At 59.7% G+C, this 42,813-nt stretch carries 40 protein-coding genes; 18 read left to right on the top strand and 22 right to left on the bottom strand.

Annotation, left to right across the window (positions count from 1 at the left end; genetic code table 11):
• Positions 1–445: 445 nt before the first annotated feature.
• Positions 446–1,645 (bottom strand): tyrosine--tRNA ligase, encoded by a 1,200-nt coding sequence (gene tyrS / locus AC1DVE_RS20055; RefSeq protein WP_223460261.1) that lies wholly within the window; start codon positions 1,643–1,645, stop codon positions 446–448.
• A gap of 211 nt (positions 1,646–1,856) precedes the next feature.
• Here tyrS and AC1DVE_RS20050 point away from each other — a divergent pair, with 211 nt between their 5' ends.
• Both AC1DVE_RS20050 and AC1DVE_RS20045 read left to right on the top strand, forming a co-directional pair.
• Positions 1,857–3,281 carry a peptidoglycan DD-metalloendopeptidase family protein gene (locus tag AC1DVE_RS20050; RefSeq protein ID WP_223460263.1) on the top strand — a complete coding sequence of 475 codons (1,425 nt, stop codon included), beginning with the start codon at positions 1,857–1,859 and terminating at the stop codon, positions 3,279–3,281.
• A 3-nt stretch (positions 3,282–3,284) separates the two neighbouring features.
• Complete coding sequence (locus AC1DVE_RS20045) at positions 3,285–4,376, top strand: anhydro-N-acetylmuramic acid kinase (protein WP_223460265.1); 1,092 nt, start codon at positions 3,285–3,287, stop codon at positions 4,374–4,376.
• 68 nt (positions 4,377–4,444) lie between these two features.
• On the opposite strand, the gene erpA is transcribed toward AC1DVE_RS20045, so the two are convergent.
• Together erpA and argC are read right to left on the bottom strand one after the other, a co-directional pair.
• Positions 4,445–4,795, bottom strand: coding sequence for an iron-sulfur cluster insertion protein ErpA (gene erpA, locus AC1DVE_RS20040; protein WP_007906865.1), 351 nt, complete (start codon positions 4,793–4,795; stop codon positions 4,445–4,447).
• Between the two features lie 166 nt (positions 4,796–4,961).
• Complete coding sequence (gene argC, locus AC1DVE_RS20035; RefSeq protein WP_007980174.1) at positions 4,962–5,996, bottom strand: N-acetyl-gamma-glutamyl-phosphate reductase; 1,035 nt, start codon at positions 5,994–5,996, stop codon at positions 4,962–4,964.
• A 295-nt stretch (positions 5,997–6,291) separates the two neighbouring features.
• On the opposite strand from argC, the gene hemJ reads away from it, so the two are divergent.
• From hemJ to coq7, 6 genes are all read left to right on the top strand, one after another.
• Positions 6,292–6,720, top strand: coding sequence for a protoporphyrinogen oxidase HemJ (gene hemJ, locus AC1DVE_RS20030; RefSeq protein WP_223460267.1), 429 nt, complete (start codon positions 6,292–6,294; stop codon positions 6,718–6,720).
• Between the two features lie 33 nt (positions 6,721–6,753).
• Positions 6,754–7,722, top strand: coding sequence for an NAD(P)H-dependent flavin oxidoreductase (locus tag AC1DVE_RS20025; protein WP_223460269.1), 969 nt, complete (start codon positions 6,754–6,756; stop codon positions 7,720–7,722).
• A gap of 93 nt (positions 7,723–7,815) precedes the next feature.
• Positions 7,816–8,781, top strand: coding sequence for a DUF805 domain-containing protein (locus tag AC1DVE_RS20020; RefSeq protein ID WP_223460270.1), 966 nt, complete (start codon positions 7,816–7,818; stop codon positions 8,779–8,781).
• A 61-nt stretch (positions 8,782–8,842) separates the two neighbouring features.
• Positions 8,843–9,631, top strand: a complete 789-nt coding sequence (locus AC1DVE_RS20015) for an SDR family NAD(P)-dependent oxidoreductase (protein WP_108231607.1) — start codon at positions 8,843–8,845, stop codon at positions 9,629–9,631.
• A gap of 80 nt (positions 9,632–9,711) precedes the next feature.
• A complete protein-coding gene (locus tag AC1DVE_RS20010; RefSeq protein ID WP_007986008.1) occupies positions 9,712–10,050 on the top strand; it encodes a histidine triad nucleotide-binding protein in 339 nt (112 codons plus the stop codon).
• Between the two features lie 148 nt (positions 10,051–10,198).
• Positions 10,199–10,846 (top strand): 2-polyprenyl-3-methyl-6-methoxy-1,4-benzoquinone monooxygenase, encoded by a 648-nt coding sequence (gene coq7, locus AC1DVE_RS20005; RefSeq protein WP_223460272.1) that lies wholly within the window; start codon positions 10,199–10,201, stop codon positions 10,844–10,846.
• Positions 10,847–10,927: 81 nt separating this feature from the next.
• Here the strand turns inward: coq7 and speD are convergent, their stop codons facing one another.
• Positions 10,928–11,719 carry an adenosylmethionine decarboxylase gene (speD, locus tag AC1DVE_RS20000; RefSeq protein WP_007986012.1) on the bottom strand — a complete coding sequence of 264 codons (792 nt, stop codon included), beginning with the start codon at positions 11,717–11,719 and terminating at the stop codon, positions 10,928–10,930.
• A gap of 239 nt (positions 11,720–11,958) precedes the next feature.
• Positions 11,959–12,381: an OsmC family protein gene (locus AC1DVE_RS19995; RefSeq protein ID WP_007941657.1), complete on the bottom strand. Its 423-nt coding sequence runs from the start codon at positions 12,379–12,381 to the stop codon at positions 11,959–11,961.
• 230 nt (positions 12,382–12,611) lie between these two features.
• On the opposite strand from AC1DVE_RS19995, the gene crp reads away from it, so the two are divergent.
• Positions 12,612–13,256 carry a cAMP-activated global transcriptional regulator CRP gene (gene crp, locus AC1DVE_RS19990; RefSeq protein WP_223460273.1) on the top strand — a complete coding sequence of 215 codons (645 nt, stop codon included), beginning with the start codon at positions 12,612–12,614 and terminating at the stop codon, positions 13,254–13,256.
• A gap of 10 nt (positions 13,257–13,266) precedes the next feature.
• Here the strand turns inward: crp and AC1DVE_RS19985 are convergent, their stop codons facing one another.
• The 4 genes from AC1DVE_RS19985 to AC1DVE_RS19970 all read right to left on the bottom strand — a co-directional run bounded on the left by AC1DVE_RS19985 (position 13,267) and on the right by AC1DVE_RS19970 (position 16,553).
• Positions 13,267–13,968 carry a lipoyl protein ligase domain-containing protein gene (locus AC1DVE_RS19985; RefSeq protein ID WP_223460275.1) on the bottom strand — a complete coding sequence of 234 codons (702 nt, stop codon included), beginning with the start codon at positions 13,966–13,968 and terminating at the stop codon, positions 13,267–13,269.
• Between the two features lie 99 nt (positions 13,969–14,067).
• The gene (gene trpC, locus AC1DVE_RS19980; RefSeq protein ID WP_150725216.1) at positions 14,068–14,904 is read right to left on the bottom strand and encodes an indole-3-glycerol phosphate synthase TrpC; all 837 of its coding nucleotides are present in this window, start codon (positions 14,902–14,904) and stop codon (positions 14,068–14,070) included.
• Positions 14,901–15,950 (bottom strand): anthranilate phosphoribosyltransferase, encoded by a 1,050-nt coding sequence (trpD, locus tag AC1DVE_RS19975; protein WP_223460277.1) that lies wholly within the window; start codon positions 15,948–15,950, stop codon positions 14,901–14,903. The genes trpC and trpD overlap by 4 nt, the downstream gene beginning before the upstream one ends.
• A 9-nt stretch (positions 15,951–15,959) precedes the next feature.
• On the bottom strand, positions 15,960–16,553 hold the full coding sequence (locus AC1DVE_RS19970; protein WP_007906885.1) for an aminodeoxychorismate/anthranilate synthase component II: 594 nt from the start codon (positions 16,551–16,553) through the stop codon (positions 15,960–15,962).
• 408 nt (positions 16,554–16,961) lie between these two features.
• On the opposite strand from AC1DVE_RS19970, the gene estP reads away from it, so the two are divergent.
• Positions 16,962–18,872: an esterase EstP gene (gene estP / locus AC1DVE_RS19965; protein ID WP_223460280.1), complete on the top strand. Its 1,911-nt coding sequence runs from the start codon at positions 16,962–16,964 to the stop codon at positions 18,870–18,872.
• Positions 18,873–19,045: 173 nt separating this feature from the next.
• On the opposite strand, the gene trpE is transcribed toward estP, so the two are convergent.
• The 10 genes from trpE to AC1DVE_RS19915 form a co-directional block, all read right to left on the bottom strand.
• A complete protein-coding gene (trpE, locus tag AC1DVE_RS19960) occupies positions 19,046–20,527 on the bottom strand; it encodes an anthranilate synthase component I (RefSeq protein ID WP_223460282.1) in 1,482 nt (493 codons plus the stop codon).
• Positions 20,528–20,597: 70 nt separating this feature from the next.
• Complete coding sequence (locus AC1DVE_RS19955; protein WP_007986028.1) at positions 20,598–21,416, bottom strand: phosphoglycolate phosphatase; 819 nt, start codon at positions 21,414–21,416, stop codon at positions 20,598–20,600.
• A complete protein-coding gene (gene rpe / locus AC1DVE_RS19950; protein WP_150725211.1) occupies positions 21,413–22,087 on the bottom strand; it encodes a ribulose-phosphate 3-epimerase in 675 nt (224 codons plus the stop codon). Before rpe ends, AC1DVE_RS19955 begins: the two co-directional genes overlap by 4 nt.
• Positions 22,088–22,202: 115 nt before the next feature.
• Complete coding sequence (locus AC1DVE_RS19945; protein WP_223460284.1) at positions 22,203–23,351, bottom strand: iron-containing alcohol dehydrogenase; 1,149 nt, start codon at positions 23,349–23,351, stop codon at positions 22,203–22,205.
• 214 nt (positions 23,352–23,565) lie between these two features.
• Positions 23,566–24,390, bottom strand: coding sequence for an ABC transporter permease (locus tag AC1DVE_RS19940; RefSeq protein WP_046039496.1), 825 nt, complete (start codon positions 24,388–24,390; stop codon positions 23,566–23,568).
• Between the two features lie 12 nt (positions 24,391–24,402).
• Complete coding sequence (locus tag AC1DVE_RS19935; protein WP_223460285.1) at positions 24,403–25,650, bottom strand: ABC transporter permease; 1,248 nt, start codon at positions 25,648–25,650, stop codon at positions 24,403–24,405.
• Between the two features lie 180 nt (positions 25,651–25,830).
• Positions 25,831–26,874: an ABC transporter substrate-binding protein gene (locus AC1DVE_RS19930; protein ID WP_223460287.1), complete on the bottom strand. Its 1,044-nt coding sequence runs from the start codon at positions 26,872–26,874 to the stop codon at positions 25,831–25,833.
• A 48-nt stretch (positions 26,875–26,922) separates the two neighbouring features.
• Positions 26,923–28,047 (bottom strand): ABC transporter ATP-binding protein, encoded by a 1,125-nt coding sequence (locus tag AC1DVE_RS19925; protein WP_223460289.1) that lies wholly within the window; start codon positions 28,045–28,047, stop codon positions 26,923–26,925.
• 258 nt (positions 28,048–28,305) lie between these two features.
• Positions 28,306–28,935, bottom strand: a complete 630-nt coding sequence (locus tag AC1DVE_RS19920) for a response regulator (RefSeq protein ID WP_008051638.1) — start codon at positions 28,933–28,935, stop codon at positions 28,306–28,308.
• A gap of 48 nt (positions 28,936–28,983) precedes the next feature.
• Positions 28,984–31,380, bottom strand: coding sequence for a PAS domain-containing sensor histidine kinase (locus AC1DVE_RS19915; protein ID WP_223460291.1), 2,397 nt, complete (start codon positions 31,378–31,380; stop codon positions 28,984–28,986).
• A 73-nt stretch (positions 31,381–31,453) separates the two neighbouring features.
• On the opposite strand from AC1DVE_RS19915, the gene AC1DVE_RS19910 reads away from it, so the two are divergent.
• Positions 31,454–32,443, top strand: a complete 990-nt coding sequence (locus AC1DVE_RS19910) for an alpha/beta hydrolase family protein (RefSeq protein ID WP_223460293.1) — start codon at positions 31,454–31,456, stop codon at positions 32,441–32,443.
• A gap of 138 nt (positions 32,444–32,581) precedes the next feature.
• On the opposite strand, the gene AC1DVE_RS19905 is transcribed toward AC1DVE_RS19910, so the two are convergent.
• Genes AC1DVE_RS19905 through AC1DVE_RS19895 form a run of 3 tightly spaced genes read right to left on the bottom strand, consistent with a single transcriptional unit; the run spans position 32,582 to position 35,038 of the window.
• Positions 32,582–33,349: a TerB family tellurite resistance protein gene (locus tag AC1DVE_RS19905; protein WP_223460295.1), complete on the bottom strand. Its 768-nt coding sequence runs from the start codon at positions 33,347–33,349 to the stop codon at positions 32,582–32,584.
• A 1-nt stretch (position 33,350) separates the two neighbouring features.
• Positions 33,351–34,022: an N-acetylmuramate alpha-1-phosphate uridylyltransferase MurU gene (murU, locus tag AC1DVE_RS19900; protein ID WP_223460297.1), complete on the bottom strand. Its 672-nt coding sequence runs from the start codon at positions 34,020–34,022 to the stop codon at positions 33,351–33,353.
• The gene (locus tag AC1DVE_RS19895; RefSeq protein ID WP_223460299.1) at positions 34,019–35,038 is read right to left on the bottom strand and encodes an aminoglycoside phosphotransferase family protein; all 1,020 of its coding nucleotides are present in this window, start codon (positions 35,036–35,038) and stop codon (positions 34,019–34,021) included. The genes murU and AC1DVE_RS19895 overlap by 4 nt, the downstream gene beginning before the upstream one ends.
• Positions 35,039–35,168: 130 nt before the next feature.
• On the opposite strand from AC1DVE_RS19895, the gene AC1DVE_RS19890 reads away from it, so the two are divergent.
• The 7 genes from AC1DVE_RS19890 (at position 35,169) to glpE (ending at position 42,793) form a co-directional block, all read left to right on the top strand.
• Complete coding sequence (locus tag AC1DVE_RS19890) at positions 35,169–37,964, top strand: LPS-assembly protein LptD (RefSeq protein ID WP_223460301.1); 2,796 nt, start codon at positions 35,169–35,171, stop codon at positions 37,962–37,964.
• Complete coding sequence (gene surA / locus AC1DVE_RS19885; RefSeq protein ID WP_223460303.1) at positions 37,945–39,261, top strand: peptidylprolyl isomerase SurA; 1,317 nt, start codon at positions 37,945–37,947, stop codon at positions 39,259–39,261. The genes AC1DVE_RS19890 and surA overlap by 20 nt, the downstream gene beginning before the upstream one ends.
• Positions 39,258–40,247 carry a 4-hydroxythreonine-4-phosphate dehydrogenase PdxA gene (pdxA, locus tag AC1DVE_RS19880; RefSeq protein ID WP_223460304.1) on the top strand — a complete coding sequence of 330 codons (990 nt, stop codon included), beginning with the start codon at positions 39,258–39,260 and terminating at the stop codon, positions 40,245–40,247. The genes surA and pdxA overlap by 4 nt, the downstream gene beginning before the upstream one ends.
• Positions 40,244–41,053, top strand: a complete 810-nt coding sequence (gene rsmA, locus AC1DVE_RS19875; RefSeq protein WP_223460306.1) for a 16S rRNA (adenine(1518)-N(6)/adenine(1519)-N(6))-dimethyltransferase RsmA — start codon at positions 40,244–40,246, stop codon at positions 41,051–41,053. Before pdxA ends, rsmA begins: the two co-directional genes overlap by 4 nt.
• A 115-nt stretch (positions 41,054–41,168) precedes the next feature.
• Positions 41,169–41,549: a Co2+/Mg2+ efflux protein ApaG gene (apaG, locus tag AC1DVE_RS19870; RefSeq protein ID WP_007980214.1), complete on the top strand. Its 381-nt coding sequence runs from the start codon at positions 41,169–41,171 to the stop codon at positions 41,547–41,549.
• Entirely contained in the window at positions 41,549–42,430 is an 882-nt protein-coding gene (locus tag AC1DVE_RS19865) for a symmetrical bis(5'-nucleosyl)-tetraphosphatase (protein ID WP_223460309.1), read from the top strand. The genes apaG and AC1DVE_RS19865 overlap by 1 nt, the downstream gene beginning before the upstream one ends.
• Positions 42,431–42,463: 33 nt before the next feature.
• The gene (gene glpE / locus AC1DVE_RS19860) at positions 42,464–42,793 is read left to right on the top strand and encodes a thiosulfate sulfurtransferase GlpE (RefSeq protein WP_008051614.1); all 330 of its coding nucleotides are present in this window, start codon (positions 42,464–42,466) and stop codon (positions 42,791–42,793) included.
• Positions 42,794–42,813: the final 20 nt, after the last annotated feature.

The following is a 42,813-nucleotide window of genomic DNA, read 5'->3' as shown; positions in this document are numbered from 1 at the left end:
GGTTACATCTTTGATTTCTCGCGGAGTAACTTGTGATGCTGATAATCTGTTGACTAGCAGTCTGACTCCACAAGCACCCACACGAATTGCTTGATTCAGTTGTTAAAGAGCGGTTGGTTAAGATCTTTCATCTCAACCGAGGCGCGCATTCTACAGCAGCCTCATTTGCTGTCAAGTGGTATTTTTCAGAAGCTTTCAAAGTTTCCTTTGTAACTTCAACCACTTGCGCCTCAGATCTCTCGTCAGCGGGAGGCGAATTCTACAGCGTTACACGCTGCTGTCAACACCTCTTTTTCAACTTCCTTTTGGCTTCGATGACCTGAAGCAACCTGCTGCCGAAACCTGCGTAACTCATTGTTTACCAAGGAGTTTTCCGTTTCGACTGCGCCGGAAGTGGGGCGAATTATAGGCTTCTAAAATTCGCCGTCAACCCCTTATTTCAGCTTTATTCGGATTTGAGCGTAATACGCGCAAATGCCTTCTTCCCGGCTTGGCAAACATGGGTCGCGCCCAGTGCATATATAAAGGTGCGATCGACAACCTCACCATCTATACGCACACCACCGGAACCCAGGAGATCTCGAGCCACCGCCGAGTTCTTAACCAGCCCTGCTTTATTAAGGACAGCAGCGATCGGCATATCTTCGGCAGCAGTCAATTCGATTTCCGGCAGATCATCCGGCAGCTCGCCATCCTTCATACGGTTACCGGCGGCACGATGAGCATTGGCAGCAGCCTCCTCACCATGGAAGCGCGCAACGATCTCTTCAGCCAGCTGGATCTTGATGTCACGCGGATTGGCACCCGCCTCTACATCAGCACGGAACGCATCGATCTCATCCATGGAGCGGAAGCTGAGCAACTCGAAGTAACGCCACATCAGCGCATCCGGAATGGAGACCAGCTTGCTGTACATCACGCCCGGCGCTTCCTGGATACCGACATAGTTGCCCAAGGACTTGGACATCTTCTTCACGCCATCCAGACCTTCAAGCAGCGGCATGGTCAAAATGCACTGGGCTTCCTGACCATAACCACGCTGCAGCTCGCGCCCCATCAGCAAGTTGAACTTCTGATCAGTACCGCCGAGCTCGACGTCTGCGCGCAGGGCTACCGAGTCGTAACCCTGAACCAGCGGATAAAGGAACTCATGAATGGCGATAGGCTGATTGGTTGTGTAGCGCTTGTCGAAGTCATCGCGCTCGAGCATGCGAGCCACGGTGTACTGCGAAGTCAGGCGAATGAAGTCGGCCGGCCCCATCTGATCCATCCAGGTGGAGTTGAATGCCACTTCGGTTTTTGCCGGATCCAGAATCTTGAAGACCTGAGTCTTGTAGGTCTCGGCATTCTCGAGGACCTGCTCGCGAGTGAGCGGCGGGCGCGTGGCACTCTTGCCGCTCGGATCGCCGATCATCCCGGTGAAGTCACCTATAAGGAAGATCACCTGATGCCCCAGCTCCTGGAACTGGCGCAGCTTATTAATAAGCACGGTGTGACCCAAGTGCAGATCCGGAGCCGTTGGATCGAAGCCCGCCTTAATACGTAGCGGCTGGCCACGCTTGAGCTTTTCAATCAGCTCGGACTCGACCAACAGTTCTTCCGCACCACGTTTGATCAGCGCTAGCTGCTCTTCAACCGACTTCATAACAGACCCGCAAGGCTCAGATTCAAAGGGAACCAACCATACAAGATCGCGCGTCAAATACAAGGTTTGCCCGGCGCACGGACGCCAATCCGCAGACAGAGTGCCTGCGGACTTGCTTCAGAGATGATTTGGTTATATTTTATACAGTTATTTCATCTTCATCATGTCATTCATCTTTTCCAATTCATCTTTTTCAAAGTCAAAACCACTTATGACCAACGAATCGTCTAAAGCGCCGCCGCTTTACCCGAAGACCCACTTGCTTGCCGCAAGTGGCATCGCCGCCCTTCTCAGTCTGGCGCTCCTGGTATTCCCTTCCAGCGATGTTGAAGCCAAAAAGACAACCCTGAGTCTTGAACTGGAAAGCCCTGCTGAACAACTGACACAAGATCAAGACGCTGCTGACGTCGTTCAAGCCACAAATGAACCAGCAACCTCCCCCTTCGCGCAGATCGACAACAGCGCCGAAGACACCCAGGAAACCGCTCAAGCCGAACCTGCACCGCTGCCGGTCGTCGAAGAAAAGAAGCCGGCAAGCCACAGGGAAGTGATCGTCACCAAGGGTGACACCCTCTCTACACTGTTCGAGAAGGTCGGCCTCCCAGCCACCTCAGTGCATGACGTGCTGGCCAGCGACAAGCAGGCCAAGCAGTTCAGCCAGCTCAAGCATGGGCAAAAACTCGAATTCGAACTGAGTCCTGACGGCCAGTTGACCAACCTGCACAGCAAGCTCAACGACCTCGAAAGCATCAGCCTGACCAAGAACGACAAGGGCTACACCTTCAACCGCATTACCGCGAAACCGACCGTGCGCTCCGCTTACGTTCATGGCGTGATCAACAGCTCGCTGTCGCAGTCCGCAGCCCGGGCCGGCCTGTCTCACAGCCTGACCATGGACATGGCCAGTGTGTTTGGCTACGACGTGGACTTCGCCCAGGATATTCGCCAGGGCGACGAGTTCGACGTGATCTACGAGCAAAAGGTAGTCAACGGCAAGGCCGTCGGCACTGGCCCGATCCTGTCGGCGCGCTTCACCAACCGCGGCAAGACCTACACCGCCGTGCGCTACACCAACAAACAAGGCAACAGCAGCTACTACACCGCTGACGGCAACAGCATGCGCAAGGCGTTCATCCGCACACCGGTGGACTTCGCCCGCATCAGCTCGAAATTTTCCATGGGCCGCAAACACCCGATCCTGAACAAGATCCGCGCCCACAAAGGCGTCGACTACGCAGCACCGCGCGGCACGCCGATCAAGGCTGCCGGTGATGGCAAGGTGTTGCTGGCCGGCCGCCGTGGTGGCTACGGCAATACCGTGGTCCTCCAGCACGGCAACACCTACACCACGCTCTACGGCCACATGCAAGGCTTCGCCAAAGGCGTGAAGACTGGCGGCACGGTGAAACAGGGCCAGGTGATTGGCTATATCGGCACCACCGGTCTCTCCACCGGACCGCACCTGCACTACGAGTTCCAGGTCAATGGTGTGCACGTCGACCCGCTGGGCCAGAAACTGCCAATGGCCGATCCGATTGCCAAGGCTGAACGCGCACGCTTCCTCGCCCAAAGCCAGCCACTGATGGCGCGCATGGAACAGGAAAAAGCCACTCTGCTGGCTTCGAGCAAGCGCTAAGCCATGGCGCTCTATATAGGTGTGATGTCCGGAACCAGCCTTGATGGCCTGGACTTCGCACTGATCGAGCAAGCCCCGGCGATCAGGCTGATCGCCTCCCACTACATCCCGATGCCCGATACCCTGCGCGCCGAGCTGCTCGGCTTGTGCGCCAGCGGCCCGGACGAAATCGCCCGCTCCGCCATCGCCCAGCAGAACTGGGTGAAGCTGGCAGCCCAAGGGATTCATGCCCTCCTCGCTCAGCAGCAACTGAAGCCTGACGACATTCGTGCGATTGGCAGCCATGGCCAGACCATCCGCCACGAACCGGCACGCGGCTTCACAGTGCAGATTGGCAACCCGGCCCTGCTGACGGAGCTGACCGGTATCACCGTGGTCAGCGACTTCCGCAGCCGCGACGTCGCTGCCGGCGGACAAGGCGCACCGCTGGTTCCCGCCTTTCACGAAGCCCTGTTTGAAGAGCGGGCTGGTAATCGTGCAGTGCTGAACGTTGGCGGCTTCAGCAACCTCAGCCTTATCCAGCCCGGCAAGCCGGTCGCCGGTTTCGACTGTGGCCCGGGCAATGTGCTGCTGGACGCCTGGATTCACCAGCAACGCGGCGACCACTTTGACCGTGACGGCCAATGGGCTGCCAGCGGCAACGTAGAACCGGTGCTGTTGAATGCACTGCTCAGTGATCCGTTCTTTGTGACCAAAGGCCCGAAGAGTACCGGCCGGGAAGTGTTCAACCTGCCATGGCTGACACGGCATCTGGCACAACTGCCAGCCTTCGCCGCCGAGGATGTTCAGGCGACGCTGCTTGAGCTGACCGCGCTGACCATCATCGAATCACTGCAAAGCGCCCAGGCAGACACGCAGGAACTGCTGGTTTGCGGCGGAGGCGCCCACAACACTGCCTTGATGAATCGCCTGGCCAGCCTGCTGCCAAACGCAAGCGTCAGCAGCACTGCCACTTACGGCGTGGACCCCGACTGGGTCGAAGCCATGGCCTTCGCGTGGCTGGCTCATTGCTGTCTCGAAGGCATCGCAGCCAACCGCCCGAGCGTCACCGGTGCCCGCGGCTTGCGCGTACTGGGCGCCATCTACCCTGCATAAATCCTCCACACAGCAAAACGCCGCAAAGCCCTGAGGCCGTGCGGCGTTCTGTGAAACAGGTGCGCTGATCAGATCGAGAACGAAGAACCGCAGCCACAAGTGGTGGTCGCATTAGGGTTCTTGATGACGAAACGCGAACCTTCCAGACCTTCCTGGTAGTCCACCTCGGCACCTGCCAAGTACTGGAAGCTCATCGGATCGACAACCAGACTCACACCTTCGCGCTCGACGATGGTGTCGTCATCGGCTACTTCTTCATCGAAGGTGAAGCCGTACTGAAAACCTGAACAACCGCCGCCCGTAACGAATACGCGCAGCTTCAAGCGATCATTCCCCTCTTCATCGACCAGGCTCTTCACCTTGTGCGCGGCACCGTGGGTGAATTGCAAAGCCGTGGGGGTGAAGGATTCGACGCTCATGCTGACTATCTCCCGGCGTTACGCCGTCATATTGCGTGATGACGCGCATTATCCGCTTCTCCTAGAAAAGCGGTCAACTATTGTTATGGTATATCAACCAATCCAATCGCCGGCCCGGAATGCAAAAAGGCCCGTCAGACGGGCCTTTTGCTGTACACGATAAAGCTTACGGCAGCATGCCTGCGTGAGACAGGCCCAGACGCTCATCCAGCCCGAACAGAATGTTCATGTTCTGCACCGCCTGACCCGAAGCGCCTTTGACCAGGTTGTCGATCACCGACAGCACAACCACCAGATCACCATCCTGAGGGCGATGCACCGCGATACGGCAGACGTTGGCACCCCGTACGCTACGAGTCTCCGGATGGCTGCCGGCCGGCATCACATCGACGAACGGTTCGTTGGCGTAACGCTTTTCAAACAACGCCTGCAGGTCCACCGAGCGATCAACAACGGTTGCGTAGAGCGTGGAGTGAATGCCACGAATCATCGGTGTCAGGTGCGGAACGAAGGTCAGGCCGACGTCCTTGCCTGCTGCACGACGCAGCCCCTGGCGAATTTCCGGCAGGTGACGGTGACCTTTGACCGCATAGGCCTTCATGCTTTCCGACGTCTCGGAGTACAGCGAACCTACGGAAGCACCACGACCGGCACCGCTGACGCCGGACTTGCAGTCAGCAATCAAATGCGCGGCATCGGCCAGTCCGGCTTCGAGCAATGGCAGGAAACCCAATTGCGTTGCAGTTGGGTAGCAGCCCGGCACGGCAATCAGGCGCGCTTTCTTGATCTGCTCGCGATTGACTTCCGGCAAGCCGTAGACCGCCTCGTCCAGCAACTCCGGTGCACCGTGCGGCTGGCCGTACCACTTGGCCCATTCATCCGCGTCTTGCAGACGGAAGTCGGCCGACAGGTCGATGACCTTGGTCCCGGCCGCCAGCAACTCGCCCGCCAAGGCATGGGCAACACCGTGCGGTGTGGCGAAGAACACCACATCGCAGGCACCCAGGGTCTTGATGTCCGGAACGCTGAACGCCAGGCCGTCGTAATGGCCTCGCAGGTTCGGGTACATGTCGGCCACGGCCAGGCCAGCCTCGGATCGGGAAGTGATGACAACCACCTCAGCTTGCGGATGTTGCGCCAACAGACGCAGCAGTTCGACACCGGTGTAACCCGTGCCGCCGACGATACCGACCTTGACCATAAACCTGCCCTCAACGAACCCACTGGAAAGCCGTCGATAATAGGGGCCGCGCGCCCCTGCGACAACCGTCAAGGTGACGTGCGGGCGCTCACGAGTCCCGTCTCGGGCATACGTTCAAGTTTTGGCGAGTGGATTTTGTTGCCAGACAAGGCGCCGCGACGAGTCATAGCCCGCTATGGCGAGGAGCGGCAACGCAGCATGGCGACAAAAGACACCGTCAAAATTGAACAGTTATGTCCGAGACGGGACTCTTTCTCTACTATTCGGGCTACCGTGAATACTGGAATAACTAAAAATGCTCTATCTGTGGCTTAAAGCTTTTCACATCATCAGCATCGTTTGCTGGTTTGCCGGCCTGTTTTACTTGCCACGACTGTTCGTTTATCACGCACAAAGTGAAGACACGATCAGCAAGGAACGCTTCAGCGTCATGGAGCGCAAGCTGTACCGGGGCATCATGGGCCCGGCGATGATCGCCACGCTGATCTTCGGCGGCTGGCTCATCTACCTCAACCCAGGCATCTTCAGCCAGGGTGGCTGGATACACGCCAAATTGACCCTGGTCGTGTTGCTGATCGGCTACCACCACATGTGCGGTGCCCAGGTAAAACGTTTTGCCCGTGGCGAGAACACCCGCAGCCATGTCTTTTATCGCTGGTTCAATGAAGTGCCGGTTCTGATATTGCTGGCTATCGTAATTCTGGTCGTCGTTCGACCGTTCTAAATTCACCAGGCACCACTCACCGGGGTACTTCCAATGTCGCTGCCCGCTCTGCTCGAACAACGTTTGCGTCTGCCCGTGGTGGCGGCGCCGATGTTCCTGATATCCAATCCGCAATTGGTACTCGCCTGTTGTCGTCAGGGCGTGGTTGGCAGCTTCCCGGCGTTGAACCAGCGCGAAAGCAGCGGTTTCAAGGCCTGGCTGGAAGAAATCGAAGCCGGGCTGGCGACAATGGAAAATCCCGCGCCTTATGCCGTGAACCTGATCGTCCATAACAGCAATCCACGCTTACAGGCGGATCTTGAGATCTGCGTCGAACACAAAGTGCCGATCGTGATCACCAGCCTCGGCGCCGTGAAAGAACTGGTCGACGCGGTCCACAGCTACGGCGGCCTGGTTTTCCATGATGTGACAACTCGTCGTCATGCCGAGAAAGCGGCCGAAGCCGGCGTGGATGGCTTGATCGCCGTGGCTGCCGGCGCCGGTGGACACGCCGGGACCTGGAGCCCGTTCTCGCTGATTGCCGAAATCCGCCAGTTCTTCGACAAGACCCTGTTGCTGGCCGGTTGCCTGAACCACGGCCACGAAATTCTTGCCGCTCAATTGCTCGGCGCGGATTTGGCCTACTTTGGTACACGATTTATCGGCACGACCGAAAGTCACGCGCCTGACGCCTACAAAGAAATGCTGCTGACATCCAAAGCGGCAGACATCATCCATACTCCAGTCGTGTCAGGTGTCCCTGCGAGCTTCATGCGTCAGAGCCTGGAGGCCGCCGGTTTCGATATGGCCGCCTTGCAAGGCAAGGGCGAGATCAACTTCGGTTCCAAGCTCAAACCCGTGAGCGATGAGGCCAAAGCCTGGAAAACCGTTTGGTCTGCAGGCCAGGGCGTGGGAGAAATCGAGGACTTGCCGAGTGTCGAGCAGTTGATTGCACGTCTCGACGCGGAGTACCGCAAGGCCCAGGAGCAGGCTGCCCAGTTGACCAAACGCTGGCCGAGCTGACAGCAAACCTTGGCCAGTCTTGCCCGGCTGGCCTTACTCTCGCCCGGGCACATCATTCTTCTTTCAACCTCTCGCGACAAGGATGCTTCGCACATGGGCGAAAATCATTTCAAGATCGTATTCGAGGGCGCCTTGCTGCCCGGTGTCGACATCACCACGGCAAAGCTCAATCTCGCCGATTTGTTCAAAAGCGATGTCACGGCCATTGAGCGCTTGTTCAACGGGCGTCCGGTAGCGCTCAAACGCAACCTGTCGCAAGCCGATGCCCAGACCTATCTCCAGGCACTGAGCAAAACCGGTATCGACGCCCGCATCGAAGCCGAAACGCCGATCGAGTTGAACCTCGCCGACGTGCATGAGCATGCTCCGGCCAGCAGCCAGGAGCCTTTGGCAGATCCGCAGTCCCCTTACGCGCCGCCTCGCGCGCCGGTCGGCGAAGCAGTGGCGGAATTCGCCACGCTCAAGCCATTCAGTTTCGATGGCCGTATCGGCCGCTTGCGTTACCTCGCCTGGACGCTGGTGCTGTCAACTGTGCTCCTGGCCGTTTGCGGGGTGTTTGCCTTGGTCGCCCTGGCTCTCATCGGCGCGGATTCGACCGCCGGCCTGATATTGGGCAGCTTGCTGGCCTTGATCCTGTTCGTCGGATTTGTATTCGTCAGCATCCAGATCACCGTTCAACGCTTGCACGATGTCGGCTGGTCCGGCTGGCTGTGGCTGCTGAACCTGGTGCCGTTCGTTGGCAGTTTCTTTCCGTTCGTGATCATGGTCGTACCGGGCAACGACACCGCCAACCGCTACGGCCCACCGCCTCCGCCGAACAGTACCGCGGTCAAGGTATTGTCTTCGCTGTGGCTGATCGTTATCGCGCTGGTTCTGTTCGGCTCGCTGGCCGGTGGTCTCACGGCGATACGGGAAGAATACAAAAGCGCCGCCCAGAGCAGCTACGAAAGCAGTTCGGTCACCACCGATGAAATCGACGTCGAGGTCGAACCGGTGCCAAATTCCGCCAACGATGCAGCCGAAGAGGCCCAGCCCCCTGTAGACTCTGCGAAAGAATAAACAGCGCTCCTGGCCCGTGACACCTGCGTCGCGGCGCGGAGCTGTTGCGATGGAGAACTGCATGACCCGTTACGCTCTGATCACTGGCGCCTCCAGCGGCATCGGCCTGGCAATGGCCGAAGCGCTGGCCCGGCGCGGCCGCAGCCTGATTCTGGTGGCCCGACAACGTGATCAGCTGGAAAGTATTGCGATTGAACTGACCCAAAGGTTCGGCGTGGAAGTGTTGTTCCGTGCCTGCGACCTGGGCGAACCGCTGCGCCTGTCCGGATTCCTGCTGGAGCTGGAAGAAGGCGACCGGCAGATCGATCTGCTGGTCAACTGCGCCGGTATCGGTACATGCGGCCCGTTTCTGGCCCAGGACTGGATGACCGAGCAAGACCTGATCGAAGTGAACATCCTCGCCCTCACCCGCCTGTGCCATGCCATCGGCAACAGCATGGCCCTGCAAGGCGGCGGGCAGATTCTGAATGTGGCCTCGGTGGCGGCGTTTCAACCGGGGCCGTGGATGAGCACTTATTACGCCAGCAAAGCGTATGTGCTGCACTTTTCCGAAGGATTGCGTGTCGAGCTGAAAAAATGTGCGATCAAGGTTTCGGTGCTCTGCCCCGGGCCGACCCGCACGGCGTTTTTCCGTACCGCACAACTCGACAGCGACAAACTGGCCAACAGCAAACTGCTGATGAGCCCCGAGGAAGTGGCGCTCTACACCGTGCGCGCACTGGAAAAGAATAAAGCGATCATTATTCCCGGGCGGCGCAACCGCTGGTTCGCCTTCCTGCCGCGGCTGGGCTCGCGCTGGCTGACTCGCACAATCGCCGGTATGGTCAACAAGGCTTACTGCCCGCGCTGATCCAACTTAAGGTAAAAAGCTGGGCGCTGGCATACGCCATGAGTACACTCAGGCCAGCCCAAACAACGGAGAAAACAGCTGTGGATACTCTGTTCACCAAGATCATCAACCGGGAAATCCCGGCGAAGATCATTTACGAGGACGACCAGGTACTGGCCTTCCACGACATTGCCCCACAGGCACCGGTACATTTCCTGGTGGTCCCGAAGAAACCGGTTCGCACTTTGAACGACCTGACCGAGGACGACAAGGCATTGGCCGGGCACATTCTGTTCACCGCCCAGCGCCTGGCACTGGAACTGGGCTGCGAAAAAGGTTTCCGCGTCGTCATGAACTGCAATGAAGAAGGCGGACAAACCGTCTACCACATTCATATGCACGTGCTGGGTCAGCGCCAGATGCACTGGCCGCCGGGCTGATTGCGCCAAACCCCGAGGAAGCGGCACACTGCCGCTTCCACAAAAAGCATCACAACACTGTCACAGCCTCTGCATCACAATGACCCAGCGCAAACCTTCCCCGGCCGATTGGGTTAAACTGGCCGCCGAAATCCCCCCGGAGGTCAGCATGACTACCCAACGTCACTACTCGCCAATTGACCGCCTTCTGCTGCAAGCCGATGCCGCGATGCGCACCCTGCTGCCCTTCAGCGGTCAGCCGTACCGTCCGTCGCCCGCCATCGTACAGCCGGATGCGAAGATGAGCGACGAAGACACGCGCCACGTTGCCGGCCTGATGCGCATCAACCATACCGGCGAAGTCTGCGCCCAGGCGCTGTACCAGGGACAGGCACTGACCGCCAAGCTGCCGCAAGTGCGTGCCGCGATGGAACATGCCGCCGAAGAAGAAGTCGATCACCTGGTCTGGTGCGAACAACGCATTCATCAACTGGGTAGCCACACCAGCATCCTCAATCCGCTGTTCTATGGCATGTCGTTCGGGATTGGCGCAGTGGCCGGCCTGATCAGCGATAAAGTCAGCCTGGGGTTCGTTGCGGCGACGGAAGACCAGGTGTGCAAACACCTGAACGAACATCTGGAGCAATTGCCGGCCGAGGATGAAAAATCCCGGGCGATTCTTGAGCAGATGCGTATCGATGAAGAACAGCATGCCGAAAGTGCGCTGGAGGCTGGCGGGTTCCGCTTTCCGGCACCGGTGAAATTCGGGATGAGCCTGATGGCCAAGGTGATGACCAAGAGTACTTATCGGATCTGACTCCATTTTTTGTAGGAGCGAGCGCCAGAATAAAAAAGGCGACTGCCGTGAGGGAGTCGCCTTTTTTTGTGCTCGGGAGTCTTACGCCATATTGCGCGCGTAGAAGATTTCGAGCATTTCGTGTTTCACCCGCTCGGTCACCTGGGCGCGTTGCTCAGAGGACAGGTTGCTGGTGGCGTCGCCGAACAGGTAGTTATCCAGCTCGAAGTTCTTCAGCAGCATCTTGGTGTGGAACAGGTTTTCCTGGTACACGTTCACGTCGGTCATCTGGTACGCGTCGTAAGTGTCATCGGAGAGGTAGTTCTGGATCGAATTGATCTCGTGGTCGATGAAGTGCTTTTTGCCCTCAACGTCACGGGTGAAGCCGCGCACACGGTAGTCCACGGTCACGATGTCCGAATCGAACTGGTGAATCAGGAAGTTGAGCGCTTTAAGCGGTGAAATGACCCCGCAAGTCGACACGTCGATGTCCACACGGAAGGTTGCAATACCGCTGACCGGATGGATTTCCGGGTAGGTGTGCACCGTAATGTGGCTCTTGTCGAGGTGGGCCAGAATAATTTCGGGCAGCGGGCCCGGGGACTCTTCGATCTGACTGTCGGTCGGGGTTACCGGCTCTTCCGAGATCAGGATCGTGACGCTGGCGCCCTGCGGCTCATAGTCCTGACTGGCAATGTTCAGGATGTTGGCACCAATGATATCGACAACTTCCGTGAGGATCTGCGTCAGGCGTTTCGCGTTGTACTCTTTATTGATGTACTCGACGTAAGCCTGCTGGTCTTGCGGGGTTTCCGCGTAGCAGATGTCATAGATGTTGAAGCTCAAGGTCTTTGTCAGGTTATTGAACCCGTGGAGCTTGAGTTTGCTTTTCACCGTTAAAAACTCTCTATGTGTTTGCGGCCCGGCCGCGTGATCAAGCATGCCCGTCAGATGCGAACAACGCACCTGCGTAGGACGGTTAACACCTCTTCGCGATGGCGATTTTGGTTGTCTGTTCGGGTGCGAGGCCTGTCGGCTGACGGGCCACCACCCTGAAAAAAGTGGCGCATTATGCAGACGTCAGCTTGTGTTCGCCAGAGTCTGCACTGCTTTTATGATAGTTGAATGTCGATTCAACCGAGCTCGATGATCTCGTAGTCGTGGGTAATTGCCACGCCTGCGGCGCCGAGCATGATCGAAGCCGAGCAATATTTCTCGGCAGACAGCTCGATGGCGCGTTTGACCTGGGCTTCTTTCAGCCCGCGGCCCTTGACCACAAAATGCATGTGGATCTTGGTGAACACCTTTGGATCTTCGGTCGCACGCTCGGCTTCAAGGAAGGCTTCACAGCTTTCCACTGCCTGGCGGGACTTCTTGAGGATGCTGACCACATCGAAATTGCTGCAACCGCCGACACCCAGCAGCAGCATTTCCATCGGCCGGACACCCAGGTTACGTCCGCCGGCATCGGGCGGACCGTCCATGACCACGACATGACCGCTACCGGATTCGCCGAGGAACATGGCTTCGCCAGCCCATTGGATGCGTGCCTTCATCGCCAAGACTCCACTGTATAAAAAAGGGTCGCCAGCTTAGCACAGGCCCCGTGATTGACGGCGCCCGGCGTCCTAGGACATATCCCACCGCCTTGTAGGTAAATGCTCGAATATTTCAAGAGGTGTCTGTTAAGCTGACGCCAATTCAATGGCGCATTGCCAGCTTTTCCCCAGCGTCCGCTATTCATAAAAAAACCAAACACACCGTGCAGTCTTTTCGGGATACAACCATGGTTGCGATTGCCCCCAACCCCAAGATCAAGAACCTCGACAAGCTGTTGATGCATTGCCAGCGCCGCCGCTATCAGGCCAAGAGCAACATCATTTGTGCCGGCGACCGCTCGGAAACGCTGTTCTTCATCATCAAAGGCTCAGTCACCATCCTGATCGAAGATGACGACGGCCATGAAATGATCATTTCCTACCTGAACACCGGGGACTTTTTCGGCGAGTTGGGTCTGTTTGAGCAAGCTGGCCTAGAGCAGGAGCGCAGCGCCTGGGTGCGGGCCAAGGTTGAATGCGAAGTCGCGGAAATCAGCTACGCGAAATTCCGCGAGTTGTCCCAGCAGGATCCGGACATTCTTTACGTGCTCAGCGGACAAATTGCACAGCGTCTGCGCAACACCACGCGCAAGGTCGGTGACCTGGCATTCTTTGATGTAACCGGTCGAGTCGCCCGCTGCCTGCTGGAGCTGTGTAAACAGCCAGACGCCATGACTCACCCCGATGGTATGCAAATCAAGGTGACACGTCAGGAAATCGGGCGGATTGTCGGTTGTTCGCGGGAGATGGTCGGTCGCGTACTCAAGGATCTGGAAGAACGCAACCTGGTGGACGTCAAAGGCAAGACCATGGTGGTCTTCGGTACGCGATAAGCTCGAAAACCTAGCCGCTGAACATCTGCGCCAGCATCAACCGGTAGAGTTCGTCCAGACGTGCCAGTGCATTGGGTGCTGTGAACTTCTCATGCAGCGCGATGTGGCTTTCGGCGCGTACGCGTTGCTCCAGCCCGCAGGCCTCGTTGAAACGATTGACCGCGGCGACCATTGACACTCGCTCGTTATCGATCAGCATCGCTCCGTGCACCAGTCCTACCGGACGCTGCCCACCCTGGCTCTGGCGCCAGCGCTGGGCGGTACCGACCATTTTGCGTCCGTCGAGGTTGACGTTGAAGCGACCGTCACAGAAGGCGCCTTCGATTTCACCCAGGGATGAAGTGCCTCCCAACTCATCCAGCAACTGACAAATCGGATCGCACAAGCGGTGGTAACCGGTTTCGATGCGATTCAGATCCCCTTCGCTGCGTGGGGGCGCGTAAACCAGGGCGATGTTGATCGTTGAGGCCGATTGCGGCACCGGTTCGCCACCGGTTTCACGTAACAGTACTGGCCAACCTGCCACTGCCGACACTTCACATGCGGCCTCGAAACCGGGCAGGCGATTCAAACGGCGCGGCATGACCAGCGCCCGATCACTCGGCTGCCAGAACAGCAGGCCGAACTCCGCGTCGCTGGCGCAGACCGAGGCCAGCAGATCCTGTTCGGCTTGCAGGCCAGCTTCGATGGTCAGGGAGATTGGCAGCGACATAGGCGACTCCGGCAGACATGAGGTCTTTAGGGAATTTGAGGTCCTCATCGCGGGCAAGCCCGCTCCCACAGGGAATCGGGTTGCCTGCAATGGCGGGGGTCAGTCGAGTGTAGAGCCGCTGACAGGTACACCGCGCTCAGGGAAGAACAGACGCTGCAACTCGCTGCCCGGGCTTTCGGCGCGCATGAAGGCTTCGCCGACCAGGAATGCGTAGACGTCGCTGATTTCCATCAGTTCGACATCGGCGCGGTTGAGAATGCCGCTCTCGGTGATGACCAGTCGATCGCGCGGAATACGCGGCAACAGGTCGAGGGTGGTTTCCAGGCTGACATCGAAGGTGTGCAGATTGCGGTTGTTCACGCCAACCAGCGGAGTGTCGAGGGTTTTCAAGGCCCGCTCCAGCTCGTCGCCGTCGTGGACTTCCACCAGCACATCGAGGTTGACGCTTTTGGCCACGGCTGCCAGTTCGGCCATTTTCACGTCATCCAGCGCGGAAACGATCAACAGCACGCAGTCGGCACCCAAGGCCCGGGCTTCGACGATCTGGTACGGATCGATCATGAAGTCCTTGCGGATCACCGGCAGCTGGCACGCCGCGCGGGCCTGCTGCAGATACGCATCCGCGCCCTGGAAGTAGTCGATGTCGGTGAGTACCGACAGGCAGGTCGCGCCGCCCTTCTCGTAGCTTCTGGCGATGTCGGCGGGAATGAAGTTCTCGCGGATCACGCCTTTGCTTGGCGAGGCTTTCTTGATTTCGGCAATGACTGCCGGCTGCTTCAGCTTGGCCTGAGCCAGCAAGGCCTTGGCAAAACCACGGGGTGCATCGGCCACCTTGGCCAGGCTTTCCAGCTCGGCGAGGCTGACGCGAGCGCTGCGCTCGGCCACCTCCTCGACTTTGCGCGCCAGAATCTTTTCCAGAACCGTCGGTACACTCATCCCTCATTCTCCACTTTGAATACCGCGGTAAACGCACCCAGCTCCTCGAACTTTTCCCGAGCGAGGCCGGTGTGCAGCGCATCGTGCGCAAGTGCAACTCCCTCTTTCAAACTGCTGGCATGATCGGCGGCGTACAGCGCGGCACCGGCATTGAGCATGATCATCTCGGCCGCTTTCTGACCGTTTTCGGTCTTGCGCTTGCCCAGGGCATCACGAATCAGCTCAAGAGATGCCGCCGGGCTTTCTACTGCCAACCCATGCAGGCTCTGGCTCTTCATGCCCAGGTCTTCCGGCTCGACCCAATACTCGGTGATCTGGTCGTTTTTCAGTTCTGCCACGAAGGTCGGTGCTGCCAGGCTGAACTCATCCAGGCCGTCCTTCGAATGCACCACCAGCACATGCTTGCTGCCCAGACGCTGCAACACTTCCGCCAGCGGCCGGCACAAGGCCTGGGTGAACACGCCCACCACCTGATGTTTCACACCGGCCGGATTCGTAAGCGGGCCGAGCATGTTGAACAAGGTCCGCAGACCCAGTTCGCGGCGCGGGCTTGCAGCGTATTTCATCGCAGAGTGATGGGTCTGGGCAAACATGAAACCAATACCAACGTTGTCAATGCAGCGCGCCACTTGCACCGGTGTCAGGTTCAGGTAGATACCGGCCGCCTCCAGCAGATCGGCACTGCCGCTCTTGCCCGAGACTGCACGGTTGCCATGTTTGGCCACGGTGCAGCCAGCAGCGGAAACCACGAACGCAGCAGCGGTTGACACGTTGAAGATATTGGCGCCGTCGCCGCCGGTGCCCACCACATCGACCACACCGTCGAGGGTCTTGAGTTCGACCTTGTCCGCCAGTTCGCGCATCACCGACACTGCACCGACGATTTCGTCGATGCTTTCGCTCTTCATGCGCATAGCCATCATGAACGCGCCAATCTGCGCGTCCGAGCATTGCCCGGTCATGATTTCGCGCATCACATCGCGCATTTCATCGGTGCTGAGGTCGAGGTGATCGACGATACGGCTCAGGGCTGTCTTGATGTTCATGAAAAGTCCTTAGCGCGTGCCGCCGGTTTGTTTGAGGAAGTTGGCGAACAGTTCGTGGCCCTGTTCGGTGAGGATCGACTCAGGGTGGAACTGCACGCCTTCGATGTTCAGAGTCTTGTGACGCAGGCCCATGATCTCGTCGACCGAGCCGTCTTCGAGCTGGGTCCAGGCGGTCAGCTCCAGGCAATCTGGCAGGGTTTCGCGCTTGACGATCAATGAATGATAGCGCGTGACCGTCAGCGGACGATTCAGCCCTTCGAAGACACCCTTGTCCTCGTGGAACACCGGGCTAGTCTTACCGTGCATCACTTGACGGGCGCGCACCACATCACCGCCAAAGGCTTGGCCGATGGACTGGTGGCCGAGGCAGACGCCAAGAATCGGCAGTTTGCCGGCGAAATGCTTGATCGCTTCAATCGAGATACCGGCTTCGGTCGGGGTGCAAGGACCGGGGGACACGACGATGCGCTCAGGGTTGAGGGCTTCGATTTCAGCGATGGTCAGTTCATCGTTGCGCACGACCTTGACTTGGGAACCGAGCTCGCCCAGGTACTGCACAACGTTGTAGGTAAAGGAGTCGTAATTATCGATCATCAGCAACATGGCGTTTAGAACCTCTTGAATTCACTGACTTTGAAGATGGCCTTCGAATGATTTACCCGCAGAGTGCTGCGCTTTGTCAGGTGCCGGAGTAGCGCCAGCAAAGCGGCATTTCAAACAGGTATAGAAGGCGAAGCGATACAGGTCCGGCGAGGCCGGCAAAAGAATTCAGGCGCGCCAACGCCAGCGGGCGTGTGCCTTGATGACTTGATCCAGGAGTTTACTGATGATCAACACGGGGAAGGTCTCGTTCGTACGTCCCGGCACAGTAACTTAGCTGGGCAGAGCGCGCAATATCGCCGGGGGTGCTGCCCGCGAAACTATCAAAGGCTTAGCGACAGATGGCAAAAGGCCGAAAGTTTTTGGTACTGTCGTTTCGTTCACTACAACAATAAATAAACGGACTTGCTCATGATCAAACAGTCGTTGTTTGTACCGCTCGCAGGATGCTTGCTCGCGATCGCATGCGCCCAGGCGAACGCCGCACCTAATCCTTATACAAGCTTCATTGTCTTCGGGGACAGCCTTAACGACGCTGGGACCTTTGCCGACACGGGCGGGCCTGCCGGGGCGACGCAGCGCTTCACCAACCGGACGGGGCCGGTGTACCTGGATGGCAGCGGCGAAGTCCGCTCGCTCAACGCCACACAGATTCTGGGTGGAAAACTGGGGTTTTCACCGGACCAGACGGCATCCTCTGCTTCAGCAGTTCGCGTCAACGAAGGCCTGCCTGATGGTAACAACTGGGCTGTAGGCGGCTACCGTACCGACCAGATTCTTGATTCGATTACCAGCACCTCCGCCACCGGCGAACGCACCCGGGCCGGCTATCTTCCATCCAATAACTTCCGTGCCGACCCGAACGCACTGTATTACCTGTCGGGTGGCGGTAACGACTTCCTGCAAGGTCGCGTCACCAGCCTGCCCCAGGCCAGTGCCGCCGCCGACCGCCTGGCTGACAGCGTGCAGACGCTGCAAACCGCCGGTGCCAAATACGTCATGGTCTGGTTGCTGCCCGATATCGGCTTTACCCCGGCGTTCAACGGCACCCCGCTGCAAGCGTTCACGTCCCAACTCAGCGCCCAGTTCAACACTGAACTGGTAAGCCGACTGCAAAACATCAATGCCGAAGTCATCCCGCTCAACATTCCGGTACTGCTCAAAGAGACGTTCGCCAACCCGGCACAGTTTGGCCTGGCCACCGACCAGAACCTCATCGCCACCTGCTTCAGCGGCAGCGGCTGCACCGAGAACGCCCGCTACGGCATCAACAGCGCCACGCCGGACCCGACCAAGCTGATCTACAACGACTCGGTGCACCCCACCGAAGCCGGGCAGCGCCTGATTGCCGATTACGCGTATTCCCTGCTGGCGGCGCCGTGGGAGTTGACCTTGCTGCCAGAAATGGCCCAGGGCACCGTGCGTGCGCATCAGGATGAATTGCGCAATCAGTGGCTGGCCGATTGGGAAAACTGGCAAGGCGTCGGCCAATGGCGAGCCATTGTTTCCGGCGGCGGACAGCATCAGGACTTTGACGGTCAGGACAGCGTGGCAAGCGCCGACGGTAACGGTGCCAACCTGAACATCGGTAGCAGCTACCGTCTCGACGATGCCTGGCGTGTTGGTCTGGTGGCCGGTTTCTATAACCAGAAACTCGAAGCCGGCAACAACGACTCCGACTACAAGCTAAACACTTACCTGGGCACGGCATTCGCCCAGTACCAGCAAAACCGTGTGTGGGCTGATGCGGCGCTGACGGCCGGGCATCTGGATTACGATAGCCTCAAGCGTAAATTCCAGCTGGGCGTCAACGAACGCGGCGAAAAAGGCGATACCAGCGGCTACGTCGAAGCCTTCAGCGCACGCGTGGGTTACGACATTGCGCAACAAGCCAGCAGCCCTTGGCATCTGTCGCCGTTTGTCAGCGCCGACTTCTCCAAGGTGCAAGTCGATGGTTACTCGGAGGACGGCAACGACTCCACGGCGCTGACCTTCGCTGATCAGGAGCGTATTTCCCGGCGTCTGGGCGCTGGCCTGCAGGGCAAATACCAGATCACCCCGCAAACCCAGGTTTTCGGCGAAGCGGCAATCGAGCGCGAGTACAACGACGACACTCAGGACGTGGGTATCAACCTCAACAGCCTGCCGAACAACCAGTTCACGCTGGAAGGCTACACCCCGCAAAGTCACTTGCAGCGTGTGAACCTGGGGGTGAGCCACAACCTCACCCGGGACCTGGCACTGCGCGCCAGCTACAACATTCGCAAGGACGACGACTTCACCCAACAGGGCATCAACCTAGGTGTTGCGCTGGACTTCTGATGTGCAGCCAATAAAAAACGCGGCGCCCTCACAGGCGCCGCGTTTTTTTATTGGTGAACACTTATTGCTCGCGCTCGGCTGCGTAGCAGTCGTCGATGGGGCCTGCTTCGCAGGCCAGCGGGAGCAAGCTCCCTCGCCACAAAAAGCCCTTTGCCACTGTGTCAAAAGTAAGCTCAGGTGTTCGGGGTCTGTTCAGCCAAGGCAACGGCGCGGAACATCGCGCGGCGCTTGTTCAGGGTTTCTTCCCATTCCAACGCCGGTACCGAGTCGGCGACGATGCCGCCACCGGCCTGCACATGCAGTTCGCCGTTCTTGATCACCGCCGTGCGGATCGCAATGGCGGTGTCCATGTTGCCGTTCCAGGCGAAGTAACCGACCGCACCGCCGTAGACGCCACGCTTGACCGGCTCCAGTTCGTCGATGATTTCCATCGCGCGAATCTTCGGCGCGCCGGACAAGGTGCCCGCCGGCAGAATCGCCCGCAGTGCGTCCATGGCGGTCAGCCCGGCTTTCAGTTGCCCGGTGACGTTGGACACAATGTGCATCACGTTGGAGTAACGCTCGATGACCATTTTCTCGGTGAGCTTCACCGAACCGATTTCCGATACGCGACCGGTGTCGTTGCGACCGAGGTCGATCAGCATCAAGTGTTCGGCGATTTCCTTGTCGTCCGACAGCAGGTCTTTTTCCAGCGCCAGGTCGGCCTCTTCGTTGGCGCCCCGCGGACGGGTGCCGGCAATCGGGCGCACGGTGATCAGGTTGTCTTCGACCCGCACCAGCACTTCCGGCGAACTGCCGACGACGTGGAAGTCGCCGAAGTTGAAGAAGTACATGTAAGGCGTCGGGTTGAAGCAGCGCAGCGCGCGGTACAGATCGATCGGCGCCGCCTTGAAGTCGATCGACATGCGCTGTGACGGCACGACCTGCATGCAGTCACCGGCCAGGATGTATTCCTTGATGGTGTCGACGGCTTTTTCGTAATCGTCCTGGGTGAAGCTGGAGCGAAACACCGGGTCAGCCGATTGTTGCTTGCTGAAGTCCAGGCCACGGCGCGGGGTGATCGGCTGACGGAGTTTTTCCAGCAACTCCTCCAGGCGCGCGCGCCCTTGTTCGAAGGCGTCTTCCTGCGCCGGGTCGGCCAGGACGATGGCGTGCATCTTGCCGGCCAGGTTATCGAACACCACCACGGCGTCGGACACCATCAGCAGAATGTCCGGTACGCCCAGCGGGTCCGGGTTCGGGCATTTGCCCAAGCGCTTTTCCACATAACGCACGCAGTCATAACCGAAGTAACCCACCAGGCCGCCGTTGAAGCGCGGCAGGCCGGCAATGGTCGGAACGTTGTAGCGAGCCTTGAAGGTTTCGACGAAGGCCAGCGGGTCTTCCACGTCGTGGCTTTCGGTCTCGACGCCATCGACGGTCACGCTGACATGATGATCGTGAACCCGCATCACGGTACGGCACGGCAAGCCGATGATCGAGTAACGGCCCCACTTCTCGCCGCCCTGTACGGACTCCAGCAAGTAGGAATTGGGCTCGTCGGCCAGCTTCAGGTAGATCGACAGGGGCGTGTCGAAGTCGGCCAGGGTTTCGCAGGCAAGCGGGATGCGGTTGTAGCCGGCAGCGGCCAAACGCAGGAATTCTTCGCGGATCATGAGGTGCCTCGTGGCTTGAGGGTCGAACAGTCAGGTATGCAAACGCGCCGGATAACCGGCCAGAATCAAGTCAGGCGCGCCAACGCCAGCGGGCCAGGGCCTTGATGACTTTCATCCAGAGTTTGCGAGTGACCACCACGATGGCGTTTCCAGAAGGGGGTTTGACAGCGTCGGCCAACGTTATCTCAGCGGCCGGATCCAGGCAACCGGGAATTAGTTTGCGCAGGTCGTCGATCACCAGCGCCGGCGACTCTTCGGCAATTGGCCGACCGTGGTTATAGCCGTAGCTCAGGGCCACGCACTTGACCCCCGCCGCTTTCGCCGCCAGCACATCGCTGCGCGAATCGCCGACAAACAACGACTGCGAAGCCGGAATGTTGGCCATTTTCATCACGAAAAACAGCGCGGCCGGATCGGGCTTTTTCTGTGGCAGGGTGTCGCCGCCGATGATCCAGCGGAAGTAACGGCCGATTTTCATCTGATCCAGCAGCGGCGCGACGAAACGCTCCGGCTTGTTGGTGATCAGCGCCATCTCGACGCCCTGCTTTTGCAGCCATTTGAGGAAGTCGCGCACGCCGGGATACACCACCGTCAACTCATGGCTCTCGCCATAAGCCTGCATGAAATACTCCAGCGCCCGTTCGGCCTCGTGGTTATCGACCGCCGAATGATCTATAGCGCCAGCCAGCGCACGACGCACCAATACCGGCGCGCCGTTGCCGACCCATTCACGTACCGCTTCCAGACCGGCGGGCTTACGACCGAGTTTGAGCAGCATCTTGTCCACAGCCACTGCCAGGTCCGGGACCGAATCGATCAACGTGCCGTCCAGATCGAACATCACCAGCCGCGGCAGTTGCCCCGGGAACAACTGCTCAAAGCCACTCATGGGCGAGCCAGCGCCAGTTCGGAACGCATCTTGTCGATGACTTCCTGATAGTTCGGCGCATTGAAGATGGCCGAGCCGGCGACGAAGGTGTCAGCGCCAGCCGCAGCGATTTCGCGAATGTTGTTCACGTTCACGCCGCCGTCGATTTCCAGGCGAATGTCACGGCCCGACGCATCGATCAGCGCCCGCACTTCACGCAGCTTGTCGAGGGTGCCGGGGATGAACTTCTGCCCGCCGAAGCCCGGGTTGACGCTCATCAACAGGATCATGTCGACCTTGTCCATGACGTGCTTGAGCACATCCAGCGGGGTCGCCGGATTGAACACCAGGCCCGACTTGCAGCCGCCTTCGCGGATCAATTGCAGGGAGCGGTCGATGTGCTGGGTGGCTTCCGGGTGGAAGGTGATGTAAGTAGCGCCGGCTTCGATGAAGTCGCCGACGATGCGGTCCACCGGGCTGACCATCAGGTGCGCGTCGATCGGCGCGGTCACGCCGTACTTGCGCAGCGCCGCACAGACCATCGGGCCGATGGTCAGGTTCGGTACGTAGTGGTTGTCCATGACATCGAAGTGCACGAAGTCGGCACCGGCGGCCAGGACGTTGTCCACTTCTTCACCCAGGCGGGCGAAGTCGGCGGAGAGAATCGACGGAGCAATTACGAAGGGCTGCATGACGCACCTTTTCTGAGCAGAATCACGATGGCGCGCATTGTATACCTCATGCTTTGACGCGCGCACCGTGAGCGCGATGATTGGACCTTGCCATCATCCAATAACAGCAAAGGCTCTAGTACGCCGCGCGATAGATCTTTTCGATATCGACGGCACTCAACTTGCGCGGATTGTTGCGCATCAAGCGCTCGATCCCCGCCGCTTCCACGGCCATGGACGGGATGGCGTCCTCGGGCACACCGAAGCTGCGCAGGCCCTGGGGAATTTCCACAGCGGCACACAGTTCGGACATGGCTTGCACGGCTTTGTCGGCCGCTTCGTTGATGCTCAATTGAGCGGTCTTCACGCCCATGGCCTCGGCGATATCCTGCATGCGTTCGATGCAGGCCATCTTGTTCCAGGTCATGACATGGGGCAGTAACAAGGCATTACTGACTCCATGGGCAATGTTGAAACGCCCGCCCAGCGGATACGCCAGCGCATGCACCGCGCCAACCCCGGCATTGCCGAACGCCATGCCGGCCATCAGGCTGGCAGTGGCCATGTCTTCGCGCGCTTGCAGGTTCGACGGGTTGGCGTAGGCCTTGGGCAAAGCCTTGGCGATCAACTTGATGGCGCCGATGGCCAGGGCATCGGTAATCGGCGAGGCGTTGACCGACAGATAGGACTCGATGGCATGCACCAGCGCATCGACGCCGCTGGCCGCCGTGACGCTGCGCGGACAGGTCAGGGTCATTTGCGGACTGACCAGCGCCACATCCGGCAACAGGTAGTCGCTGACAATGCCCTTCTTCAGTTGCGCGAGCTTGTCGGAAAGGATGGCGACGTTGGTCACTTCCGAGCCGGTGCCGGCGGTGGTCGGGATGGCGATCAGCGGCGGGCCTTTGCGCGGGACCTGATCAATACCGAACAAATCCTCCAGCGCACCGTGGTACCCGGCGTAGGCCGCCACGCTCTTGGCAATGTCGATGGCACTTCCGCCACCGAGGCCGATCAAGCCGTCATGCCCGCCGTCGCGATAGACCTGCATGCAATCTTCGACGATGGCAATTTCCGGGTCCGGCAGTACCCGGTCGAAAATCTCGTAACTACGTTCGCCCAGCTGTGCCAGGGCCAGTTCTACCGTGCCGGACTTGACCAAGACGGCATCGGTGACGATCAGCGGGTTGTCGATGTCCAGGCGTGTCAGCTCGGCGGCCAGTTGCTCGATGGCACCTGCGCCGGTGATCAGTTTGTGAGCGATTTTGAAAGAGGAAAGACTCATGTGCGCAGCCTCTTATAGGTAGGGGAGCTGGGCACAATAGTAGCTGGGGATTTCGGGTTGTCTTCCATTCAGGTCGTGAATGACCCAACAGACACTGGAGATCCAATGTAGGAGCGAGCCTGCTCGCGAAGACGGACTGACAGTCACTATGGATGTCGACTGAAAGTCCGCTATCGCGAGCAGGCTCGCTCCTACAGTTGATTGGTGTGAAGGCTTAAACCTGCGCCGTGCGCAGTTTCTCGCTACGCCCACGCAGCCATTCCAGGGTCAGCAACAGGATCACCGAGAAGGCAATCAGCAGCGTCGCGGCGGCGGCGATGGTCGGGCTGAGGTTTTCGCGGATACCGCTGAACATCTGCCGTGGCAGGGTCGCTTGTTCGGGGCCGGCAAGGAACAGCGTCACCACCACTTCATCGAACGAAGTCGCAAAGGCAAACAGCGCCCCGGAGATCACGCCCGGCGCAATCAGTGGCAAGGTCACCCGGCGGAACGTGGTCAGCGGCGAAGCGCCCAGGCTTGCCGCAGCCCGTACCAGGTTCTGGTTGAACCCCTGCAAGGTCGCCGACACTGTGATGATCACAAACGGGACACCGAGCACGGCATGCACGACGATCAGCGAGGTATAGCTGTTGCCAAATCCCAGTGGAGCGAAGGTCAGGTAACTGGCCACACCAATGATCACCACCGGCACCACCATCGGCGAAATCACTAGCGCCATCACCAGCGGCTTGCCCGGGAAATCGCCTCGGGTCAGGCCGATCGCCGCCAGCGTGCCGAAGATCATCGCCAGTACCGTCGCTGCCGGGGCCACGATGATGCTGTTCTTCAACGAACGCATCCATTCCGCCGAGGCAAAGAAGTCCTGGTACCAGTGCAGCGAAAAGCCTTGCAGCGGATAGACCAGAAAACTCCCCGAGTTGAACGACAGCGGAATGATCACCAGCACCGGCAGGATCAGGAACAACAGAATCAAGCCGCAGAGAATCCGCAAGCTGTAGAACCACACCCGTTCGATGGGCGACATATAAGGACTCAGCATTTCGTTCTCCCCTTAGCTCAGGCGCAGGCGGCTCGCGCCCACCAGCCAGCTGTAAATCAGATAAAGCACGACCGTCGCGAGCAACAGTAGCCCACCGAGTGCGGTCGCCATACCCCAGTTGATGCTGGTGTTGGTGTAGAAGGCGACGAAGTAGCTGACCATCTGGTCGTTCGGGCTGCCCAGCAATGCCGGGGTGATGTAGTAGCCGATGGCGAGGATGAACACCAACAGGCAACCGGCGCCTACACCGGCATAGGTCTGCGGGAAGTACACCCGCCAGAAGCTGGCGAACGGATGGCAGCCGAGGGAAATCGCGGCGCGCATGTAGGTCGGCGAGATGCCTTTCATCACGCTGTAGATCGGCAGGATCATGAACGGCAGCAGGATGTGCACCATCGAGATGTAGACACCGACGCGGTTGAACACCAGCTCGATCGGCTTATCGATGATGCCCATGGCCATCAGGCCGCTGTTGATCAGGCCACCCGATTGCAGCAAAACGATCCACGCCGCGACCCGTACCAGGATCGAGGTCCAGAACGGCAACAGCACCAGGATCATCAGCAGGTTGCTCTGCCGTGATGGCAGGTTCGCCAACAGGTAAGCCAGGGGATACGCCAGCACCAGGCAGATCACGGTGATGATCAGGCCCATCCAGAAGGTGCGGGCGAAGATGTCGAGGTAGATCGCCTGGTCCGGGGTGGCCGGGGCGATTTCGCCGAGGTCGTCGATGCGGTGATCGACAGCCGCCAGCAGGTAATACGGGGTAATGTTGCTGGTGTTGCGGCGCACCGCTTGCCAGTAGGCCGGGTCGCCCCAGCGCTCATCGAGACCTTCCAGCGCTTCTTTATAGGAGGCAGGTTCAGTGGCGAGCGGCAAGGCGCGGGCAGTTTTGGTCAGCAGGCTACGGTAGCCGGCCAGTTCCATGTTCAGGCGTTTGGACAGATCGCCCAGGGTCTGATTCTTGCGAGCGTCGGCGAGGTCTTCGGCCGCCGCTTTGTAAACCGGTTCAGCGGGCAGGCCGCGGCCGTCCCAACTGGCGATGGCGGTCACGGTACGCGGCATGCCGCCGACCACTTCCGGGTTGCCAACGCTTTTGTAGAGCAGCGCCACGATCGGCACCAGGAACACCAGCAACAGAAACAGCACCAGCGGTGCGATCAACGCTTGGGCCTTCCAGCGGTTGACCCGCTCGGCATGCTTGAGCCGCTGCTTCAAGGTGGGGCTGGTGCCCTCGTTCAGGGGAACGGCGATAGCCATGACGTACTCCGGGAATCTTTGATCGTTACAGAGGTGGAAATACCACCTCGATCGTTATTGTGGGAGCGGGCTTGCTCGCGAAGGCGTCAGCACATTYAGCATCGCTGTTGACTGACACTCCGTCTTCGCGAGCAAGCCCGCTCCCACAGGTGGGGCAAGCCCACCATCACAAGGTTCTGCTTACTTGGCAGCCCAGGCGTTGAAGCGCTGTTCCAGTTGCTCGCCGTTGTCAGCCCAGAAGCTGACGTCGATCTGCACCTGGTTGGCGATGTTTTCCGGGGTAGTCGGCATGTCTTTCAGGACATCCTTGGTCAGCAGGGGTACAGCCTGGGTGTTTGCCGGGCCGTAGGCGATGTTTTCCGAGTAGGTCTTCTGCTGCTGTGGCATCACCGAGTAGGCGATGAACTTCTTCGCGGCTTCAGCGCGCTTGGCATCCAGACCTTTTGGAATGGCCCATGCGTCGAAGTCGTAGATACCGCCGTTCCACACGACTTTCAGGTTGCTTTCTTTCTGCACGGCAGCGATACGACCGTTGTAGGCCGAGCTCATGACCACGTCGCCGGAAGCGAGGTATTGCGGCGGTTGTGCGCCGGCTTCCCACCACTGGATGTTTGGCTTGAGCTCATCGAGCTTCTTGAACGCGCGGTCCTGACCGTCTTTGCCGGCCAGCACTTTGTAGACGTCTTTCGGCGCAACGCCGTCGGCCATCAGTGCGAATTCCAGGGTGTACTTGGCGCCTTTACGCAGGCCACGCTTGCCCGGGAACTGCTTGGTGTCCCAGAAATCCACCCAGCTGGTCGGTGCGGTTTTCAGCTTGTCGGCGTTGTAGGCCAGCACGGTCGACCACACGAAGAAACCCACGCCGCAAGGCTGGATGGCGCCCTTGACGTAGTCTTCGGTCTTACCGAACAACTTCGGATCAAGCTGTTCGAACATGTCTTCGTCGCAACCACGGGACAGTTCCGGCGATTCAACCTCTACCAGATCCCAGGACACGCTCTTGGTGTCAACCATGGCCTTGACCTTGGCCATTTCACCGTTGTACTCGCCGGCCACGATCTTGCCGTTGCCTGCCGCTTCCCACGGTGCGTAGAAGGCTTTGACCTGAGCCGCCTTGTTCGCCCCACCAAAGGACACCACGGTCAGGTCCGGGCCGGCCGCCATTGCGTGTGCCGCGCCCATCATGCCCAGTGCCAAAGCGGTGAATTTCAGGGATCTCAACATTTATTGTTCTCTCCACGTGCAGGGTTGGTGTTGGTGTTGCCGGGGCGATCAATGCGCCTCTAAAAGTGGGTCGAGTGCGCGAACGTGCTCGACCTGCCAGCCAAGCGGTACCACGTCGCCGACGGCGAGCGAGGGATCAAGCTCGGCAATCGGCTGTTTCACGAAGAAGTCGGTCTTACCGCAGACTTCCATGCGAACCCGGACGTGGTCGCCCAGATAGATGAATTCCTCGACTCGCCCGGAGAAGCGGTTGACGCATTGGTCGCTGGAGCCATTGAGGCTCACTCGCTCCGGACGAATGGACAGGGTCACCGGCTCGCCGGTCTGGCCGATGTTGACCGCCAGCGCTTCGACTTTTTCCCCGCGACCAAGCTCAACCACGCAGCGCTCGCCGCTCTGGCTGACCAGTCGGCCATTGAGGCGGTTGTTCTCGCCAATGAAGTTGGCGACGAAGGTGTTTTTCGGCTCTTCGTAGAGGGTGCGCGGTGGCGCGATCTGCTGGATTTCGCCTTGGTGGAACACCGCCACACGGTCGGACATGGTCAAGGCTTCGCCCTGATCGTGGGTCACGTAGACCACGGTGACGCCCAGGCGCTGGTGCAGGTGCTTGATCTCCATCTGCATGTGTTCACGCAGTTGTTTGTCGAGTGCGCCGAGGGGTTCGTCCATCAGCACCAGTTGCGGCTCGAACACCAGCGCGCGGGCCAATGCCACACGCTGTTGCTGACCGCCGGAGAGCTGCGCAGGGTAGCGCTGGGCGAAGGCATCGAGCTGGACCATGCTCAGCACGCGCTTGACCCGGGCACTGACGTCGCTCTTGTTCATGCCGCGTACGGTCAGCGGGAAAGCCAGGTTCTCGGCCACCGTCATGTGCGGGAACAATGCGTAGTTCTGGAACACCATGCCGATGTCGCGCTTGTGCGGCGGCACGTTGTTGATGGCGCGCCCGGCCAACAGGATTTCGCCCGCGGTCGGCGTTTCGAAACCAGCGAGCATCATCAGGCTGGTGGTCTTGCCGGAGCCGGACGGCCCGAGCAACGTGAGGAATTCGCCTTTGCGAATGTCCAGGTTGAGGTCCTTGACGATCAGGTTCTCGCCGTCGTAGCTCTTCTGCACTCCACGAAAGCTGACCAGAACATCATTGGCCCCTGCGCTTGAATCGACCTGGCTCATACCCACACCTTTGTTATTGATGACTGCTGTGGGACTAAGCCTAGTGGACGCTGGGTACCGCGCAAATCGGGGCGCAAGAGAGATTCCCCTAAGCCGGATGGAAGGCTGGGGGTAGGGATTGCCCTACAAGGATGGCGCGTTTTGGCAAACGCAGGGGCAAGGGGTCAGCTACAAGCCACAAGAACAAGCCCATGCGGTATCTGGAGCTGTCGTAAATGGATATGCCACCACCGGACCCACATTGAGTTTCGGTGTGGTTTAGAGGAGCTTGTGCTCCATCGCGTACTTCACCAGTTCCGCCAGCGAGGTGATGTTGAGCTTTTGCATCAGCCGCGCCTTGTGGGTACTGATGGTCTTGCTGCTCAGCGCCAGTTGCTGGGCGATGTCGTTGACGTTGGCGCCCTGGGCCAGGCGTTCGAACACGGAAAATTCGCGCTCGGAGAGTAACGAGTGCAATGGACGCGAGTCGGTAAGACCGACCTCGAAAACCATGCGGTCGGCCAGTTCCGGGTCGATATAACGCCCGCCTGACGCCACTTTGCGAATGGCCGTCAGCAACAGTGCCGGGTCGCTGTCCTTGGTCGCATAACCGGCAGCGCCCACCTTCAACGCCCGGGCGGCCATCTGCGCTTCGTCGTGCATCGACAGCACCAGGATCGCCGGTGGATTGTTCAGGGCGCGAATCCGCGGAATCGCTTCCAGGCCGTTGACGCCCGGCATGGAGATGTCCAGCAACACCACTTCGCAGGGCACATGACGCAAGGTGTCGAGCAACTGCTCGCCATTGCTCGCTTCCCCCACCACCAACAAGTCCTTGGCCAGGCCGATCAACTGCTTGATGCCTTCGCGAACGATGGTGTGGTCTTCGGCTACCAGTACACGGATCACGTTCTTCTCCAGGTTCAAGATCTATCGCGAGCAAACAATAGATAAACATCAGGCTGCATCCAGCGGCACTCGCACACTCAGGGTCGTGCCCTCACCCGGCTCACTCTCAAGCGACAACTCACCGCCCATGATCAACACCCGCTCGCGCATGCCGACCACCCCAAAGGATGTCGGCCTGCCAGCTGCGGCGACAAATCCTACGCCATCATCGCTGACCGTCAGACACAATTCGTCGCCCTCAAGGGCCAGTGTCAGTTCAACAGTATGCGCCTGGGCGTGCCGCATGACATTGGTCAGCGCTTCCTGAAGGATTCGAAACAGGCCGATTGCCTTCGCATCGCTGAGCACTGGCAAATTGTCCGGCACCTGCACCAGACACGGGATCTGCGTGCGCGCCTCGAATCGGCGGGCCTGCCACTCAATGGCCGAGGCGATGCCAGCGTCGAGAATCGGCGGTCGCAATGCCGTGGCCACATCGCGGACCAACTGAAACAACTGAGCGATCAAGCGCTTCATGCTGTTCAAGCGCTCGTTCAGACCGGGATCAAGTTGCGCGTAAGCCAGTTCGCACATGGAGGTTTCTAGCTTGAGCACGGTCAGCATCTGACCCAGTTCATCGTGAACTTCCCGGGCAATGCGCGCTTTTTCTTCCTCGCGCACGCTTTCCAGGTGCGCGGACAACTCACGCAGTTGTTCCCGGGAGCTGGCCAGTTCAAGTTCGATGCGCTTGCTCTCGCTGATGTCCCAGACGATCCCGTCCCAGACATAGGCGCCGTCTTCCAGCCGGCGGGTGATGGCCTTGATTTCCGCCCAGCGCTGCTCGCCCTGACGGGTGAGGATTCGCCCCTGCCACGACCAGTCGCTGTCGGTATCCAGCGCATGATCCTGGGTCTGGTGATAGCTGGCCTTGTCATCAGGATGCACGAGGCTGCGCAGGCCTTTATCGCGATGCGCCAGCGTGGCCGGCGAGTAACCCACCAGGCTTTCGCTGCCTTCGCTGATGTAGGCAAAGTCGATCTGACCGGTCACCGGCGCCCGCTCCAGCCGGAAAACCAGTCCCGGAACGTTGGCGGCGATACCTTGCAACCGCGCCTCGCTTTCCTGCAAGGCCGCCAGGGCACGACGCCGCTCCGTGACATCGTTGAGGTAAACCACCAGGTATTCGCCATCGCGAAAGCGCAGAAAACTCAATGAGACATCGGCCGGCAGGATGCTGCCATCGGCCCGCACGCAATTGGATTCGAAGCTTTGCGGGCCATCTTCACTGGCCCGGGCGCGCTTCCACAGGTTCAGCCAACGGTCCATGTGCAGGCCAGGCTCGAAATCGATCAGGGGCCGATCGATGATCCCGCCGGCCGGATAGCCCAGCATGCTTTCCGCCGCGCGGTTGGCGTAGCGCACATGGCTGTCCCAGTTGACCCAGAGGATGCCGACGGTGCTCTGGTCAATGGAAAACTGGGTGAGCCGCAAGGCCTCTTCGCTGGCGGCGCGCAAGGCGATGTCTTCCTGCGCGGCCAGCAGGCGCTGTTCCAGGTTGTGCTGCTGGCGACGCTGCCAGAACACGATGGCCATGCAACTCAACGTCAGCACTGCCAGCAACAGGCAGAGGTTTTGCCAAAACCCCGGAGACTCGGTGAGCCGCGGATACTTGGGCTGCAGCCATTGATTGTGCAGTTGCTCCAGATCCTTGGCCGGGATCGCCCGCAATGCACTTTCGACGATGCCCGCCAGTTCAGGTTTGTCGCGGAGCGTGGCCACCCGCAGCAGCTGTGGCAGGCCGACATCCCCCACCACCACCAACCCGGCGAACTCCGGCTCGACCGACAAGCGTCCCAGCTGCGCCTCATCGATCACCGCATAAGCCGCCTGCTGGCCAACCAATAATTGCAATGCCTGGCGTTCCATCGGTACGCCTTGCAGATTCAGGTGCGGGTAGTTGCCGCGCAGGTAATCGGCAATGGCACTGGGCATCCGCACGGCGACGCGGGTCTGGCTATCGAGCTTTTCCAGCTCGACAGCGCCAGCGCTTTTCTGGTCGCTGACCACCAGTTGCGGCACCCGCATGTAGGGGTCTGAAAACTGCCAGAGGCGCAGCCCGCCAGGTGTCTGGGTCAGCCCCGGGGCGATGTCGATCTCGCCCTCGCGGGCCGCGGCTTCCAATTGTTCAAGGTCAGAAAAATTGCGCCAGCTCAGTTCGACATTGAGGTTTTTCGCCAGCCACTTCATCAACTCGACGTTCACCCCGGACAGGCGCTGCAAGCGACGATCGTATTGCGCATAGGGCGCCTGCAGCACCACGCCGACCCGCAACTCGCTCTGCTGCGCCAGCCAGTGCTGCTGTTTCGGGGACAGTTGGGCAACGGGCGCCGGAGGCGCGACGGCCGCCCAGCCCATCAAGGGAAACCACAAACAGCCGATAACCCACAGGCAGTGAAAACGCATCATTGAACTCTCACACACTGACAAATACTGACCAACCCATTAGGCTGCCGGAACATCTTCTGGCCTGGAATATCCGATGCCCCTTGTCTACCGCCTGGCACTGCCAGCATTGTGCCTGTCGCTGATCCTGCCTTGCGCTTTTTCCGTCAAGGCGGCCGACCCGGCGCCCGCCACGGAGGAAAAAACCGCCGAAGAGAAACCACTCGAACGTCAGCCGCTGCCTGAGCGTAGTCAGGAAGAAGCGACTGCACTTGAGCGAAAGATCCCGGCTCAGGAACAGCTACAACTGCAAGCAGGCACCGACACGTTTCTGGCCTTGTGGAGACCGGCCAATACCGCCGAACCCAAAGGCGCGGTGATTATTATCCCGGGCGCCGGTGAAACCGTTGACTGGCCGCAAGCGATCGGCCCTTTGCGGCGCAAATTGCCGGATGCCGAGTGGAGCAGCCTGAGTATCACCTTGCCGGACCTGCAAAGCGATGCCATTGCGCCACGAATCGTCGAAGCAGCACAGGCTCCCAAGCCCCCCGAAACCGTCAGTAAAGACTCGACCACCGCCGCCCCCATCGAACAGGTGGCCGGTGGCGAGGCCGATGTGGCCGACAAGGCCGTCGCCGGAACCAGCGAAGAACAGTCCAAGGCAGATGCCGAGCGCATCTTCGCCCGGATCGACGCCGCGATCGCCTTCGCCGAACAGCAAAGCGCCCGCAGTATCGTGGTGTTGGGGCATGGTTCCGGCGCCTATTGGGCCGCGCGCTACCTGAGCGAGAAGCAGCCATCGCAGGTCGAAAAACTGGTGATGGTTGCCGCCCGGACACCTGTGGTGGCCACGCCCGGGCTGGCAGAGCTGACCCCGACCCTGAAACTGCCAACCGCGGATATTTTCTACAAGGACAAAGCGCTGGATCGCGACACAGCACTGGAGCGACTGCAGGCCAGCAAACGCCAGAAGTCATCGGCATTCAGCCAGGTTGCACTCAAGGCGTTGCCGGATACCAAGGCCGAACAGGAGCAACTGTTCCGTCGGGTGCGGGGCTGGTTGAGCCCGCAGAACCCGGCGGGCTGACAGACCGAGGCGCCTTCATCGCGGGCAAGCCACGCTCCCACAGGTTTTATGCCGATCACAAAATTGCGTACGACACAAAACCTGTGGGAGCGAGCTTGCTCGCGATAGCGGTATTACTGGCGACGTAAGCTTTCCGGGCTAGCGAAAATCCCGCCGCTCCCGAATCAGCGTATAGGCGTTATGCAGTTCACGCGTTCGCTCGGTGGCCTCACGCACCTGCATCGCCGTCGCGCCACTGCCAGCAATCTTGTCCGGATGATGACGACTGAGCAGGCGCCGATAAGCACGCTTGATCTGTGCCGGCTCAGTGGTGGCCGACACGCCCAAAAGCCTTAACGCGTCCTGATAATTTGGCACGCTGCTGCCCAATGGCCGCTTCTGCGGCTCATAGTCGTGGGCCAACGCTTGTACCTGATGGGGCGTCCAGCCCAACCACTTGCCCCATTGGCCAATCAATTGACGTTCACTGCTGCCGGCACGACCATCGGCCCACACCATTCGCCAGCAGGCGCGCAACACGCCTTCTGCCGCATGGGGCTGGGCACTCAGGCGACGCAGATAACCGTGTAACCGGTCGCGGCCCGACTTGCCGCGATTGAACGCGGCAATCGCACGACGCCGGGCCGACTCGGACATGTCCAGCGAGCGCATTTCCGCTCGGGCCTGTTCGATGTGCCCAGCCATCACCTGGCCGTCACACTTGGCCAGGCGCCCCAACAAGACAAACAGCAACTCATCGTTACGCAGCACCGGGCGACCGCCCAGCTTTTCCCACAAGTGCCCCCAGCTTTGCAGGTGCAAGCGCCGGTCCAGCGCCTGCCCCAACAACGCGCCGAGCATGGCCCCCGGAATACTGGCTATGGCAAAGCCTGCTCCGGCTCCGATCAGAGTCCCTGGCCACAGCATGTCAGCGGCTCGCTTCTATCAATGTTTCAACTTCGGCCAGACGCTCGTGAGTGCCGACATCGACCCAGTGCCCCCTCAATTGCTCTCCGGTCACCTGACCGTCAGCCATGGCTTTGCGCAACAGCGGCGCGAGCTTGAAGGCCCCCGCGGTGCAACCGTCGAACAGCTGCGGATGCAACACGGCGATGCCGCTGTAGGTCAGAGTGGCGGCCTCCGGCTGACCGTCGCGCACCTGCGTTCCGACCAGGCTGAAGTCCCCGGCCGGATGATGGGGCGGGTTGCCGGCCAGCACCAGGTGCGCCAGGCCGTTGATGGGCTGATGCAGCACGCTGAAGTCGTAATCGGTCCAGATGTCGCCATTGACCACGACAAACGCTTCATCCCCCAACAACGGCAACGCGTGGAAAATCCCACCGCCGGTTTCCAGGGGCTGGCCTTCCGCCGAGTATTGAATGCTCACGCCATAGCGCGATCCATCGCCCAGATAGTCTTCGATCTGCTGACCGAGCCAGGCGTGATTGATCACGATGTCAGTGAACCCGGCGGCGGCCAACGCTCGCAGGTGATACTCGATCAACGGCACTCCGCCTGCACGAACCAGCGGTTTTGGCGTGGTCAGGGTCAGCGGGCGCATGCGTTCGCCTTTACCCGCGGCCAGAATCATTGCCTTCATGCGCTCACTCCGACACGCAGACTGGCCAGCAACACATCCAGCTCGGCCAGTTCAGGGCGACGAGCGATCACGCCTTCTATGTACGCAAAGAAACGCGGCACATCGCCCAGGTAACGCGGCTTGCCGTCTCGATGGCAGATACGCGCGAAAATGCCGATGACTTTCAAGTGGCGTTGCACGCCCATCAAGTCGCTGGCACGCAGGAAGTCCTCGAAGTCGGGCTGAACCGGAATTGCGAGGGCACCCGCTTGCTGCCAGTAGCTTTCGAGCCAGCCGTGCACGCGTTCTTGCGGCCAGCTGAGAAATGCGTCCTTGAACAGGCAGGTCACGTCGTAGGTCACCGGGCCATACACCGCATCCTGGAAATCCAGCACACCGGGATTGGGCTCGCTGAGCATCAGGTTGCGCGGCATGTAGTCGCGATGCACCAGGACTTTTGGCTGTGCCAGGGCGCTGTCGATCAACAGTTCGCTGACCTGCTGCCAGAGCACTTGTTGCGCCGCGTCGAATTCGATGCCCAATTCGCGCTTCACGTACCACTCGGGGAACAGTTCCAGCTCACGACGTAACAAGGCCACGTCATAGCTCGGTAGAGGCGCAACCATCGGTAACTGCTGGAAAGCCAGCAACGCTTGCAGGGCATCCCTGAACAAATCGTCGGCGTTTTCGCTGTCGATGACGTCCAGATAGGTCTTGTTACCCAGGTCATTGAGCAATAGAAAACCGCGCTCGAGGTCTTCGGCATAAATTTTCGGCACATTTATTCCGGACTTTGCCAGCAAAAAGGCGATATCCACGAAGGGTTTGCAGTTTTCCTGGGGCGGCGGCGCGTCCATCACGATGAAACTTTTGCCACCGCCTTCCCAACGGAAATACCGCCGAAAACTCGCGTCGCTGCTAGCCGCAGTCAACGTGGCCGGGGGTACAATGCCCCAGCCCTGCTCGGCAAAAAGGGTCGCCAATTGTTCATCGAGCCAAACTTTCAGGTGTTGCAAGCGTACATCTTTATCAGGCATTGCAAGGGTCTCCGACGGCGCTAGCCGTCAAGCGGGTCATGCTTTATTATCCAGCATCTTTTTCAGACCATCGAGAGGCGTGCGGCCCACACCGCGGGCAGATGGCACGCAGGAAGCCCGGACTAATAAGATGGCATTGAAATCCCCCGCGTTTGGTAAAAAATTTCCGTTGTTGGTTACCGGCAGTTTGCTGGCGCTGCAACCCCTCGCCACTTCCTATGTGGTCGCCGCGGAACAGTTTGACTGCTCAGTCTCTGCTTCGGGTTCCTGGAACTGTGCACCAAAGTCGCCGGCGGCTGCATTGCCACCGCGTCCCGTTCATGATGGCAGCGCAGTTTCCGCCACCGGCGAAGCCCCGGCCGAGAACGGTTCCAGCGAAGACACTGGCGCCAAGCCGGTGCTGGTCACCGAGTCCAAAGGCCGTGGCCTGAAGTCGCGTAGCGCAGACTACAGTCACCTCGACTGGGTTCCCCGCGAGCAGCTCACCGCCGCACAATTGGCCGAAACCGGTCCTTATTGCTCTGGTTCCTATATCGAACCGATTCGTCCTGGCATGAATGACAAGACGAATAAAAGTGACGCACCCACCTTTATCGGTGCAAAAGCCTCCCGCTATAAGCAGGATGAGCAGGTCGCGACCCTGGCCGGCGACGTTGTCATGCGTCAGGGCAGCATGCAGGTCGAAGCCGATGAAGCCAACCTGTACCAGGCTGAAAGCCGTGGCGACCTGAACGGCAACGTGCGCATTCGCGACAACGGCGCACTGATCGTCGGCGACCACGCCGACGTGCAGCTCGACACCGGTGAAGCCAAGGTCGACAACGCCGAATACGTGATGCACAAATCCCGTATCCGCGGTAATGCGCTGTACGCCAAACGTGCCGAGAACGCGATCATCCGCCTCAAGGATGGTACGTACACCACGTGCGAACCGAACAGCAACGCCTGGCAGCTCAAGGGCAACAACATCACCCTGAACCCGGCCACCGGCTTCGGTACGGCGACCAACGTAACGCTGCGGGTCAAGGACATTCCGGTCCTGTACACGCCGTACATCTATTTCCCGATCGACGACCGTCGCCAGTCCGGCTTCCTGCCGCCGACCATCGGCACCGGCAGCGATACCGGTTTCATGCTGGTCACCCCGTACTACTTCAACCTGGCACCGAACTACGATGCCACGTTGTACCCGCGCTACATGGAAAAGCACGGCTTGTTGATGGAAGGCGAATTCCGCTACCTGACCAAGTCCAGCGAAGGCCAGTTCGGTGCGGCGTACCTCAACGACGAAAGCGACGAACGCGACAAGCAGAGTGACGCCGAAAAAACCCGCTACATGTACAACTGGCAGCACAAGGGTGGTCTAGACTCGCGAGTGCTCACGCAAGTCGACTACACCAAGATCAGCGATCCGTATTACTTCCAGGATCTGCAGACCGACCAGATTGGCATCAAAAGCAGCGACTACGTGAACCAGCAGGGTTCCGTCACCTATCGCGGCGACAGCTATACCGCTCGCGTGAACGCCCAGGCATACCAACTGGCGACCGTGTCGAACATTACGCCGTACGACCGCCTGCCGCAGCTCACCCTCGACGGCATGCTGCCTTATCATCCGGAAGGCCTGGACTTCACGTACAACACCGAACTCGTACGGTTTGACCGGGATCTGCAGAGCGGAACATACTTTGACGAAGACGGCGTCGGCTCTCCCCGCCTTGATAACAACATTCAAGGCCTGGCTCGCGCCAATGGCGACCGACTCAACCTGGCTCCGGCTATCAGCCTGCCATTGAACTGGACCTACGGCTTCCTGAAACCGAAGCTCAAGTACCAGTACACCCAGTACCAACTGGATCTGGACAACACCGGCAAGGCGCAGATCGCCGCGCAAAGCGCAGAGCAGGACAAGCTCAGCGGGACCTTCGACAGCAACCAGAACCGTGGCGTGCCGATCGCCAGCATCGACAGCGGCCTATACTTCGATCGCAATACCCAGTATTTCGGCAAGAACTACCGCCAGACCCTCGAGCCGCGTCTGTTCTACCTGTACGTGCCTGAAGTCGACCAGGAAGACATCCCGGTATTCGATACCAGCGAATACACCTTCAACTATGCATCGCTGTTCCGTGACAATCGTTTCTCCGGTTCCGACCGTGTCGGCGACGAGAACAAATTGTCCCTGGGTGTGACCAGCCGCTGGATCGAAGACAACGGTTTCGAGCGTCAACGCATCAGTGTCGGCCAGGCCTTGTACTTCAAGGACCGTGAAGTCCAGTTGCCAGGCGTGAACTTCAACGACCGTGACGACGCCAAAGCCAGCGTTTCCCCATATGCACTGGAATACGAGTATCGCTGGAACCGCGACTGGCGTACCACGGCCGACTACAACTGGGACCCGGACAGCCGCAGCCCTCGTTCGGGCAGCGCGATGTTCCACTACCAGCCTGAGGACAACCCGAACAAGGTCGTCAACGTTGGCTATCGCTATCGTAACGACCAGGTGATCTACAACCAGAACACCGGTAAATGGCAGTTCGGCGGTGACTACGGCACCCCTGGCCAGCCTGGTTTCGTGAAGGATTACTACAAGATCCAGCAGCACGACTTCTCGGTGATCTGGCCGATCGTGCCGCAATGGAGCGCTATCAGCCGCTGGCAGTATGACTACAACCGCAACCGTACCCTGGAAGCCTTCGGTGGTTTCGAGTACGACAGTTGCTGCTGGAAACTGCGCCTGATCAACCGCTACTTCGTTGATTATGACGAGTTCAGCCAGCAGGCACCGCAAAACGAAAAAGGCGACCATGGCGTCTTCCTCCAAATTGTTCTGAAGGGACTCGGCGGCCTCACCGGCGCCAAGGCAGAGAGCTTCCTCGACAAAGGCATTCAAGGTTATCGTGAACGTGAAGACCAAGCTTTCTGATTGTCTGCGCCCGCTGATGCTGGGCGCGCTGTTCCTGAGTACGGCGGCCAGTGCCGCCGTACAGTCCATCGATAAAGTGGTGGCCATCGTCGACAACGACGTGGTCATGCAGAGCCAACTGGACCAACGCGTTCATGAAGTTCAGCAAACCATTGCCAAGCGTGGTTCTGCCGTGCCCCCGGCCAGCGTCCTGGAGCAGCAGGTACTTGAGCGCCTGATCGTCGAAAACCTGCAATTGCAGATCGGCGAGCGCTCCGGCATCCGCATTACCGACGAAGAGTTGAACCAGGCTGTCGGCACCATTGCCCAGCGCAACAACATGTCGGTCGAGCAGTTCCGTGCCGCACTGACTCGCGACGGCCTGTCCTACGATGACGCACGTGAGCAGATTCGTCGCGAAATGGTCATCAGCCGTGTGCGCCAGCGTCGGGTTGCCGAACGCATTCAGGTCTCCGAGCAGGAAGTGAAAAACTTCCTGGCGTCCGACCTGGGCAAAATGCAGCTGTCCGAAGAGTTCCACCTGGCCAACATCCTGATTCCTACGCCGGAAAGCGCCAACTCCGACGCGATTCAGAATGCAGCCAAACAGGCCGATACGATTTACCAGCAGCTCAAGCAAGGCGCTGACTTCGGTCAGTTGGCAATCGCCAAGTCCGCCAGCGAAACCGCACTGGAAGGTGGTGACATGGGCTGGCGTAAAGCCGCTCAACTGCCTCCGCCGTTCGATCGCCTGCTGAGCACCATGCCGGTGGGTGATGTCACCCAGCCAATGCGCACGCCGGGCGGCTTCATCATCCTGAAGATCCTCGACAAGCGTGGCGGCGAGACCCAGATGCGCGATGAAGTGCATGTGCGCCACATCCTGGTCAAACCGAGCCCGATCCGCGACGAAGCGAAAACCAAGGCCCTGGCTGAGTCGCTCTACAGCCGTATCGAGGCTGGCGAAGACTTCGGCGAGCTGGCGAAAAGCTACTCGGAAGACCCGGGTTCCGCCCTCAACGGCGGCGACCTGAACTGGATCGACCCGAACGCGCTGGTGCCCGAGTTCCGCCAAGTGATGGCCAAGACCCCGCAAGGTCAGCTGTCCAAGCCGTTCCAGACTCAATACGGCTGGCACGTCCTGGAAGTTCTTGGTCGTCGCGCCACCGACAGCACCACACAGGCTCGCGAGCAGCAGGCAATGACCGTTTTGCGTAACCGCAAATACGACGAAGAGCTGCAAACCTGGCTGCGTCAGATCCGTGACGAAGCGTACGTGGAAATCAAACTCCCTGGCGCCGACCAGGCAGCGCAGTGAAACCCCAACGTTTCGCGCTGACACCCGGCGAACCGGCCGGCATAGGTCCAGACCTGTGCCTGCTGCTCGCCTCGCAAGCCCAGCCACACCCCCTGATTGCCATCACCAGCCGCGATCTGCTCATTGAGCGGGCCGCGCAGCTGGGTGTGGCCGTCGACTTGCTGCCGGTTACGCCCGACAACTGGCCGGATGCACCCGCGCCAGCCAACAGCCTGTATGTCTGGGATACACCGCTCAATGCCAAGGTCGTCGCCGGGCAACTGGACAAGGCCAACGCTGCCTTCGTTCTGGAAACCCTGACCCGCGCCGGCCAGGGCTGCCTGAGCGGAGATTTCGCCGGCATGATTACCGCACCGGTGCACAAAGGCGTGATCAACGAATCCGGCATCGCCTTTTCCGGGCACACGGAGTTCCTCGCCGACCTGACCCACACCGCGCAAGTGGTGATGATGCTGGCCACACGCGGTTTGCGCGTAGCCCTGGTGACCACTCACCTGCCCCTTCGCGAGATTGCCGACGCAATCACGCCGGAGCGTCTGGAACGCGTCACGCGAATCCTGCACGCCGACCTGCAAGACAAGTTCGGCATCGCCCAACCGCGCATCCTGGTCTGCGGGCTCAACCCCCATGCCGGCGAGGGCGGACACCTGGGCCATGAAGAAATCGATATCATCGAACCCACATTAGAGCGCTTGCGCGGCGAGGGCATGGACCTTCGTGGCCCCCTGCCCGCCGACACTCTGTTTACCCCCAAATATCTGGAGCACTGCGATGCGGTGCTGGCGATGTACCACGACCAGGGCCTGCCGGTGCTGAAGTACAAAGGCTTCGGCGCGGCAGTCAACGTGACCCTCGGCTTGCCGATCATCCGCACCTCGGTCGACCACGGCACAGCCCTGGACCTGGCCGGCAGCGGCAAGATCGACACCGGCAGCCTGCAAGTCGCCCTGGAAACCGCCTACCAGATGGCCGAGACCCGTTTATGACCGAGCACTACCAACACAAGGCGCGCAAACGCTTTGGCCAGAACTTCCTGCACGATGCCGGCGTTATCGACCGCATCCTGCGCTCCATTCATGCCAAGGCAGAAGACCGCCTGCTGGAAATCGGCCCGGGCCAGGGCGCACTGACCCAAGGCCTGCTCAGCAGCGGCGCGCAACTCGACGTGGTGGAGCTGGACAAGGACCTGATCCCGATCCTCAACCAGCAGTTTGCCGGCAAGAGCAACTTCAACCTGCATCAGGGCGATGCGCTGAAGTTCGACTTCAACAGCCTGAATGCCGCGCCTGGCAGCCTGCGTGTGGTCGGCAACCTGCCGTACAACATCTCCACGCCGCTGATTTTTCACCTCTTGCACAACTCGCACCTGATTCGCGACATGCACTTCATGCTGCAAAAGGAAGTGGTCGAGCGCCTGGCGGCCGGCCCTGGTGGTGGTGACTGGGGCCGTTTGTCGATCATGGTTCAGTACCACTGCCGGGTCGAGCACCTGTTCAACGTCGGCCCGGGCGCGTTCAACCCGCCACCGAAAGTCGACTCGGCCATCGTGCGCCTGGTGCCCCACTCGGTACTGCCGCACCCGGCCAAGGATCATCGCCTGCTGGAACGCGTCGTACGCGAAGCGTTCAACCAGCGCCGCAAAACCCTGCGCAACACCCTGAAGCTGCTGCTGAGCAATGCCGAAATCGAAGCCGCCGGCGTCGATGGCAGCCTGCGTCCCGAGCAACTCGACCTGGCTGCCTTCGTGCGCCTGGCTGACAAACTCAGCGAACAAAAGCCTGCCACAGACTGACAAGCGATGAGCGCTATCGGGTAGGACGCCACTCTGGTCTACTACCCGATACTTGGCCTAGACTGAACCCCAACAGCTACGCCCCGCGTCCCGCTTCGTTTTTAAGGCCCCTTGCATGTCCGATCCTCGTTATCAGGTCGACGTCAGCGTCGTCACCCGCTATCTGGCAGAACAATCGCAACCCGAGCACGACCGCTTTGCCTTCGCCTACACCATCACCGTGCAAAATAATGGCGAAATGCCCGCCAAACTGCTTTCACGGCACTGGGTCATCACCGATGGTGACGGGCATGTCGAAGAAGTGCGCGGCGCAGGCGTGGTAGGTCAGCAGCCGTTGATCGACCCCGGCAAGAGCCACACCTACAGCAGCGGCACGGTCATGACCACCAAGGTCGGCACCATGCAAGGCACCTATCAGATGCTGTCCGACGACGGCAAACACTTCGATGCCATCATCGCGCCCTTCCGCCTGGCGGTGCCCGGAGCCCTGCACTGATGGCAACGTACGCTGTCGGTGACCTGCAAGGCTGTCTTCAAGCCCTGCAATGCCTGCTCAAACAAGTGGCGTTCGACCCACAACGGGATCGTCTGTGGCTGGTGGGCGACTTGGTCAACCGCGGCCCACAGTCTCTGGAAACCCTGCGCTTCCTCTACAGCATTCGCGAATCGCTGGTGTGCGTGCTCGGCAACCACGACCTGCACCTGCTGGCGGCCGGACGCAACATCGAACGCCTGAAGAAGGCCGACACCCTGCGCGAGATCATTGAAGCGCCCGATAGCGCGGAACTGCTGGAATGGCTGCGCCAGCAAAAGCTCATGCACTACGACGAACGGCGCAACCTTGTATTGGTCCATGCCGGCATTCCACCGCAGTGGTCGCTGCGCAAAGCCTTGAAGTGTGCTGCCGAAGTCGAGACCGCCTTGCGTGACGACAACCTGTTGCCGCCCTACCTCGATGGCATGTACGGCAACGATCCGGCGAAATGGGACAACGACCTCAAAGGCGTGACGCGCCTGCGGGTGATCACCAACTATTTCACGCGCATGCGCTTCTGCACCGCCGAAGGCAAGCTCGACCTCAAGAGCAAAGAAGGCCTCGATACCGCACCACCTGGCTACAAGCCCTGGTTCCAGCACAAGGAACGCAAGACCAAGGATCTGAAAATCATCTTCGGTCACTGGGCAGCACTGGAAGGCAAGTGCGACGAGCCGGGCATCTCGGCCCTCGACACCGGTTGCGTCTGGGGCGGCGCCCTGACCCTGATGAACGTCGACAGCTTTGAGCGCCTGTCCTGCAAATGCGACGAACACGGTCATGCCGTGCCGCCAGTCGGCTCATCCATTCCCCAAACATCGCCAGCCAGCGCCCCGCGCTAGACTGCCCCTTCAGCCGAGCCACAGGAGCCCGCCATGAGCGAATTCAAACGTATCCCCCCGGAACAGGCCCAAGCCCTGCGCGAACAAGGCGCAGTGGTGGTCGACGTCCGCGACCCGGCCACTTTTGCCGCCCTGCACATCGCAGGCTCGAAGCATCTGGACAATCATTCCCTGCACGCTTTCATCCAGGGCGCCGACCTCGATGCACCGACCGTGGTGGTCTGCTATCACGGCAATTCCAGCCAGGGCGCGGCCGCCTACCTGATCAGCCAAGGCTTCTCCGACGTCTACAGCATGGATGGCGGATTCGAGTTGTGGCGTACGACGTATCCTGCGGAAACGGCGCAAGGCACCACTGAATAATTTTTTTGTAACGTTGCAAG

This window comes from Pseudomonas sp. P4_B4 (assembly GCF_056402255.1).
The sequence above is the reverse complement of the archived record's forward strand: the minus strand, read 5'-3'. Positions and strand labels throughout refer to the sequence as shown.

Coding starts and splice junctions, on each gene's coding strand:
- tyrS (WP_223460261.1), bottom strand. CDS start 1,645: ATGAAGTCGGTTGAAGAGCAGCTAGCGCTGATCAAACGTGGTGCGGAA.
- AC1DVE_RS20050 (WP_223460263.1), top strand. CDS start 1,857: ATGACCAACGAATCGTCTAAAGCGCCGCCGCTTTACCCGAAGACCCAC.
- AC1DVE_RS20045 (WP_223460265.1), top strand. CDS start 3,285: ATGGCGCTCTATATAGGTGTGATGTCCGGAACCAGCCTTGATGGCCTG.
- erpA (WP_007906865.1), bottom strand. CDS start 4,795: ATGAGCGTCGAATCCTTCACCCCCACGGCTTTGCAATTCACCCACGGT.
- argC (WP_007980174.1), bottom strand. CDS start 5,996: ATGGTCAAGGTCGGTATCGTCGGCGGCACGGGTTACACCGGTGTCGAA.
- hemJ (WP_223460267.1), top strand. CDS start 6,292: ATGCTCTATCTGTGGCTTAAAGCTTTTCACATCATCAGCATCGTTTGC.
- AC1DVE_RS20025 (WP_223460269.1), top strand. CDS start 6,754: ATGTCGCTGCCCGCTCTGCTCGAACAACGTTTGCGTCTGCCCGTGGTG.
- AC1DVE_RS20020 (WP_223460270.1), top strand. CDS start 7,816: ATGGGCGAAAATCATTTCAAGATCGTATTCGAGGGCGCCTTGCTGCCC.
- AC1DVE_RS20015 (WP_108231607.1), top strand. CDS start 8,843: ATGACCCGTTACGCTCTGATCACTGGCGCCTCCAGCGGCATCGGCCTG.
- coq7 (WP_223460272.1), top strand. CDS start 10,199: ATGACTACCCAACGTCACTACTCGCCAATTGACCGCCTTCTGCTGCAA.
- AC1DVE_RS19995 (WP_007941657.1), bottom strand. CDS start 12,381: ATGAAGGCACGCATCCAATGGGCTGGCGAAGCCATGTTCCTCGGCGAA.
- crp (WP_223460273.1), top strand. CDS start 12,612: ATGGTTGCGATTGCCCCCAACCCCAAGATCAAGAACCTCGACAAGCTG.
- AC1DVE_RS19985 (WP_223460275.1), bottom strand. CDS start 13,968: ATGTCGCTGCCAATCTCCCTGACCATCGAAGCTGGCCTGCAAGCCGAA.
- trpC (WP_150725216.1), bottom strand. CDS start 14,904: ATGAGTGTACCGACGGTTCTGGAAAAGATTCTGGCGCGCAAAGTCGAG.
- trpD (WP_223460277.1), bottom strand. CDS start 15,950: ATGAACATCAAGACAGCCCTGAGCCGTATCGTCGATCACCTCGACCTC.
- AC1DVE_RS19970 (WP_007906885.1), bottom strand. CDS start 16,553: ATGTTGCTGATGATCGATAATTACGACTCCTTTACCTACAACGTTGTG.
- estP (WP_223460280.1), top strand. CDS start 16,962: ATGATCAAACAGTCGTTGTTTGTACCGCTCGCAGGATGCTTGCTCGCG.
- trpE (WP_223460282.1), bottom strand. CDS start 20,527: ATGATCCGCGAAGAATTCCTGCGTTTGGCCGCTGCCGGCTACAACCGC.
- AC1DVE_RS19955 (WP_007986028.1), bottom strand. CDS start 21,416: ATGAGTGGCTTTGAGCAGTTGTTCCCGGGGCAACTGCCGCGGCTGGTG.
- rpe (WP_150725211.1), bottom strand. CDS start 22,087: ATGCAGCCCTTCGTAATTGCTCCGTCGATTCTCTCCGCCGACTTCGCC.
- AC1DVE_RS19945 (WP_223460284.1), bottom strand. CDS start 23,351: ATGAGTCTTTCCTCTTTCAAAATCGCTCACAAACTGATCACCGGCGCA.
- AC1DVE_RS19940 (WP_046039496.1), bottom strand. CDS start 24,390: ATGCTGAGTCCTTATATGTCGCCCATCGAACGGGTGTGGTTCTACAGC.
- AC1DVE_RS19935 (WP_223460285.1), bottom strand. CDS start 25,650: ATGGCTATCGCCGTTCCCCTGAACGAGGGCACCAGCCCCACCTTGAAG.
- AC1DVE_RS19930 (WP_223460287.1), bottom strand. CDS start 26,874: ATGTTGAGATCCCTGAAATTCACCGCTTTGGCACTGGGCATGATGGGC.
- AC1DVE_RS19925 (WP_223460289.1), bottom strand. CDS start 28,047: ATGAGCCAGGTCGATTCAAGCGCAGGGGCCAATGATGTTCTGGTCAGC.
- AC1DVE_RS19915 (WP_223460291.1), bottom strand. CDS start 31,380: ATGATGCGTTTTCACTGCCTGTGGGTTATCGGCTGTTTGTGGTTTCCC.
- AC1DVE_RS19910 (WP_223460293.1), top strand. CDS start 31,454: ATGCCCCTTGTCTACCGCCTGGCACTGCCAGCATTGTGCCTGTCGCTG.
- AC1DVE_RS19905 (WP_223460295.1), bottom strand. CDS start 33,349: ATGCTGTGGCCAGGGACTCTGATCGGAGCCGGAGCAGGCTTTGCCATA.
- murU (WP_223460297.1), bottom strand. CDS start 34,022: ATGAAGGCAATGATTCTGGCCGCGGGTAAAGGCGAACGCATGCGCCCG.
- AC1DVE_RS19895 (WP_223460299.1), bottom strand. CDS start 35,038: ATGCCTGATAAAGATGTACGCTTGCAACACCTGAAAGTTTGGCTCGAT.
- AC1DVE_RS19890 (WP_223460301.1), top strand. CDS start 35,169: ATGGCATTGAAATCCCCCGCGTTTGGTAAAAAATTTCCGTTGTTGGTT.
- rsmA (WP_223460306.1), top strand. CDS start 40,244: ATGACCGAGCACTACCAACACAAGGCGCGCAAACGCTTTGGCCAGAAC.
- apaG (WP_007980214.1), top strand. CDS start 41,169: ATGTCCGATCCTCGTTATCAGGTCGACGTCAGCGTCGTCACCCGCTAT.
- AC1DVE_RS19865 (WP_223460309.1), top strand. CDS start 41,549: ATGGCAACGTACGCTGTCGGTGACCTGCAAGGCTGTCTTCAAGCCCTG.
- glpE (WP_008051614.1), top strand. CDS start 42,464: ATGAGCGAATTCAAACGTATCCCCCCGGAACAGGCCCAAGCCCTGCGC.